At 58.0% G+C, this 57,671-nt stretch carries 41 protein-coding genes and 1 pseudogene (2 of these 42 running past the window's edge); 26 read left to right on the top strand and 16 right to left on the bottom strand.

What is annotated here, in order from left to right; genetic code table 11:
- From flhA to RAN89_RS00280, 9 genes and pseudogenes are all read right to left on the bottom strand, one after another.
- Positions 1–1,815, bottom strand: a pseudogene (gene flhA, locus RAN89_RS00320) (flagellar biosynthesis protein FlhA) (it extends 131 nt beyond the left edge of the window).
- Between the two features lie 131 nt (positions 1,816–1,946).
- On the bottom strand, positions 1,947–3,101 hold the full coding sequence (locus RAN89_RS00315; RefSeq protein ID WP_313867725.1) for an EscU/YscU/HrcU family type III secretion system export apparatus switch protein: 1,155 nt from the start codon (positions 3,099–3,101) through the stop codon (positions 1,947–1,949).
- Between the two features lie 94 nt (positions 3,102–3,195).
- Positions 3,196–3,834 (bottom strand): protein phosphatase CheZ, encoded by a 639-nt coding sequence (locus RAN89_RS00310; protein WP_313867724.1) that lies wholly within the window; start codon positions 3,832–3,834, stop codon positions 3,196–3,198.
- A gap of 2 nt (positions 3,835–3,836) precedes the next feature.
- Positions 3,837–4,226 carry a chemotaxis response regulator CheY gene (cheY, locus tag RAN89_RS00305; protein ID WP_313867723.1) on the bottom strand — a complete coding sequence of 130 codons (390 nt, stop codon included), beginning with the start codon at positions 4,224–4,226 and terminating at the stop codon, positions 3,837–3,839.
- Between the two features lie 59 nt (positions 4,227–4,285).
- Positions 4,286–5,227, bottom strand: a complete 942-nt coding sequence (gene motB / locus RAN89_RS00300) for a flagellar motor protein MotB (protein WP_313867722.1) — start codon at positions 5,225–5,227, stop codon at positions 4,286–4,288.
- 18 nt (positions 5,228–5,245) lie between these two features.
- Positions 5,246–6,103, bottom strand: a complete 858-nt coding sequence (motA, locus tag RAN89_RS00295; protein WP_313867721.1) for a flagellar motor stator protein MotA — start codon at positions 6,101–6,103, stop codon at positions 5,246–5,248.
- 162 nt (positions 6,104–6,265) lie between these two features.
- A complete protein-coding gene (flhC, locus tag RAN89_RS00290) occupies positions 6,266–6,805 on the bottom strand; it encodes a flagellar transcriptional regulator FlhC (RefSeq protein WP_087495224.1) in 540 nt (179 codons plus the stop codon).
- Between the two features lie 40 nt (positions 6,806–6,845).
- Positions 6,846–7,172: a flagellar transcriptional regulator FlhD gene (gene flhD / locus RAN89_RS00285; RefSeq protein ID WP_087495223.1), complete on the bottom strand. Its 327-nt coding sequence runs from the start codon at positions 7,170–7,172 to the stop codon at positions 6,846–6,848.
- Between the two features lie 341 nt (positions 7,173–7,513).
- The gene (locus RAN89_RS00280; protein ID WP_313867720.1) at positions 7,514–9,028 is read right to left on the bottom strand and encodes a flagellin N-terminal helical domain-containing protein; all 1,515 of its coding nucleotides are present in this window, start codon (positions 9,026–9,028) and stop codon (positions 7,514–7,516) included.
- A gap of 492 nt (positions 9,029–9,520) precedes the next feature.
- On the opposite strand from RAN89_RS00280, the gene RAN89_RS00275 reads away from it, so the two are divergent.
- The 8 genes from RAN89_RS00275 to RAN89_RS00240 all read left to right on the top strand — a co-directional run bounded on the left by RAN89_RS00275 (position 9,521) and on the right by RAN89_RS00240 (position 19,916).
- A complete protein-coding gene (locus RAN89_RS00275; protein WP_313869312.1) occupies positions 9,521–10,918 on the top strand; it encodes a flagellin N-terminal helical domain-containing protein in 1,398 nt (465 codons plus the stop codon).
- Positions 10,919–11,100: 182 nt separating this feature from the next.
- Positions 11,101–12,519 (top strand): flagellar filament capping protein FliD, encoded by a 1,419-nt coding sequence (gene fliD, locus RAN89_RS00270; protein WP_313867719.1) that lies wholly within the window; start codon positions 11,101–11,103, stop codon positions 12,517–12,519.
- A 160-nt stretch (positions 12,520–12,679) separates the two neighbouring features.
- Positions 12,680–13,099 (top strand): flagellar export chaperone FliS, encoded by a 420-nt coding sequence (fliS, locus tag RAN89_RS00265; protein WP_313867718.1) that lies wholly within the window; start codon positions 12,680–12,682, stop codon positions 13,097–13,099.
- Positions 13,100–13,115: 16 nt separating this feature from the next.
- Complete coding sequence (locus RAN89_RS00260) at positions 13,116–13,415, top strand: flagellar protein FliT (RefSeq protein WP_087495218.1); 300 nt, start codon at positions 13,116–13,118, stop codon at positions 13,413–13,415.
- A gap of 95 nt (positions 13,416–13,510) precedes the next feature.
- Positions 13,511–15,406 (top strand): type I secretion system permease/ATPase, encoded by a 1,896-nt coding sequence (locus RAN89_RS00255; RefSeq protein WP_313867717.1) that lies wholly within the window; start codon positions 13,511–13,513, stop codon positions 15,404–15,406.
- 1 nt (position 15,407) lies between these two features.
- The gene (locus RAN89_RS00250; RefSeq protein WP_313867716.1) at positions 15,408–16,739 is read left to right on the top strand and encodes an HlyD family type I secretion periplasmic adaptor subunit; all 1,332 of its coding nucleotides are present in this window, start codon (positions 15,408–15,410) and stop codon (positions 16,737–16,739) included.
- Positions 16,736–18,097 carry a TolC family outer membrane protein gene (locus RAN89_RS00245; protein ID WP_313867715.1) on the top strand — a complete coding sequence of 454 codons (1,362 nt, stop codon included), beginning with the start codon at positions 16,736–16,738 and terminating at the stop codon, positions 18,095–18,097. Before RAN89_RS00250 ends, RAN89_RS00245 begins: the two co-directional genes overlap by 4 nt.
- A 10-nt stretch (positions 18,098–18,107) precedes the next feature.
- On the top strand, positions 18,108–19,916 hold the full coding sequence (locus tag RAN89_RS00240; RefSeq protein ID WP_313867714.1) for a tetratricopeptide repeat protein: 1,809 nt from the start codon (positions 18,108–18,110) through the stop codon (positions 19,914–19,916).
- Here the strand turns inward: RAN89_RS00240 and RAN89_RS00235 are convergent.
- From RAN89_RS00235 to fliE, 5 genes are all read right to left on the bottom strand, one after another.
- Positions 19,885–20,655 (bottom strand): FkbM family methyltransferase, encoded by a 771-nt coding sequence (locus RAN89_RS00235; RefSeq protein WP_313867713.1) that lies wholly within the window; start codon positions 20,653–20,655, stop codon positions 19,885–19,887. The genes RAN89_RS00240 and RAN89_RS00235 overlap by 32 nt on opposite strands.
- 9 nt (positions 20,656–20,664) lie before the next feature.
- Complete coding sequence (locus RAN89_RS00230) at positions 20,665–21,459, bottom strand: FkbM family methyltransferase (RefSeq protein WP_313867712.1); 795 nt, start codon at positions 21,457–21,459, stop codon at positions 20,665–20,667.
- A complete protein-coding gene (locus RAN89_RS00225) occupies positions 21,456–25,856 on the bottom strand; it encodes a tetratricopeptide repeat protein (RefSeq protein WP_313867711.1) in 4,401 nt (1,466 codons plus the stop codon). The genes RAN89_RS00230 and RAN89_RS00225 overlap by 4 nt, the downstream gene beginning before the upstream one ends.
- 9 nt (positions 25,857–25,865) lie before the next feature.
- Complete coding sequence (locus RAN89_RS00220; RefSeq protein WP_313867710.1) at positions 25,866–40,205, bottom strand: M10 family metallopeptidase C-terminal domain-containing protein; 14,340 nt, start codon at positions 40,203–40,205, stop codon at positions 25,866–25,868.
- A gap of 274 nt (positions 40,206–40,479) precedes the next feature.
- Entirely contained in the window at positions 40,480–40,797 is a 318-nt protein-coding gene (gene fliE / locus RAN89_RS00215; protein WP_198301932.1) for a flagellar hook-basal body complex protein FliE, read from the bottom strand.
- Positions 40,798–40,970: 173 nt separating this feature from the next.
- Between fliE and fliF the strand changes: the two genes are divergently transcribed.
- The 13 genes from fliF to fliR all read left to right on the top strand — a co-directional run bounded on the left by fliF (position 40,971) and on the right by fliR (position 51,763).
- A complete protein-coding gene (gene fliF, locus RAN89_RS00210) occupies positions 40,971–42,659 on the top strand; it encodes a flagellar basal-body MS-ring/collar protein FliF (RefSeq protein ID WP_313867709.1) in 1,689 nt (562 codons plus the stop codon).
- 21 nt (positions 42,660–42,680) lie between these two features.
- Positions 42,681–43,682, top strand: a complete 1,002-nt coding sequence (gene fliG / locus RAN89_RS00205) for a flagellar motor switch protein FliG (RefSeq protein WP_313867708.1) — start codon at positions 42,681–42,683, stop codon at positions 43,680–43,682.
- Complete coding sequence (locus RAN89_RS00200; RefSeq protein WP_313867707.1) at positions 43,682–44,392, top strand: FliH/SctL family protein; 711 nt, start codon at positions 43,682–43,684, stop codon at positions 44,390–44,392. Before fliG ends, RAN89_RS00200 begins: the two co-directional genes overlap by 1 nt.
- Positions 44,379–45,809, top strand: a complete 1,431-nt coding sequence (gene fliI, locus RAN89_RS00195; RefSeq protein WP_313867706.1) for a flagellar protein export ATPase FliI — start codon at positions 44,379–44,381, stop codon at positions 45,807–45,809. Before RAN89_RS00200 ends, fliI begins: the two co-directional genes overlap by 14 nt.
- Before the next feature lie 24 nt (positions 45,810–45,833).
- On the top strand, positions 45,834–46,301 hold the full coding sequence (gene fliJ, locus RAN89_RS00190) for a flagellar export protein FliJ (protein WP_313867705.1): 468 nt from the start codon (positions 45,834–45,836) through the stop codon (positions 46,299–46,301).
- On the top strand, positions 46,298–47,473 hold the full coding sequence (locus tag RAN89_RS00185; RefSeq protein ID WP_313867704.1) for a flagellar hook-length control protein FliK: 1,176 nt from the start codon (positions 46,298–46,300) through the stop codon (positions 47,471–47,473). The genes fliJ and RAN89_RS00185 overlap by 4 nt, the downstream gene beginning before the upstream one ends.
- Positions 47,474–47,583: 110 nt before the next feature.
- On the top strand, positions 47,584–48,153 hold the full coding sequence (locus RAN89_RS00180) for a flagellar basal body-associated FliL family protein (RefSeq protein WP_313867703.1): 570 nt from the start codon (positions 47,584–47,586) through the stop codon (positions 48,151–48,153).
- 18 nt (positions 48,154–48,171) lie between these two features.
- The gene (fliM, locus tag RAN89_RS00175; RefSeq protein ID WP_087495204.1) at positions 48,172–49,176 is read left to right on the top strand and encodes a flagellar motor switch protein FliM; all 1,005 of its coding nucleotides are present in this window, start codon (positions 48,172–48,174) and stop codon (positions 49,174–49,176) included.
- Positions 49,166–49,606, top strand: coding sequence for a flagellar motor switch protein FliN (gene fliN / locus RAN89_RS00170; protein WP_313867702.1), 441 nt, complete (start codon positions 49,166–49,168; stop codon positions 49,604–49,606). The genes fliM and fliN overlap by 11 nt, the downstream gene beginning before the upstream one ends.
- A 13-nt stretch (positions 49,607–49,619) precedes the next feature.
- Complete coding sequence (locus RAN89_RS00165; protein ID WP_313867701.1) at positions 49,620–49,931, top strand: FliO/MopB family protein; 312 nt, start codon at positions 49,620–49,622, stop codon at positions 49,929–49,931.
- A gap of 1 nt (position 49,932) precedes the next feature.
- Complete coding sequence (gene fliP / locus RAN89_RS00160) at positions 49,933–50,703, top strand: flagellar type III secretion system pore protein FliP (protein ID WP_313867700.1); 771 nt, start codon at positions 49,933–49,935, stop codon at positions 50,701–50,703.
- Positions 50,704–50,713: 10 nt separating this feature from the next.
- Positions 50,714–50,983: a flagellar biosynthesis protein FliQ gene (gene fliQ, locus RAN89_RS00155; protein WP_313867699.1), complete on the top strand. Its 270-nt coding sequence runs from the start codon at positions 50,714–50,716 to the stop codon at positions 50,981–50,983.
- 12 nt (positions 50,984–50,995) lie between these two features.
- A complete protein-coding gene (fliR, locus tag RAN89_RS00150; RefSeq protein ID WP_313867698.1) occupies positions 50,996–51,763 on the top strand; it encodes a flagellar biosynthetic protein FliR in 768 nt (255 codons plus the stop codon).
- A gap of 3 nt (positions 51,764–51,766) precedes the next feature.
- Here fliR and RAN89_RS00145 read toward each other — a convergent pair whose 3' ends face one another.
- Positions 51,767–52,396: a response regulator gene (locus RAN89_RS00145; protein ID WP_313867697.1), complete on the bottom strand. Its 630-nt coding sequence runs from the start codon at positions 52,394–52,396 to the stop codon at positions 51,767–51,769.
- On the bottom strand, positions 52,393–53,532 hold the full coding sequence (locus RAN89_RS00140; RefSeq protein ID WP_313867696.1) for a hybrid sensor histidine kinase/response regulator: 1,140 nt from the start codon (positions 53,530–53,532) through the stop codon (positions 52,393–52,395). Before RAN89_RS00140 ends, RAN89_RS00145 begins: the two co-directional genes overlap by 4 nt.
- Positions 53,533–53,693: 161 nt before the next feature.
- On the opposite strand from RAN89_RS00140, the gene RAN89_RS00135 reads away from it, so the two are divergent.
- From RAN89_RS00135 to RAN89_RS00115, 5 genes are all read left to right on the top strand, one after another.
- A complete protein-coding gene (locus RAN89_RS00135) occupies positions 53,694–54,137 on the top strand; it encodes a hypothetical protein (RefSeq protein ID WP_313867695.1) in 444 nt (147 codons plus the stop codon).
- 40 nt (positions 54,138–54,177) lie between these two features.
- A complete protein-coding gene (locus RAN89_RS00130) occupies positions 54,178–54,540 on the top strand; it encodes a response regulator (protein ID WP_087495195.1) in 363 nt (120 codons plus the stop codon).
- A gap of 43 nt (positions 54,541–54,583) precedes the next feature.
- Entirely contained in the window at positions 54,584–56,719 is a 2,136-nt protein-coding gene (locus tag RAN89_RS00125; RefSeq protein ID WP_313867694.1) for a chemotaxis protein CheA, read from the top strand.
- Between the two features lie 22 nt (positions 56,720–56,741).
- The gene (locus RAN89_RS00120) at positions 56,742–57,230 is read left to right on the top strand and encodes a chemotaxis protein CheW (protein WP_313867693.1); all 489 of its coding nucleotides are present in this window, start codon (positions 56,742–56,744) and stop codon (positions 57,228–57,230) included.
- Between the two features lie 63 nt (positions 57,231–57,293).
- Positions 57,294–57,671: the start of a CheR family methyltransferase gene (locus tag RAN89_RS00115; RefSeq protein ID WP_313867692.1), read on the top strand. 459 nt of this gene lie beyond the right edge of the window; the window shows 378 of its 837 coding nt (coding positions 1–378); it begins with the start codon at positions 57,294–57,296; its stop codon lies off the right edge, out of view.

Genomic DNA, 57,671 nt, shown 5'->3' with positions numbered 1-57,671 from the left:
CCGGAACCAGCAAGCAGGCGGGTACGCCCACCTCTTCTTGTTTCATGGCTGTCTCAGCCGCATTGCGGCTGAGCATGTCGGCAACACCGGGGTCCAGTGCGGAGCCGGAGGCGCTGCCCAAGGCTTGCACCAGCAAGCGTTCCAGACCCGGGTCGATAGCAATGACATTGAGCTCCCGGGTTGGGCCGTAAATCTGCTGCACGATCGCTGGAGACAGTGCCACGCGGACCCGTTTGGCGAGCTCGACCGGGTCGCTGGTGGAAGGTGCATGTTCTGCGATGGATTCGATGATGGTCCGGATATCGCGGATATGCACCGACTCGTCCAGCAGCAGCTGCAGCACCTTCTGGAAGACTGCGATGGAGACCATTTTGGGAACGACCTCTTCTATCAATTTGGGAGCAAGTTTTGCCACGTGTTCCACGAGTTGTTGCGTTTCTGTCCGGCTCAAAAGCTTTGAGGCCTGGACTTGCATCAAGTGTGACAAATGGGTTGCCATGACAGTCTCGGAATCAACCACCGTAAATCCGGCCATTTGCGCGGCTTCCTTTTGGCGTTCGTCGATCCAGTGTGCGGGCAGTCCGAAGGCAGGGTCGGTGGTGGCGGTTCCAATGAGCGGCGTGGTGATGCCGCCAGGGTTGATTGCGAGGTACATGCCCGGAAAAGCCTCGCCCTCGCCGACGATGACACCGCGCAAGGTAATGCGGTAAGCACTGGGCTTGAGCTCCAGGTTGTCACGTACATGGACCGAGGGGGGAGGAATCCCACTTCTTGTGCAAACTTGCGGCGTACCCCTTTGATGCGGTTCAGCAAGTCACCTTGGCGGGTTTTGTCTACCAGCGCGATCAGGCGGTAACCAAGCTCAAGCCCCAACTGATCAACGGGTTGCAAGTCATCCCAGGTGGCATCGCCGTCACCGGTAGGCGCTGCAGGTGCAATGTCAGCCTCCGTGGGGATGGGACGATTGGCCAGAGCCCATGCCCCGTATGCCAAGACGGCACCGATACTCAGGAACACAAAGTGCGGCATGTTGGGGATCAAGCCGAGGATCAACATGATCACCGCGGTGATACCCAAGACTTTGGGAGACACAAACATCTGCCCGACGATCTGCTTGCCGATGTCCTTGTCTTTGCCGACGCGGGAGACCACCATGGCGGCAGCCACAGAGATCAGCAAACCGGGAATCTGCGCTACCAAAGCGTCACCGACAGCCAGCAGGATGTAGGAGTTGGCGGCTTGGGATGCGCTCAGGTCGTGCTGCAAGATACCGATGGCGAATCCACCGAAGATGTTGATCAACAGGATCAGGATGCCCGCGATCGCATCGCCACGAACAAATTTGGAGGCGCCGTCCATGGAGCCGAAGAATTCCGCCTCTTCGCCGATTTCAGCGCGGCGGCGTTTGGCTTCCTTTTCATCGATCAGTCCCGCATTCAGGTCGGCATCCACTGCCATCTGTTTTCCCGGCATCGCATCCAGGGTAAAGCGGGCAGATACTTCGGCAATGCGTTCGGAGCCTTTGGTGACGACGACAAAGTTGATCACCACCAGGATGGCAAACACAATCAGACCGACAGCGAAGTTGCCGCCGATCAGAAAGTGGCCGAACGCTTCAATGACTGCACCCGCTGCGCCAGGGCCGGTATGGCCTTCCAGCAATACCACCCGTGTGGATGCCACGTTGAGCGAGAGGCGCATCAGGGTCGTCAACAACAGGACCGAGGGGAAGGCGGCAAAGTCCAGCGGACGGATCATGTAGGCCGCCACCATCATCACCATCAGCGCCACGGCGATGTTGATCGTGAAGAACATGTCCAGCAACAGCGGAGGCAGGGGCAGAACCATCATGGCCAGAATGGCCACCACCAGCATGGGCGCAGCCGCACCTTGCATCACGCCGGCATTGCTGGCGTACCACTGTTGGAATGATTTCAATGGGGCGTTCATAGGGTGGCTGCCTTCAAGGTCTTGGACAGGGGATCCAGTTCAGGCGGAACAAAGGGTTGCGGAACTTCGGTGGGCATCACACCTTCGCCACGCATGGCGGCGCGCAAGCGGTACACGTAAGCCAGCACCTGGGCAACGGCGGTGTACAGCGTGGAAGGAATGTCCTGATCCAGTTCCGCGTTGGCGTATAGGGCACGCGCCAACATGGGGGATTGCAAGACCGGAATTGAGTGTTGCTTGGCCACATCACGGATCTTCATGGCCAGCAGATCCGCGCCTTTGGAGACGACGCGCGGCGCGCGCATAGTGGCTTCGTCGTAGCGAATGGCTACTGCAAAGTGGGTGGGGTTCATCACCACGAAGTCCGCTTTGGGGACTGCGCCCACACTGCTCTTTTGGGCCATCTCGCGTTGCTTTTGTCGGATCTTTCCCTTGAGCTGAGGGTTGCCGTCGGACTCTTTGCCTTCCTCTTTGACTTCCTGATGGGACATCTTCATCTGGTCCTTGTGCAGGAACAATTGCAGCGGCACATCGACCATGGCCGCCAGAAGAATCACGAGCAGCATCAGCCCCAGTCCGCCGGTCATCCACTGGGTGAGGTGACTGATCGCAGCGGGTGAGGGTTGCAGCAATATCGCCGCCATTTCCTGCATGCCGGACTTGAGGAAGAGGCCTGCAATCACAAACAGAATGGCAGTCATCAGCACCATCTTTGCCGTGTCCAGCAGTTTCTTTTTGGAGAAAAGGTTTGCGAATCCGGAGAGCGGGTTCAGCCTGGAGAAGTCCGGCATCAGGGGTTTGAGGCTATTGACCCAGCCACCTGAAGCCACTGCCCCCAAGATGGCTGCGGTCATGACGATGGCAGCAAAGGCCACGCAACCGGCTGTGCCGATAGTGCTGGCATCACCCAGGCGCTGAACCATGGTCCCCGTGCGTCGCACGGTTTCAGCGTCAAAGCTGAGTTGCTGAACCATGCTGAGCTTGAGTTGCTCAAACAGGATAGGGGAGAGGGAGAGAACGGCGACGGCACCCGCACCCAAAACCGCGAGGTGCGACAGGTCCTGCGAACGACTGACTTGGCCATCGTCGCGTGCCTTCTTTAGCTTCCGTTCGGAGGCCGGTAAATTGCGATCTTGGCTGCCTTGTTCCATGGTGGTGAGACTCTTTCGTTCTCACCATTGTCGCGAGCACCCTCTGAAACTAAAGGGTGAAAAGAGGGGCTTTCCGCCCCTTCATTCAGGCTGTTTAGAAGCCGAGACTGGCCAGCAAATCGTCCACCTGGGACTGGTCTGTCACCACTTCCTGGTTGCTCTGTCCATCCACGACAGGACCTGCCAGTGCAGGAACATACTCGGCTGGCGTCGCTGATGCTTTGACCGCCGCTTCCGGTGGGGCCGTTTGAATCAGGAGCAAAACCAATTGCTCTTCAATGGTGGCCGCGAGATTTACCACTTTGGCAATCACCTGGCCGGTCAGGTCATGAAAGTCTTGTGCCATCATGATTTCGGTCAAGTGTGCATCCACCTTCTTGCTGGCTTGGTCCACATCGGTGATGAAGTTCATCACATGTCCCTTGGCGACTGCTGCGACCGGGTCTTTGACGATGAGCTCTCCGATACGGCGGGTTTCCGCGGCAATGAAATCGTGCTGTTCTTTGGCCTGGTCGACTTGGTTGAGTACTTTTTCCGCAGCCTGACCGGTCAGGCGCGCAATGTAGGAAAGGCGGCTTTTGGCATCGGGGAGCTCACCCGCCCAATCTTTCACTTTGTCTGCCAGACCCAAACCATTCAGGGAGTCGTGCAACTGGCGGGTCAATGCGCCCAACTGTTGATGTACTTCAACGGTGCTGAGCGCAGGTGCGGAGGGTGTGGTGTCGGCGGACATGATTACTTCAGGCCCATTTTGGTCAAGATGTGATTGACCTTGTCTTCCAGCGTGGCCTTGGTGAAAGGTTTCACGATGTAGCCGGATGCGCCTTGCTGCGCAGCCAGCACGATGTCTTCCTTGCGGGCTTCAGCAGTCACCATCAATACGGGGATGTGCTTGAGCTTTTCGTCTTTCTTGATTTCTGCCAGCAATTGGAACCCATTCATATTGGGCATGTTGATGTCACTCACCACGAAATCGAAGCTGCTGTTGCGCAGCTTTTGCAGTGCCGCAACACCGTCTTCTGCTTCATCTGCGTCCGAATAGCCGCTTTCTTTCAGGAGGTTTCGCACGATCCGTCGCATGGTGGAGAAGTCATCGACGATGAGAAAGCGCAAATCTTTAGACATAGGTAACCTTTGGCCGTACGGTTTTCGATTTTAACGAGTATGACTGAATTTTAGAGATTTCACGGACTGGCTTGTGTATTTCCTGTTGCTGGCGGCACATTCTCTGTTTCCGCCTCCAGCGGAACCACTGCGCCACCTAGCAGCCTTTCTTCGGCCTCTTTGGTCATGACCAGAATACTAATGCGGCGGTTTGCCGGGCTCAAGGGATTTTGAGGGTCCGCCAACAAACTCGACGCCATGCCTACAACCCGTGCCAGCTTATTTTCAGGCATGCCGGCAGCGATCAGTTCACGTCGACTGGCATTGGCCCGGTCCGCCGAGAGTTCCCAGTTGCTGTAGCCGCGGGCGGCGTTGCCATAGGGTGTCTGGTCGGTGTGGCCGTCCAGGCTGATTTTGTTGTCCACGTCGGCCAGTGTGACCCCGATTTCTTTCAATATGTCACGCATATAGGGTTTGACGCTGGAGCTGCCAATGTCAAACATCGGCCGCCGTTGGTCATCCACGATTTGAATCTGGAGTCCGTCCGGTGTGATCTCCAGCTTGATCTGGGAGCTGAACTCCGCCATTTTGGGGTTGTTGGAGATGGTGCTGGCAATTTTTGCGGCCAGCGCAGCCAGCGTCTGGGCATCTTTCTTGGCGCGTTCGGCCTTGCGCTGTTCGCCGGCACTTTTTTTGGCTTTGGCATCGGATCCTTCGCCGCGCCGGGATTGACCGGCTGATTGGGTCAAATCGTTACCACCACCGGTGATCACACTGTTGCTGGCACCTGCACCTGCGCCACCTTGCAATGCGACTTTCAGAGGGGATTGAAAATAATCTGATATGCCTTTTTTGTCGCCTTCAGTGGTGCTACCTAGCAGCCACATCAGCAAAAAGAAGGCCATCATGGCGGTCACGAAGTCGGCATACGCAATCTTCCAGGCGCCACCGTGCGCAGCGTGGCCGCCTTTCTTGACCCGCTTGATGATGATCGGCTGGAGTTTCTTGGCGTCTCCGGCCATGCTCAGGCACCCCTGCTCTTATTTCTTTTTGACATGCGCCTCCAGCTCACCAAAGGTGGGGCGCTCCGTGGAATACAGCACCTTGCGGCCGAATTCAATCGCGGTGGATGGGTTGTAGCCCTGCATGCTGGCCAGCAAGGTGGTCTTGATGCATTGGAATTCTTTGCTGCCTTCTTCGACCTTTTGCTCCAGCAGTCCCGCCAAGGGTTCGGCAAATGCATAGGCCAGCAAAATTCCCAGGAAGGTACCCACCAGCGCGGAGCCGATCATGCCGCCCAACACAGCGGGGGGTTGACCCACCGAACCCATGGTGTTCACCACACCCAACACCGCAGCCACAATTCCGAACGCGGGCAAGCCGCCTGCAATCCGCTGGATCGCAGCAACCGCAGCGTGTTCTTCGTGGTGGTGGGTTTCGATCTCGCTGTCCATGATGGATTCAATCTCGTGGGCGTTCAAGTTGCCCGAGACCATCATGCGCAGATAGTCGGTAATGAACTCGATGACGTGATGGTCTGAGCCCACGGTCGGATACTTTTTGAAGATTTCCGACTGCTCCGGCTCTTCCACATCCTTTTCAATCGCCATCAGGCCCTCTTTTCGGGCCTTCTGCAGAATGTCAAACAGCAGCGCCAAGAGTTCCATATAGCGCGCTTTGGTGTACTTGCTGCCTTTGAAGCAGGCACCCAAACCGGCCATGGTTTTCTTGATGACCTTCATTTGGTTGTTCGCCACGAAAGCGCCAATAGTGGCTCCCCCGATGGTGATCAACTCAAAGGGGAGTGCGTGCAGTACCACGCCGATGTTGCCCCCGTGAGCGATAAACACCCCGAAGACGCAACCAAGACAGATAAGCCAGCCGACGATTACAAACATAGCTTCATTGTGACAGGGAAGCCGGTGGCTTCAAGGGTTGAACAGCGGGGCTTTTCGGCCCTTGCCTATCATATCGTCCAACCACGAAGCCAGCTTGAATTTCTATTCAAATAGGCCTCTTGCGCCCATGGAATATGCGCGAGCAGCTATCAATTTAATAGCTTAGTGCAGCAGGATGCCTCCGGCAGACGCACCCTTGCCGGCGCGGGCCGGGGGACTGCACAGTCCGCACTCGAAATGGCGGGAGTTTTCATATGCCTCCGAGACAAAGTGGCCGCCGCACTTGGAGCACTTGGTCATGGAAAGCATGTTGTTGTCAATGAACTTGACCAGACGCCATGCACGGGTGATGGACAAGAGGGGCTCGACACCACAGGCCGAAATCTGCTCTGTATAGAGCCGGTAGGCCGCCATGATGGCGTCGATGTCTTCCATCGCGCTGACTTTGGTCAGGTACTCATACGTATTCTGGAAGAGAGACGCATGAATATTGGGCTGCCATGTCAGGAACCATTCAGTTGAGAACGGCAGTTGGCCTTTGCTGGGGGAGCGGCCTGCCACTTCCTTGTACAGGCGCAGCAAGCGCTCATACGACAACTCGGTTTCGCTCTCCAGCACTTGCAGCCGCGCGCCCAGCTGAATCAAAGACACTGCGCGTTCCACTTGCTTGGAATCGTTCAAAACACTTTTCTGGGTTGCCATGGTGCTGCTCCTAGACAAAATTGGGTGAGGCTTGGGGGCTTTAGACGGCTTCGGCGAAGCGGCCGGCCATCAAGATGCTGGCGTGAAGCTTGGTGGTGGCGTCGTTGTCGACCTTGTTGACCGAGTGGTTGGTCAGCAGATTCCAGACGATGTCGTCATCAACACGGAAGCGGCACAACAACATGTTGCCGGAGGCAATGCGCATGATTTGTGCGGGGGAGAGTGCGCCGATCAGGTCAGCAGCTTCTTCCGACATACCCAAACGAAAAAGCGCTTCGGCTTTGTCTTGGCGGATGAGGGTTTGTGCCAGCATGAGGTAGGTCATGTTGGCCTCGCGGATCTCGGCGAGGATTTGTTCGTTACGCATGATTCAGCTCCTGGTTGGGGGCGATTTGTTTAAATCACCATGGAGCGAATTTTGGGCGGGAGGGCCCGGAACTTGAATCAGAAGAAGGCTAATCCGCGTGTCAGAAACGCATGTACGCCCTGTAGGGAAAAATCCTACAAGCGCGAATCGGGTTGGGGCTGGGGCGGCTTGAGCCGGCACCTGTGCCTTGGATATCGGCAACCAGCGCGATATCTGAAGTGATCATTGCAGGCCGTGCGCAAACTAGCCCGCATGCGGGTGCGCAAAGAAAAGTGCAAAACATCCCATGACCCGCCGGGCCGGGACAATCTCATCGGGCATAAGCCGGGGAGGCCCCCAACTTAGCCTTTGAGTAGCTGCAACACGCCTTGTGGCAACTGGTTCGCCTGAGCCACCATGGCCGTGCCGGCTTGCTGCAGGATCTGGGTGCGTGACAAGTTGGCGGTTTCCATCGCAAAGTCAGCGTCCTGGATACGTGACCGCGAAGCCGACAGGTTTTCGCTGTTCGTTTGCAAGTTCTCAATCGTGGTCAGGAAGCGGTTTTGCACCGCACCGAGTTGCGCCCGGTTGGCACTGACCGATGCCAGAGCACCATCGACGACCAGCAAGGCGGCATTCGCACCTGCTTGCGTACTGATGTCAATGGCAGCGACGGAAGACAGTGTGCTGCCTGCCGACCCCCCTGCGATCAAGGTTCCGGTTGTGTCTGTGCTGGAGATCGTGAATCCGTTGGAAGAGTTCAAGGCCACCTTGCCGCCAATGGCAACTGCCACGTCGGAGGTCGCAGTGGCCGTGCCGCCAGTCGCTGGTTGGAAACTCACGGGTGTCAAGGTGTCTTCGCCCACGATGATGGCCCCGGTCAGTCCACCCGTGGTGTTCAGGTTTTGAAGCTTGATGTCATCTCCATCCGCTTGGGTCAAAACCAGATTGCCTGTTTTGTCCGCGACCGCAGTGATACCTGTGGTTCCGCTTTGTGCATTGATGGCTTGTGCCAAAGGTGCCAAGTCGCTGGCGTTATTGACGGTCGCCGAAACAACGATGGGGGTTGTGTTGGAGCCTGTCAGCTGAAACTGCACCGAGCCGGTCGTCACGTTGGAAATGGTTGCCTTGGTGGTGGCGACAGCGGTTACCCCGCTCAAGGCCGTGAAGGCGTTGATTGCTGTCGCAACTGATTTGGCGCTGCTGCCGGCTGTCAGGGTGCCGGTTGCAGGAATCGTATTGACTGTGCCGTTGCCGGCCAGTGTCAGGGTTTGTGCAACAAAACCATTCACAGCTGCACCGAGCGTGGCACCCACTGCGGCTGTTGCCATGCTGGGCGCAGTGGTTTGTGAGCTGACCAGGTTGTTGCCCATGTCGATGGCACGTGCACTGGTGACGCTCACGCCGATGGTCTGGTTGGCGTTGGCGCCCACCTGGAACTGTTGGGTGGTGTAGCTGCCATCGAGCAGCTTCAAGCCGTTGAATTCAGTCTGGTTACCCACGCGGGCAATTTCGGTGGTCAGTTGCAACACTTCTTGTTGCAGCGCCAAACGGTCGCTCGCGCTGTTGGTGCCGTTGGCCGCCTGCACAGCCAGTTCGCGAATACGCTGCAAGTTGCTCGATGTGCTGCCCAAAGCGCCTTCAGCCACCTGAGCCAGAGAGATGCCGTCGTTGGCGTTGCGTGCTGCCTGGTTCAGGCCGCGGATCTGCGAGGTCATGCGGTCGCTGATCGCCAGACCCGCAGCGTCGTCCTTGGCGCTGTTGATACGCAAGCCGGAAGACAGGCGTTGCATCGAGGTGGTCAAAGACGCTTGCGACATGGACAGATTGCGCTGCGCAGTCAGCGACTGGATATTGGTGTTGATAGTTGAGGCCATTGCGAAACTCCTAAAAAGAATGAACCGGCGTCGCCGCCGATTGCAAAGCCTGCTTACCCGCAGACAATCAGTAACGATGGGATGAATTCTGGAGATTCACGTTTTTGACAAAAACTGGATAAACGCCCGGAAAAGCAGCCATATCCCTTCGACTTGGAGAATCTTTATAGGGGTAAACCCTTAAATGCAAGAGGTGGGGTGTAAATGCCCGGCTAATCGATTTTTCCGGGCTAAAGCGGCGTGTTATGGGCTAGCCACTCCCGATTCACCTAAAGTTTTTTTGAGAACTCCCGAAAACAAAACCAACGGGTTCATAGCGGGCTCGTCGTCCGGAAGGCATCTCCTGGGGTGCGCCGGTCATGGTGTCAGCAGCAATGCTGGCGTTGAGATCGGCATTCCGCCGGATTAAGTGAGTCTTTTTAAGGAGTTACCAAAATGGCTTCCACCATCAATACCAACATCAACTCGTTGACCGCACAACGCAACTTGTCGATGTCCCAGTCTTCGTTGTCGACATCCATGCAACGCCTGTCCTCCGGCTTGCGTATCAACAGCGCCAAGGACGACGCTGCGGGTCTGGCGATCAGCGACCGCATGACCTCGCAGATCCGCGGTCTGACCCAAGCGGCCCGTAACTCCAATGATGCGATTTCCCTGACGCAGACAGCTGAAGGCGCGTTGGGCAGCATCTCTTCCAACTTGCAGCGTATCCGTGAACTGGCGGTTCAGTCTGCCAACGGTACGAACAGTGCGAGCGACCGGGAAGCCATCCAGAACGAAGTGACCCAGCTCACCTCTGAAATCAACCGTGTGGCAACCACCACCCAGTTCAACGGCTTGAATCTGCTGGACGGCACCTTGACCGGTACCCAGTTCCAAGTGGGCGCCAATGCCAACCAGATCATCACTGTGGGTGTGGGTAGCGCCAAGGCAGCGGATCTGGGGAATAACACATTGTCCAGCAATACGGCAGCCGGTTCGATTTCCGGAGCGGTTATTGCCGCGGTGAACAATACCGCAGCACAAGCGCTCACTTTGAATGGAAACGGCACAACCGCAACGGTGAACGTGGCCGTCAACGAGAGTGCCAAGTCGATTGCTGGCAAGGTCAACACCAACACTGCGACCACTGGCATTACTGCGACTGCGAAAACAACGGCGACTATTTCTGGCGTTACTGCGGGTGCTATCTCGTTTACCCTGCAGGGCGCCAACACAACAGCGGTAGCCATCTCCGCTACAGTGAGCGACGCTACCGATTTGTCAGCGATTGCCAAAGCCATCAATGCGCAGTCCAGCCTTACCAATATCACTGCAACTTCGGACAAAGCCGGCAACTTGGTACTGACCGATTTGGAGGGTAATGACATCAAGATCGACTCGACGCAAGCAGCCGCTACAGATGGTATCGGTACCGCGACAGTGACCGGAGCTACCGGCGGAGCAACCGCAGCTCTGGGAACTGATACTGCAACTATTGGCGGAAAGCTCACTTTTGATGCCAAGTCTGGATTCTCGATTGCTACCGATACTGGTACGACCTTGCTGGCGGCAGCCTCCAATGGAAGCTCTTTGAGCACCGTGGCTGCCTTGTCGGTGAGTACCGTCACCGGCGCCAACAGTGCCTTGAAAGTAGTCGACGCCGCTCTGGCCCAGATCAGCGACCAGCGCGCTGCATTGGGTGCTGTGCAAAACCGCTTTGAGTCCACGGTGACCAACTTGCAGACTTCCAGCGAAAACCTGTCTGCATCGCGTTCACGTATCCAGGACGCAGACTTCGCAGCAGAAACTGCCAACCTGTCCCGCTCGCAGATCCTGCAGCAGGCTGGCACCGCGATGGTCGCTCAGGCGAACCAGTTGCCGCAGGGCGTGCTGGCTCTGTTGCGTTAAGCGACACCCGTCGGCCGCTCACAGCGGCCGATACAACTTGCAAAGCAACAACCGTTCATCCGGTTGTTGCTTTTTTTATGGGCGATGGATTTCAGTTTGACGGGTGATTGCCGATTAATTGAGCCTTTAGAGGTGACAGTGCCTCTCCATAATCGTGGCTGGCAACAGTCTGGAGGTTCGGTATGGCTATTTCATCAACAGGTTTGGGCAGTGGGCTGGATGTGACCAGCATCATTTCCCAGCTATCAGCCTTGGAAAAGCAGCCGCTCAAATCCTTGCAGAGCAAAGCTTCCGCGCTCCAGACGCAGCTCTCCACGGTAGGGGTCATTCAGTCCCAAGTCTCCACCCTGTCGTCGGCCGCTTCCAAGCTGGCCAGTGTGCTCAATTGGAAAGGGACCACCGCAACCTCCTCCAATACCGCTGCGGTATCGGCCACGGCGGGGACGGGGGCTGCAGCCGCTTCGTACAGCATAGAGGTGTCCAAGTTGGCCAAAGCGCAGTCCTTGGCACTTCCGACTACCGTCGGCAGCACGGCGCTGCCCGCAGCCACAGACCAGCTGGGTTATGGCACTTTGTCGATCAAAGTCGGCTCCAATGCCGCGGTAGACATCAACATCGCGGACGGCGAAGGTACGCTGGCCCAGATCGCTGCCAAGATCAATGCAGTCCCCGGCTTGGGCGTCGCGGCGAGTGTCATTTCTGACGGCTCGGGCAAGGTCAACTTGATGCTGCGAGCCACCAACACAGGATCTGACGGCGCATTTACCGTGACGGCTACCGAGGGTGCCGGAGGCACGATCAGTGTTCCATCCAACTTGTCCCGCTTGTCCTACACCATAGGCAACTTCGCCATGGCGCAGAACCAGGCGCCGCAAAATGCAGAAGCCACGATCAATGGCGTCGCCGTCTCATCTTCCAAAAATACGTTGACCAACGTTGTCGACGGTCTGACGTTGACGCTGTCACAAGTCACAACGACCGCCGTGGATGTCACCGTAGCCAAGGACACTGCCGCCATGACGAAGAACATTCAGGACTTCATCAGCGCATACAACGCGCTGAATCAGACACTGAACGACTCCACGGCCTATGACGCCGCCACCAAAACAGCAGGTCCTCTGCAAGGCGATTCCGTTGCCACAGGCTTGCAGCGGGCGCTGCGAAATCTCATGGGGTCCACGTCTTCAACGGGCTCCACTTTTTCCAGACTTGCTGACATCGGAATCAGCGCAAAGCTGGGGGGAGACCTCGAGCTCAACAGCACCAGATTGACTTCGGCCTTCAGTGATGTCGCCAACCTCCAATTGCTGTTCACCAATTTCGGTGGCTCGGACGCAACGAACGGCTTTGGTCTGCGTATCAAGGATTTTGCCAATGGTCTATTGGCAGCCACTGGCACGGTCACCAACAAGACCAATGCGGTGAAAAAAGCCATAGACAACAATTCCACCGAGCAAACCAAAGTCAATACGCGCGCCTCCAACCTGGAGACCCGCCTCAAGGCGCAGTACGCGGCCCTGGATACCAAAATGGCAAGTCTCACAGCCTTGAATAGCTATGTGGCACAGCAGGTGACCACCTGGAACAAGTCGACCAGCTAAACTCAATGCATGGGCAAAAATGCCATTGGCGCGCGTCAGTATTGCGCGGGTAGCTACTAAAAAAGTAGCAACTGGAAAACCCCGCCATTTCTGAGGGAGAAACACTTGATTTGTCGTAGCATCTGCCGATAACTAGAGCATCTCCTCAAGGAATCGCAGCATGTTTACCTCCGTCAGCTCCCGCTCAGCCACTGCCTACAAGCGCGTAGGCATAGAGACAGCTGTTGACAACGCAGATCCGCACAAGCTGGTTGTCCTTTTGTTTGATGCTCTGAACCAGGCCTTGGGTGCCGCCCGGATCGCCATTCAAGCCGGTGACGTCCCTGCCAAATGCAAGCACATCAATCACGCTGTCCGAATATTCGAAGAGGGGTTAATCGCCCCTCTGAACTTGCAAGACGGTGGGGAACTCGCAGCCAACTTGCACGCTTTGTACACCTACTGTGTGCAACGCCTCACGATTGCCAACCTGAAGAGCGATATCCGCATCATTGAAGAAGTCCAGCACGTCATGGAACCGGTCTCCAGTGGGTGGAAACAAATCAATGGCAGCGGCCCTGCTTACTTGCAACCAGTTTGAACCGCGGGGTCACTCCATGCCACAAATGCTGATTGACTTTTACAAGGCCATCGAAGACAGCAGCGCCAAAATGTTGGAAGCCGCCAAGGCAGAAGACTGGGATGGCGTCATGCGCTTCGAGGGAGCCTGCGCCGTGCTGATTGAGCAACTCCGCCAGCGGGCGCGCAGCGAAGAGCTAGATGCGGCGTCCCGGGCCGAGAAAACCCGGATCATGCAGCGCATCCTGCACAACGATGCCCAGATCCGTTATCTGGCCGAGCCATGGCTGGCCCATTTCGAGCAACGGTTCGAAGGACAGCGCCAGTTTCTGCACTGAAAACGGGCGGTTTTTCAGGCGCTGTTCTACGCCTAGCTTCAGAGGTGCGTACGTAAGATGGTGGCCGACAAGGCTCTATCCGTACCACCTCCTTCATGGTCTCCCCGAACCCATCATCCCCTGACGAGCTGAAGCACGCGTTGCGCCAGCTGCGCTCGGCGTTTGTGACGGTGGCCGTATTCAGCGGCTTCCTGAACCTGATGATGCTCGCCCCCTCGCTGTACATGATGCAGGTCTATGACCGCGTACTGGGCAGCCGCAACGAAACCACACTGTTCGTGCTGACGCTTCTGGTGCTGGGCGCTTATCTTTTCATGGCGGCGCTGGAAACCATACGCTCCTGGATACTGGTTCGCGTTAGCGCCCGTTTGGACCATTTGCTGGGCTTGCGCGTACTGAGTGCCACCTTTGAGCGCATGTTGCGCCAACCCGGCAACAGCAGCACCCAGCCACTTCATGACCTGACGACCTTGCGTCAATCGCTGACAGGCCCTGGCTTGATTGCTGTGTTTGACGCGCCCTGGGCGCCTTTGTATTTGCTGATCATTGCATCTTTCTCCAGTGAAGTCGCAGTTTTCACCATGGCCGGTGCCTTGGTGCTGGTGGCGATCACGTGGCTCAATGAAAAGCTGGCCAAGGCGGCGTTGGGTGAGGCCCAGAAATACAGCATGCAATCCCAGCGGGAGCTCAGCAGCCATTTGCAAAACGTGGAGGTCATTGAAGCCATGGGCATGCTGGGCCAGATTCAGCGCCGCTGGCAAAAGCTGCATACGCAAGAAATCGGGCTGCAGGCCCGCGCAAGCGATAGGGCCGCGGTCATGGGCAACCTCACCAAGTTTGTCCGCATTTCCATGCAGTCTTTGTCGCTGGGACTGGCCGCCTTGCTGGTGCTGGAGGGCAAGATGACGGGGGGCATGATGATTGCCGTGTCTCTCCTGACCAGCAGAGCGCTGGCGCCGGCGGAGGGATTGGTGGGTAACTGGGCCTCTCTGGTTGCCACGGGCTCTGCGTACCAGAGGCTCAAAGAGCTTTTGCTTCTTTTCCCCGCGCGTCCACCCGCCATGCCCTTGCCCGCCCCGAGCGGGCAGGTCGCGTTTGAGAATGTTGCCACCGCAGCGCCCGGTGGCCGGGCCGCCATCATCAAGCAGATCAGCTTCCAGTTGCAGGCCGGCGACTCGGTGGCGGTGATCGGTGCCAGCGGCGCCGGCAAGTCCACACTGGCACGCCTGCTGGTGGGTATCTGGCCCGCACTCTCCGGCACCGTGCGCCTGGATGGCGCAGACTTGGTCCGCTGGAACAAGCAGGAGCTGGGTCCATACATTGGCTATCTGCCGCAGGACATCGAACTGTTTGACGGAACAGTGGCTGAAAACATTGCCCGCTTCGGCGAGATAGATCCGCAGCTTGTCGTGGTGGCCGCCCAACGTGTGGGCTTTCATGAGCAAATCCTGCGCTTGCCACAGGGATATGACACCCCAGTAGGTGCGGGCGGGGCGGCCCTCTCGGGTGGGCAGCGCCAGCGCATCGCGCTGGCACGAGCGCTCTATGGCAACCCGGTGTTGGTGGTGTTGGATGAGCCGAATTCCAACCTGGACGACATGGGGGAAAAAGCCCTCACGGACGCCATCAAAGACCTGTCCTCCCGGGGGCGTACCTCGGTCATCATCACCCACCGGCCTTCAGCCTTGGGGGCCGCCAACAAATTGATGGTGTTGCGTGACGGTGTCATCGCTGCATTTGGCCCGCGCGAAGAGGTGTTGGCTGCCCTCAATGGCAGGGCAATGGAAGCGCCTGCGCCGGTACCTGCGGCAGCCAATTCCGCCGGGCCACCTCGTGGCGCGGTACCACCTGTCCTGGTCAACAAGCAGGCTCCGTCGGCCCCCGCGCCTGCCTTAGAGCCCGTGCGCGCGGAGCCACCTGCGCGCAAAGCGGCGCCCGAGCCCGATCCGGCGAGCGGCATGCCGCCGTTCAACCTCAAGTTCAGTGATTGACATGAGCACGCTGTTGAACGAATCCCCCTTCGGTACGACCGTCCAGGTCGACCTGAACGATGCGCGCCCTATCCGGTGGGGCTGGCTCTTGCTCATCTTCGGGTTTGGTGCCTTCATGGCTTGGGCGACCATGGCGCCCTTGGATGCTGCCGTTTCCTCCTCAGGAACCGTGGTGGTAAGCGGCAGTCGCAAGCTGGTGCAGCCTTTGACCGGCGGCAAAGTGTCCGAAATATTGGTGCGCGATGGCGCACAGGTGCAGGCGGGGCAGGTGCTTGTGCGATTGGACGACACATCGGCCAAGGCCCAGCTCGATATTGTCCGTGGCCAATGGTTAGTGGCCATGGCAACCCAAGCTCGCTTGGAGGCTGAGCAGCGAGGGCGCGCTTCTATCGACTTTCCACCTGCTTTGTTGGAACTGGGCGAAGACACCCGCGTCGTCGAGGTCATGGCCCTGCAAAGCCGGCTTTTGGAGTCGCGCCGCCAGCTGCGCAGCAACGAATTGCAAAGCATGGAAGCCGCCCTGAGAGGCTTGGAATACCAGGTGCAAGGCCAGGAAGCTGCGAAGTATTCCAAAGAAACCCAGAGCCGGATGCTGCGTGAGGAGCTCCGCAATCAGAAGTCCCTCGCGGATGATGGCTTCTACCCTCGCAACCGAGTGTCTGAGCAGGAGCGCCTTTTCGCCAGCATCCAGGGCGGCGTGGCCGAGGACCTCAATAGCGCTGGCAAGACACGCCAGGCCATTGCCGAGGGGCGCGCCAGAATTGCCGCCCGCCAGCAAGAGCAGCGCAAAGACATTGAGTCCCAGTTGTCCGATGTTCAGCGCGAAGCGGCCTCGTTGGAAGGACGCATGCGGGGGCTGGAGTTTGAGGTGAACAACGCGGAGGTGCGGGCCCCTGTCAATGGTACCGTCATGAGCCTGAGTGTCCATACGGTGGGCGGCGTGGTGAGTAATGGCATGCCACTCATGGAAATTTTCCCCAAGGACGACGTACTCCGGATAGAAACGCCCCTGGCTACCAACCTCATTGACAAGGTCAAGGTAGACATGGAGGTCAGCATCCTGTTCAGCGCGCTGAATCAGGCGACAACGCCGCGTATCAATGGACGCGTGGTCCAGATCGCTGCCGATGCCGCCACAGATTCAAGGCAGAATGCCAACTACTTCAAGCTGGTAGTTGAAGTGACGCCCGACGGAATGCAAAAATTGCAGCATCAGGAAGTGAAGGCCGGCATGCCGGCGGACGTATTCATCAAAACAGGGGAACGCACATTCATGAGCTACCTGCTCAAACCACTGACGGACCGCATGCATCGGGCCCTGATCGAGCCATGAAGCTGTTCAGTACTCAGGTGGGGCGTATCGCACTGGCAAGTTTTGTTTGCTGGAGCGGGATCTCCGCTGGGCATGCCGGTGAGTTTGAAAAGGCCTATGCGGCTGCGCTCGAAAATGACGCCAAGTTTCAGGCCGCCAAAGCCGCTCTGGCGTCAGGTCAGCAAGCATTGCCGCTGGCTCGCAGCAGTGTGTTGCCATCTGTGAATGCCACCATCTCGGATACCGCGGTACAAGGCACCCAAGACTATGACGTGGCCGGTGGCGCGTCCAAATCCAACAACCTCGACTATCGGGCGCCTACCCAAAGCATCAGCCTGCGTGCGCCTCTCTTGAACCTTGAGGGGAAGGCGCGTGTCCGCCAAGCCAATGCCCAAGTCGGGAATGCAGAAGCAACTTTTGTCGCTCGCAAAGCAGAGCTGGTAGACCGACTGGCCGTGGCCTACCTGCAGCGCATGCTGGCCGAAGATGCTTTCCTGTCTTTGCACGCACAAGTGCATGCCACGGTCGCCCAGCGCAACTTGATGCGCCGACGCTTTGAGCAAGGTGAAGGTACCCGCACCGAGGTGGCCGAGGCCCGCGCCAACCTGAGCCTGACGATGGCGCAGTGGGCGGATTCCAAAGACCAGATGACGAATGCCCGGGAGACACTCAACGCCCTCACAGGTCTCAATCAGCCATTTTTGGTGCGTTTGGGGGATGAATTCACCCCTCCACCGCTGGTGCCCGCCACACTCCAGGAGTGGCAGGAGAAGGCGGTAGCTGCCAATCCTGACGTCCAAGCGCGCCGTTTCCTGGTGGATGCAGCCGATGCCTTGATTGCCCGAAGCAACGCGGGTCATATGCCACGGCTCGACCTGGTGGCCAGTGTGTCCAACAGCCGGAACGAATCGGTCAGCAGTCTCAATCAGACCGTCAACCAAAGTGCGATTGGTCTTCAGCTGAATATTCCGATTTACAGCGGCGGTGCAGTGAAAGCTGCGGTCACGCAAGCAATCGCTGAAAAAGCAAAGGCTGAGGCGGAGTGGCTGAATGAAAAGCGAAGCCTTGAGGTGGAGGTGAGCCGTTTGTTCCAGGTCATTCAGACGGGCAAGTCCAAGCTGCTGGCGTATGAAGATGTACTGGACGCCAGTCGCACCGCGCTGGAGGGCACGCTCAAAGGGCAGGCTTCCGGGCTCCGCACCAACGCTGATGTGCTGGAAGCGGTGCGCAAGGTTTTCCAAGCCCAGCGTGATCTCGCTCAGGCCCGTTACGACCACATTTTTCAACGCTTACGCTTGTTCAACAAGGCCGGAGTGCCCGCTGACTCAGTGGTGTCGTACATCGACGAACTACTGAGCCCGCAACGCGACACTCCCTGAGACTTCCACCATGGCTGCGTTCCAAGCGGTACATGCGACGCCTGTGGATGCTTTGTTCCAGGCAGCGGTGCAGCACTTCACCAAGGGTGACTTTACCGGTGCAGACGAAGCGCTAGAGCAACTGATGAAACAGGAGCCTGACCATGCAGAAGCGCTGCATGTGCGGGGGCTTGTACAGCATCGACTTGGCCGCCACGCTTTGGCGCTGCTGCTCCTGGAAAAAGCTTTGGTGCTTTCACCTCGCAATGCGGCCTTGCTGTCCAACCAGGGCTTGGTCATGCGTGCACTGGGGCGTCCGCAGGAAGCCTTGGAACTTTACGACCGGGCGCTGGACATTCAACCCGACTTTGCACAAGCCTGGGGGAACCGTGGCAACGCTTTGCGTGATGCTGGGCAAAGCTTGCAGGCAGTGGAGTCTTATCGCAAAGCGCTGGCACTGCAGCCTGGATATGCCCAAAGCTGGCACGGCCTGGGACTGGCCTACAACGACCTCAAGCAATGGCAGGACGCAGTGGATGCGTTCACCCAAGCACTCTCTTGCCAAGCCGATATGACGGTGGCTTGCCTCGATATGGGCAACGCCCTGCGCGAGTTGGAGCGCTTTGAGGAAGCTTTGGCAGCCTATGACAAAGCAGCCGGTCTGCGACCTTCCTATGCCGAGGCTTGGTCCAATCGCGGCGTGCTGCTCAAGCGAATGGGCCGCATGCAGGACGCCTTGCAGAGCTACCAGAAGGCTATTGCCCTGGAGCCGGACTTCATCGACGCGCTGGTGAACTGCTCCACCTTGCTCAAAGAGATGATGGACCTGGATGCTTCGATGGCCATGAACCGCCGCGCACTGGCACTGAAGCCGGACAACAGTGGTGCCCATTTGAACCTCGCCATCTGCCACCTGTTGCGCGGCGAGTTCGACGAGGGCTTTGCACACTACGAGTGGCGCTGGAAAACCGAGCAATTGCAGGCATCGGTTCGCCCCTTCGCCCAGCCTTTATGGACGGGTGCGCAAAGCCTGCAGGACAAAACCATACTCTTGCATGCGGAGCAAGGCTTGGGTGATACCGTGCAGTTCTGCCGCTACGCCAAGCTGTTGAAGCAACGGGGTGCCCATGTGGTCATGGAAGTCCAGGCGCCCTTGCTGCCCCTGTTGCATTCGCTGGAAGGGGTGGATCTTTGGTTGCGGCAGGGCGATCCCCCCCCTGCATTTGATTACCAGTGCCCATTGCTCAGCTTGCCGGGGGCATTGAAAACGACTCCTGCAACGGTGCCAACGGCCACGCCCTATCTGGCCGCAGACGAGCAGTTGGTCGTCCAATGGGGCCAGCGTGTGGGTCCCTCCTCACGCAAACGTGTGGGGCTGGTCTGGTCCGGTCGGCCGGAACACAAGAATGACCACAACCGATCCATGTCGCTGCAACTCCTGGAGCCGCTCTTGCGAATGGATGCCGAGTTTCATTGTCTGCAAAAGGAGTTCAGGGCGGCTGATCTGGCGCTGGATCCCGCTGCCATGGGCATCCGGCTTTGGGCCGATCAACTCACCTCGTTCGCAGACACAGCGGCGCTCATCTCCCATATGGATCTGGTGATTGCGGTCGACACTTCTGTGGCCCACGTGGCGGCTGCGCTGGGCAAACCGGTGTGGTTGATGCTGCCCTATAGCCCGGACTGGCGCTGGTTGCTGGGGCGGGACGACAGCCCATGGTACCCGGGAATGCGTCTTTTCCGTCAGGACACAGGATCTGATTGGGCCGGTGTGGTGCAGCGGCTGCAGGCCGCACTCAAACCTGCCCTTAGCCTGCCAGTTCCCGCAAGCGCGCTTTGAGCTGGGCCAACTCGGCTTGTGCTTGCGCGGCCACTTGCTGGGCATGGTTCAGGCGGTGGTCCACAAAGTTGTCCCACACACAGGGCGGGTAGCTGAAATGGGCTTGCAGGTCCAGATGTTCTTTGGCCAGATAAAACCGGTTCACCGCATCGAAGTACACAAACACATAGCCGGTGTTCAGCAGCAGGTGCTCCCACTCGCCATAGTTGGCCTGGGGCCGATTGGGCAGCACGCTCTCCAGCACGATCAGCCAGGGGCGGAAGCGGCTGCGATCCAGTCCGTTGAGTGCGGACTTCTCTGCGCCTTCCACGTCAATGCTCAGCAGATGCACCTCGCCTTGGGGGCGGTGTTTTTCCAGCAAACTATTCAGGGTGACCAGGGGCACTGTGTAGCTCTTGACTTCGCGCCCCTCGCGCTGGTGCATGGCCACGATGTCGGGCGCAATGGTGGCGGCCTGGTCGTTCCAGGGGAATTCGTTGAAAGTCACTTCACCGTCGGATTCCCCGACGGCGGCGCCCACGAGGATGTCTTCCGGGCGATGTTTGGCCCATTGCGGGTGCAGCCGCGCTTGGGGTTCGACCACAATGCCACGCCAGCCACGCTGGTAAAGCGCGCAGGTGTTGCTGTCTGAGATGGGCATGTAGCCGCCCACGTCCACATAAAAGCCCTTGTCTACCGCAGCCAAGGCCCGGTTGATCATGACGTCTTCAAAGTTCCGGGTGAACGACAGGTAGGCCATGGACGGAGCTTAGTTCTGGATGGAAATTTGTTCGCGGGTAGGGTCGGTGCTGTGTACCGCCAACACGTTGATGCCCATGGGGAAGGTCTGGTAACCGTGCTGTTCCAGAAATTTCAACAGAGCCACTTTGTCGGTCTTGATGGACTCGATCAGCATTACGGGCTTGTGTTTCATGATGGTGTTGCGCCCGCCGGCCAGGGCTTCCAGCTCCATGCCTTCCACATCAATTTTGATGAAGTCAAGGCGTTTCAAATCCAGCGAGTCAATGGTCAGCATGCGCACCCGCTGATTACGCTCCGCATTGATTGCTTGGCCGATGAACTCGCTCTTGGCCGTTTGGCGCAGCTCCAGACTGCCGAAGCTTGCAGGCTGCAGGTAGTCGGGCACAGGGATGTCCAAAACGCCTTCTTCGGCCCCGATCGCGCCATGAATGGCTTTGGCGTTGAAACAGTTGTTGATGGCGATGTTGCCGGCCAGTGCGTAGTAAATGCGCTCTTGCGCCTCAATGGCAATCACGCTGCCACGCCCATACAGCGCTTTCGCCCACTCCACGGTATGGACACCGAGGTTGGCACCGCAGTCCAAGCCCACGACGCCATCGCCGAAATGTTTGTGCCGGATGTTGAGTAACTTGATGGCAGCGCCTACTTCGTCCGGGTCAAAGCACCCTTGGTTGAAGAGCTGCCAGCCCACGCCGTAGCCGCGCGTGGCGTCGATCATGCGGTAGTCGTTTTTGTTGGTGATCAGCGTGCCCTGGCTGGTGGAAAGGATCACAAAGGGCGACGGGCGTTTGACGTAGTTCATGGTGTTCGGGGCCTGCGGGCCTTGGCAGCTTTGGCAACATCGGCCACCAGCGCGGCGACCGGCTCTGTCCATGCTCCCCGGGCAGATTGGCGGTACAGGCGCGCAGTGGGATACCACGGTGAGTCTGCCCTAGAGAGCAACCACCGCCAATCCGGAATAAGTGGCAAAAGTACCCGCACTACACGGCCTAAGCCGCCTGCAAGGTGGGCTACCGAGGTGTCCACGGTGACCAGTTCATCGACTTCGCCGAGAATGGCTGCGGTGTCTTCAAAGCTTTGGATCTCAGGGCTGAGGTTCAGCAACTTGCATCCTTCGGACAGCGTGTCGATTTGCGCGAGGGCATCGCCCTTTTGTACGGAAATGACGTCCACTCCTTCCAGCCGCAACAATGCTTCCAGATGCTTGAGGGCCAGCGAGCGGTTGGCATCGTTGCCATGGGTGGGGCGCCCTGCCCACACCAGTGCCACGCGGTATGCACGGGCTGGCCCCAGTCGCGTGCGCCAGAAGGTGCTGCGCTCGGGCAGCGCGCTCAAGTAGGGGACATTGGCCGGGATGGTGTGCACCTCAGTGCCGAATGCAGCAGGCAAACTCAGAAGCGGACACTGCAGGTCAAAGGGGGGAAGCTCACTCCCATTTGGAATCAAGTGGGCTAAGCCCTCCACGCGTGCTGCAATGCTCTGCACATCACTTTGCACGACGAGCAAGACCTTGGCCCCCTTGGTTGCGAGCAGTGGCAGGTAGCGCAAAAACTGGAACGTGTCTCCAAAGCCCTGTTCTGCGTGGACCAGAATGGTTTTGCCAGAGAGGTCCTGCCCCGTCCACAAGGGCTGAGGAAAGAGCCTGACTTCCTTGGCATCCGGCTGGCTCCAGCGGCTCTCGTAATGTCGCCATCCAGCAGCCAGATCGCCGGTCAGCAACTCCAACAATGCTTCATGGAGGGCAGCTCTAATGTGGCCCCCCGCCAATTGTTGTGCGCGGCGGAAGGTTTGCAGGGCATCTTCAAACAAACCATTTTCTTTGAGCGCGATGCCCAGGTTGTACAGGTATTCGCTGGAGCCGGGTACCAACGCTACCGCCTTGCGGGTGGCTTCCAGCGCCTCGGGCCAGCGGTGCAGGGCACCCAGTGTGTTGCCGAGGTTGGCTTGGGCTTGCGGACTTTGGGGCGCCACATGGACTGCGGTGGTCTGATAGCGAAGTGCACGCTCGAGATCGCCAGCAGCCTTGAAAAATGCGCCCGTGTTCGACCAATTTTCGGGGTCATGGGGGCTTTGCCTGCAAGCGCGCGAACCCATCATGAGAGCGGCATGGGTGTCGCCGGCGCGGAAAGCGGCAATGGCCAGGGCGCTCGCTGCGCGGGCATGGGTAGGGCACTCACGCAGGGCCTGCCAGAACGCGGGGCGTGCCAGTGCCGGCTCATTGCGCTCCAGCAGCACACGGCCTTGCTCCACGAGGGCATGTGCCGCCTGCTGACGCTGCTGGCCAGCGGCAGACTGCGGCTGCGCCAACGCATTCAAATCCTTGGTCAGGCTTTGCAGCACCGATGCCCAGTCCCGGTAGGCCGGTTGGCGCAGGATACGCACACTGGGGTACCAAGGCGAATCCTCGCGGTGCAAGAGCCACCGCCAATCCGGCATCCAGGGAATGAGCAGCCACACCGGCAAGCCCAAGGCGCCCGCTACATGGCAGATGCTGGTGTCTACACACACGAGCAGGTCTACATGCACCAGGGCTGCTGCGGTATCGCCGAAGTCTTTGAGCAGCGGCGCCATGTCGGTCACCTTGGCGCGCTGTGCAGGAGTCAGTGTGTCCAGATCCGCGCTGCGGGCACCGACCTGGAAGGAGAAGAAATGCACACCGTCCAAGTCCCACAGCGCAGAGAGCGCGGAGAAGTCCATCGAGCGGTTGGCATCGTTCTTGTGGGTGGGGTTACCCGCCCAGACAAGGCCCACCCGCAGCTTGCCGTGCATCTCCGGTTTCTGAAAATTCGACTCCCAATTTGCACTGCGACGATGGTCGAGCTTCAAATAGGGAATGGCTTGTGGAATGTTGAGTGCGTCGGTGCCGGGCAGCGCAGGGCCCAGCAAATGGGGCAGGCTCAACAAGGGGCACACCACATCAAAGTGCGGTGTGCGAGCTCCTTCGTGCACCAGTTCCACATTGGCAGGCAGCACGGCCAGTGACGTCAAAGACTCCTGAATCAATAGCTGCACGCGTAGAGCCCGCTTGGCTGCAAGGTCGATATACCTTAAAAACTGCAGCGTGTCGCCCAAGCCTTGCTCGGCGTGGATAAGCAGAGTCTGGTCGGGTAAGGGCTGGCCTTGCCAGAGGGGCTTGGGGGTCTGCAGGCGCTTGGAGGGGAAGTCCGGTACGTCGAAGCGGCGCTCGTAGTCGGCAAAGCCGCCGGGCAAGTCACCGGCCAAGAGCCTTGCCAGACCGCGGTTGTAGATCAGGCCTGCGTAGTCCGGACGTACTGCGATACCTCGCTCAAAACAGGCGAGGGTGCCCGGCAGGTCGCCCACCGCTTTGAAGTAGGCCCCGCAGTTCGACCAATTTTCGGGGTCATGGGGGCTTTGCCTGCAAGCGCGCGAACCCATCATGAGAGCGGCATGGGTGTCGCCGGCGCGGAAAGCGGCAATGGCCAGGGCGCTCGCTGCGCGGGCATGGGTAGGGCACTCACGCAGGGCCTGCCAGAACGCGGGGCGTGCCAGTGCCGGCTCATTGCGCTCCAGCAGCACACGGCCTTGCTCCACGAGGGCATGTGCCGCCTGCTGACGCTGCTGGCCAGCGGCAGACTGCGGCTGCGCCAACGCATTCAAATCCTTGGTCAGGCTTTGCAGCACCGATGCCCAGTCCCGGTAGGCCGGTTGGCGCAGGATACGCACACTGGGGTACCAAGGCGAATCCTCGCGGTGCAAGAGCCACCGCCAATCCGGCATCCAGGGAATGAGCAGCCACACCGGCAAGCCCAAGGCGCCCGCTACATGGCAGATGCTGGTGTCTACACACACGAGCAGGTCTACATGCACCAGGGCTGCTGCGGTATCGCCGAAGTCTTTGAGCAGCGGCGCCATGTCGGTCACCTTGGCGCGCTGTGCAGGAGTCAGTGTGTCCAGATCCGCGCTGCGGGCACCGACCTGGAAGGAGAAGAAATGCACACCGTCCAAGTCCCACAGCGCAGAGAGCGCGGAGAAGTCCATCGAGCGGTTGGCATCGTTCTTGTGGGTGGGGTTACCCGCCCAGACAAGGCCCACCCGCAGCTTGCCGTGCATCTCCGGTTTCTGAAAATTCGACTCCCAATTTGCACTGCGACGATGGTCGAGCTTCAAATAGGGAATGGCTTGTGGAATGTTGAGTGCGTCGGTGCCGGGCAGCGCAGGGCCCAGCAAATGGGGCAGGCTCAACAAGGGGCACACCACATCAAAGTGCGGTGTGCGAGCTCCTTCGTGCACCAGTTCCACATTGGCAGGCAGCACGGCCAGTGACGTCAAAGACTCCTGAATCAATAGCTGCACGCGTAGAGCCCGCTTGGCTGCAAGGTCGATATACCTTAAAAACTGCAGCGTGTCGCCCAAGCCTTGCTCGGCGTGGATAAGCAGAGTCTGGTCGGGTAAGGGCTGGCCTTGCCAGAGGGGCTTGGGGGTCTGCAGGCGCTTGGAGGGGAAGTCCGGTACGTCGAAGCGGCGCTCGTAGTCGGCAAAGCCGCCGGGCAAGTCACCGGCCAAGAGCCTTGCCAGACCGCGGTTGTAGATCAGGCCTGCGTAGTCCGGACGTACTGCGATGCCTCGCTCAAAACAGGCGAGCGCTTCGGGCATGGCGTGCTTCTCAGACCACAGCCTCGCCAATGTGCCCCAGGCGTCTGCGTTGGTCGGGTCGGCACGCAACACAAGGGTGAGTTCACTGCGGGCTCGCTCCATCTGTTGGAGCTCCAGCAGGCACTTGGCCAGCATGAAGCGGTATTCCCCCAGCTGGGGTTGCAGGGAGGAGGCAGTTTCGAAATAGTTCAGGGCTTTGTCAAAAGCCCCTTGGTTGTACAGCAGGTTGCCGAGGTTGTTGTGCGCTGAGTGAAAACGTGGGTCCAGGGTCAGTGCGTGCTGGTAGGCTTGTGCCGCGTCTTCGAGTCGTCCCAAGGCCTTGAGTGCCACGCCCCGGTTGGTATGCGCTTTCGCCTCTTGGGGAACCAATGCAATCAGCTGTTCGAACAGACCCAGCGCCTGCTGGTGCTCCCCCATGCTGTTACACAGGATGCCCAGATTGTTCAGTGCATTGAGGTGCTCCGGTTCTTCCCGGAGCAGCGCTTCATACGCCTGGCGGGCGGCATCACCAAGCCCCGCACTTTGCAGTGACAGGGCCCGGGAAAACAGTTCATTCGATTCCTGTTTCGGTTGCCGTCCGGCCATTGAGCGTGTTTAGGTCCATTGGAAATCGGAAGCGCTGAGCGCTGCCGCGGAACTTCCAAGCAAGGTGAGCTTCATGTCGGCTGCGCCGTTGCCATCGGAGTCGATAAGCAGTGTACCGGTAGAGGTTCCACTGTTATAGGCCCAAGTAGCCTGTGCATTGCCTGTATTACTGAAGCTACTCACGATGCTGAAGGTGCCGTTTCCAAGGCCTTCAAACACGAGTTTGTCCTGACCCACCACGAAGTCGTTGATGGTGTCGGCCACCGTCACACTGGATTGCAGCGTGTCGCGGAACACAAAGCGGTCCGCACCACTTCCACCGATCAATGTATCGGCACCGTTGCTGCCGACCAAGCTGTCATCGCCGGCGCCGCCGTTCAGCGTAGAACCCACAGTTGCCAGTGCCAGGGTGATGGTGTCATCTGCGGCACCGCCGATGATGCTTTCAATGCCAGCTGCGGTAACGTTGTTTGCACCCGTACCAGAAAGTCGCAACACATCGGCGCCAGCACCCAGATTGAATGTCACAGCACTGGCTGCTTCACCCAGGGTAACGTCGTCATTGCCGCCCGAGGCAATCAGGGTTTCCACACCCAGAATCGTCAACTGGTTGGTTCCGCTGGCTGCAAGCGTCAAGGTGTCGCTTGCGCCACCCAGATCGATGGTGGCACCAGTGATGGCGGTGGTGTAAGTGATGCGGTCACTGCCACTGTTGCCGTTCAGGAACTCGACACCTGCCACCGAGATGGTGTTTACCCCCGCTGACAGATTCAGTGTGTCGCTTCCGCCAGCCAGGTTGATCAGTCCGCTGGACAAGGTGGTACTGAGAGTCACCGTATCCGCACCGGAGTTGCCCGTGATGGTCTCCACACCGGAGGCGGTGAAACTGTTGGTGAAGTTGCCCAGGTTGAGTGTGTCTGTGCCACCGGCCAGGTTGTAGGTTGTGCCGTTCACGGCAGCAGTCATCGTGATGGTGTCTGCTGCTGCATTGCCAGTCACAGTTTCTATGGTGCCGTCCGACAGGCTGAATGTATTCAATCCGTTGAAGAGGCGCAATTCATCAACCCCGTCTCCGCCCGTAAGGCTGGTGGTGCCCGTGATTGCAGCTCCGAAAGTCACAATGTCATTTCCGGTGCCTCCGATGATGGTTTCCACATTGGAAGCCGTGAAGTCATTTCCATCATTGCTGAGGATGATCTTGTCACCCAAGGTTCCCAGGTCAATGACGTTGCCTGTCAGACCGGCTGTGAAGGTCAGGGTGTCCACCGCACCCGAGCCCAGAATGCTTTCCACATTCAACACCGTCAGAGTGTTGGCGCCGGTGCCTGCGAGAACCAGTTTGTCGGTACCCGAACCCAAATCGTAGACCCCCACAGTTTGAGCTGCGGTCATGGTGATCGTGTCTGCACCCGCATTGCCATTGAGTGTTTCCACCCCGGCCACACTTGCCGTGTTGGAGAAGTTGCCGAGGTTCAGGATATCAGTGCCTGAGCTTAGGTTGATCAGGGTGTTGACGGCTTGCGTGGTCAGCGTGATGGTGTCTGCCCCGGAGTTGCCGGTGATCGTCTCCACGTTGGCCAGGGTTGCCACGTTGGTGAAGTTACCGAACGTAATGGCATCAGCACCTGCGCCCAGGTTGTAGGTGTTGCCGGTGGCGCCATTGGTGCTCAAAGTGATCACGTCAGACGCCGAGTTTCCGATCACGGTTTCCACCGAATTGGTGAGCGTGATGTTGTTGACACCATTGAACAGCCGAAGGATGTCGGTGCCGGCGCCCAGGTTGAAGGAACCACCTGCTGCGGCATTGCCCAAGGTGACGTCGTCCGCCCCCGCGTTGCCGACAATAGTCTCCACACCGATGGCGGTGAGCGTGTTGTCAAAGTTGCCCAACGTCAGGGTGTCTACCGTACCTCCGCCCAAGTCAAAGCGTCCGGCGGTTGTCTGGGTCAGGAAGGTGATCTTGTCATCAGAGCTGCCCCCGACCACACTTTCCACGTTGGACATGGTGAATGTGTTGGCTGCAGTGGCCAGATTCAACCTGTTGGTACCACCACCCAGGTCGATGACTGCGCCAGTCAGTCCGGTCGCAAAAGTTACGGTGTCATTGGCTGTATCCACGTTGCTGGTGGTGATGGTTTCGACGTTGGACACCGTCAAGGTGTTGGTGCCGGAGCCCGCCGTCAAAATCAGTGAGTCCGCGCCTGAACCCAGATTGATGATCGCTGCAGTGGTATTGGTGGTTACCGTGACCGTATCTGCGCCGGTACCGCCAGTGATGGTCTCCACGTTCGCCAGGGTGACCGTGTTGCTGGCTCCGGTCAGAGTCATCTGGTCCACGCCAGCGCCGAGATCAAAGCTTCGGCCAGCAACTGCGGCGTTCAGGGTAATGACGTCGTTGGCCCCACCGGCGACCAGCGTCTCAATATCGGTGTTGAGCGTCAATGTGTTGGTACCCGCTGTAGCCAATACCAAAATGTCGGTGCCCGCACCCAAGGAGATGTTGGCTCCGCTCACTGCGTTCGACAAGGTTACCGTGTCGTCGGCACCCAAGCCCACGATGGTTTCGATGTTGCTGGCGGTCAGTGTGTTTGCGCCGGAGGCCGAGAGCGTCAGCTTGTCGATACCCGCTGCCAAGTCAAAGGTTTGGCCAGTCACGCTGTTGCCCAAGGTGATGAAGTCTGCACCGGCATTGGCCACCAGTGTTTCGACGTTTGTCACGGTCAAGGTGTTCGCGCCGTTGAATAGCACCAGTTTGTCACTGCCATCACCCAAGTTAATGGTTCCACTGGAGATGGCCGCTGTCAGCGTGATCGTGTCGACCAAAGTACCGCCGAGCAAGGTCTCAATACTGCTGCCAAGGGATAGCGTGTTGGCGAAGTTGCCTAGTTGCAGGGTGTCGGTGCCGGAACCCAGATCGATGCTCAGTCCAGAGGCTGCAGTCGCTAGGGTGAGTGTGTCTGCACCGGTGCCCCCCACAATGGTCTCTATGTTGGACAGTGTGGCGCTGTTGACACCATTGGCAAAAGTCAGCTTGTCCAGCCCTGCGCCAAGATCGAACTCACCGTTAGTGATCACGGTGCCCAGGGTGATCGTATTCACGCCAGAACTGCCGACGATGCTTTCGGTGTTCCGCACTGTGAGTGTGTTAATGCCGGTAGCGAGCGTCAGAATGTCTGTTCCTGAGCCGAGGTCATACACACCGGAAGATTGTGCAGTGGTCAATGTGACAAGATCGACCCCGGTACTGCCGGTCAGGGACTCCACGCCACTGATGGTGACCGTATTGCCTGCGCCAGCGAGAGTCAGTGCGTCAGAGCCCGCGCCCAAGTTGTAAACGTTCCCGTTCACTGCGGCACTCAGTGTGATCAGGTCCGCGCCAGAGTTGCCCACTACGTTTTCAATGTCGGAACCCAAGGTCAGCGTATTGGAGGCATTTGCGAGGTTCAATATGTCGGTGCCGGCACCCAGCACAATGCTGGTGGTGCCAGAGAGTCCTGCCCCCAGCGTGACGCTGTCATTGCCATTGTTGCCGGCAATGGTTTCCACGCCGGTGGCAGTGAGCGTATTGTTGAAGTTGCCCAAGGTCAGAGTGTCTGCTCCGGATCCGAGGTTGAAGTTTCCTGCAGTCGTCTGGGTGGTCAGCGTGACGCTGTCCGCTCCGGATCCACCCATGACAGATTCCACATCGCCCAAGGTCACGGTGTTGGCCCCTGACCCGGTTGACAGCAGGGTCAACGTATCCGCTCCTGATCCCAGGTTGTAGACACCGCCGGTCACAGTGGCGCTCAAGGTGATGAGGTCGTTGGCGGTACCGCCATTCACGGTCTCCACGGAGCTGTTCAAGGTGAGTGCGTTGTTGAAGTTGGCCAGGTTCAAGATGTCCGTGCCGCTGCCCAAATCGAACGAGCCGCCGGTACTGCCGGCTGTCAGGGTCACGGTGTCGTCACCGGTGCCACCGGTGACCGTCTCGATATTGGCTGCCGTGATCGTGTTCGTGCCGTTGGCGAGGACCAGCCGGTCAACGCCAGCACCCAGGTCATAGGTGCGACCGGTGACCGCGGCCGACAGGGTGATGACGTCGGCTCCCGAGTTGCCGATCAGGGTTTCAATGTCTGCGCCTACTGTCAAGGTGTTTGCGGCGTTGGCCAGCGTCAAGGTGTCGGTTCCTGCGCCCAGCACGATGGCACCGCCTGTAATGCCTGCGCCAAGCGTCACGCTGTCGTCGCCAGAGTCGCCGGAAATGGTTTCCGCACCCGAAACCGTCAAGGAGTTGGTTCCGTTGGACAGAATCAAACTGTCTGCACCTGAACCCAGGTCGAAAACACCGCCTGTGATGGTAGTGGCCAAAGTGATGGTGTCCGCTCCCGATCCGCCTTTGAGGGATTCGACATTGGACAAGGTGACTGCGTTCACACCACTGCCACTGGCGAGCAGGACCAGCGTATCGGTGCCCGAACCCAGGTCATATGCATTTCCTGCCACCAGGGCTGTCAAGGTGACCGTGTCATTCGCGGTTCCGCCGACCAGGCTTTCAATTGCAGCGTCAATGGACAGGCTGTTGTTGAAGTTGGCAAGGGTCAGCACATCAGCACCGGCGCCCAGACTCACCGAGCCACCGGATATGGCTGTTGTGAGGGTGATCAGGTCATCACCGCTGTTGCCGACGATGGTTTCCACATTACCCAGTGACAGGGTGTTATTTGCGTTGAACAGATTGATGCGGTCGGCACCCGCTCCGAGGTCAAAAGTACCGCTGGTTTGAGCTGCACTCAGGGTCAATGTGTCCGTTCCTGTGCCGCCCAAGATGGACTCAATGCCGGCCACGGTCAGTGTGTTGGTCCCATCTGCCAGAGTCAATTGGTCATTGCCAGTACCCAGGTTGTACGTGTGACCACTCACCGCATTAGTCAGCACAATCGTGTCTGCCGCTGAGCTGCCGGCCAGTGACTCAATAGAGCCATTCAGGGTGAGCGTGTTGGCCCCCAGTCCGGACAAAGTCAAGCTGTCGGCACCGGCACCCAAGTCATAGGTATTGCCAGTGACAGCACTGTCCAGCGTCAAGGTGTCAGCGCCGGAGTTGCCCAGCACACTTTCGACATTGCTGCTCAGAGTAAAGCTGTTTGATGCATTGGCAAGAATCAGTGTGTCGTTACCAGCCCCCAGGTTGAATGAGCCGGTGCTGACACCGCCACTGAAGGTCACAGTGTCAGCGCCCGAGCCGCCAATGATGGTCTCAACCGTGTTGCTGGCTGTGAGGCTGTTGGTGCCGTCAGCCAGTGAGATCGAATCCGTGCCGGAGCCCAGGTCGAAGTTGCCTGCGGACACAGTCGTGAGAAGGGTAATGACATCCGCGCCAGCGCCACCGGTGATGCTTTCCAGGTTGGACGCCGTCACAGTATTGCCGCCCGCCGCGAGGAAAAGTTTGTCTACGCCTGCACCCATGTCGACTTGGGCCCCTGCCACTGCTGCGCCAAAGGTGATGACGTCGGCACCTGCGTTACCTTCCACCGATTCCACGTTGCTTAATGTAATGGTGTTGCCACCGTTCGCGAGGGTGACCTTGTCGCCGCTGCCTGCGCCTAGATCCACCACGGCATTGAATGGGCTGGCGTTGGTCATGGTGATGACGTCGTTGCCGTTGCCACCGGTGAGGGATTCGACATTGTTGATGGTGGCCACGTTGCCGCCATCGGCCAGAGTCAGACGGTCACTGTCGTTGGAGCCTGCCAGGTTGACAGTGCCACCGGACAGTGTGGTGGTCAAAGTGACCACATCATTGCTGCCATTGCCGATCACGGATTCAACGTTGGCCAGCGTCACGGTGTTGTTGCCTGCGCCGGAAAGCTGGATGGTGTCGTTGCCACCGGCGAGGTCGATGTTGGCTCCGCTGATGGCCGCGCCCAAGGTGACGTTGTCGTCACCGGCGTTGCCGGTGATCGATTCCACGTTGGAGGCAGTGAGCAAATTGGTGCCACTGGCCAATGTGAGGCTGTCCGCACCAGCGGCGAGGTCATAGACTGCGCCGGATACGGCCTGGGTAAGTGTCAGGCTGTCTGCTGATGCGCCGCCGATGACCTGTTCAACGCTGGCGTCCAAACTCAAAATGTTGGCCGCAGCGCCGGACAGGGTCAGCCGGTCCACGCCAGCACCCAAGTTGAATACACCGCTGCTTTGCGCTGCCCCCAAAGTGATGGTGTCCGCGCCTGTACCGCCGGTCAGGGTCTCCACGCCGGTTGCGGTCAAGTTGTTGCTTCCGTTGGCCAGGATCAACTGGTCAGATCCGCCTGCCAGATCGATATTGCCATTGCTGATGACGGAGCTCAGGGTCACGATATCGACACCCGAGTTCCCGATGATGGTCTCCACATTGCTGGCGGACACCGTGTTGGCTCCATTGGCCAGGGACAGCTTGTCGGTAGTGCCACCACCCAGGTCAATCAACAAGTTGGTGGTCACGGTGGTCAGGGTCACATCATCTGCGCCGGAGCCGCCCACAATGCTTTCTATGTCGCTAGCCGTGACGGTGTTGGTGCCATTGGACAAGGTCAGGCGGTCTGTACCTGCCCCCAAGTTGTAAACCGTGCCTGTTGCAGCGGTCGACAGAGTTATGTTGTCTGCCAACGTGCCGCCCGTGACGGTCTCAACCGTCGCATTCAAGGACAGGGTATTGACAGCATCCGCCAGAATCACCCGGTCCGTTCCGCCACCCAGATCCACTGAAATGCCACTTACCGCTGCAGTGAAAGTTACGGTGTCGTTCACCGAGCCACTGCCGGCGATCGTTTCAATGTTGTTGACCGTAACGGTGTTGGCACCTGCGCTGGACAGGATCAGTTTGTCGCCCGAGCCTGCGCCCAGGTCGTAGGTTTGTCCGGTGACGGCACCACCCAAAGTGACGACGTCGTCGCCGGCACCTCCTACCAGGCTTTCCACCGATGCTGCCACTGTCAGCGTGTTGCCCGGAGCGCCCAGCGTCAGCGTGTCGCTACCCGCGCCCAGGTCGATGGAACCACCGCTGACGCTGGTGGCCAAGGTAATACTGTCGTCGCCACTGCCGGTCGCCTGAATAGTCTCCACGTTGCTGACCGTGAGTGTGGTACCACCAGCAGCCAAGCTCAGGCTGTCCGCGCCCGAGCCGAGGTCGATGCTGGCCCCACTGATGGCTGCACCCAGTACCACCGTGTCCGCTGCGCTTCCGCCGGTGATGGTTTCAATGCCTGTGGCGGTCAGTGTGTTGGCACCCGCACCGGACAGCGTGAGTGTGTCAGTGCCGCTGCCCAGGTCGAAAACCGCGTTGGTGACGGCAGCGCCCAAGGAGATGGCATCAGCCAAAGTGCCGCCAACGATGCTTTCAATGCCTGACACCGATACAGTGTTGGCAATATTCGTCAGGGTGAGCGTATCTGCTCCGGAGCCACCCACGATCGATTCGACGTTGGCCGCTGTAATTGCGTTGGTGCCGTTGGCCAGTATGACCTTATCGCTGCCTGCCGCTAGGTCGATCGTGGCAGTCGTGGTTGCAGCACTGAAGGTAACGGTATCAGCGCCGGCATCGCCGGTGAGGCTTTCGACGCCCGCCACGGTCAGGGCGTTGGTGCCGTTGGCCAGTGTCAGGTTGTCGGCTCCGTTGCCCAAATTCACTACCGCGCCGGTCACGCTGTTACCCAGCGTCACAGTGTCCGCGCCAGTACCGCCTGTCAGTGTCTCGACGTTGGATACGGTAAAGACGCCATCACTGTTGGACAGGGTCAGTACGTCCGCGCCGCTGCCCAGGTCCACGTTGCCCACAGAGCTGCCGGCACCCAAAGTAATTGCGTCAGCCCCGGTGCCGCCCGTGATGGACTCCACGTTGCTCACACTCAAGGTGTTGGTACCGTTGGCCAGCACCAGTGCATCGTTGCCTGCTGCGAGGTTGATGGTCACGCCCGATGCGGCAACTGCCAGGTTCAGGGTGTCGTCACCGGTTCCCCCGGTCACAGATTCCACGTTTTGCGTGGTAACAGTGTTGGTGCCGTCTGCCAGTGTCAGGCTGTCGGTTCCGGATCCGAGGTTAACGACAGTGCCGGTCAATGCGCTGCCGAACGTGACGCTGTCAGCTCCCGTGCCGCCGTTGAGCGTTTCGACGTTGCTGATCGTGACCGTATTTACGCCATTGGCCAGGTTCAAGGTGTCTGTGCCGGCACCCAGGTTGACGTTCACTGCAGCGGTGTCGGTGAGTGTGATGGTGTCTGCGCCGGAGTCACCGACCACTGTTTCCACGCCGGTCAGGGTCAGGGTGTTGTCCTCGTTGAACAGGGTCAGCGAGTCGCCGGTACCTGCTGCCAGGTTCACCACACCGCCAGTGACACCCGCACCGAAGGTGATGACGTCATTCCCCGCGTTACCGGTGATGGTTTCGACGCCGGTTGCGCTGATGGTGTTGTTGCCCGTCGCAAGCACCAAAGTGTCGGCTCCGGCACCCAGGTTGGCATCGAGGCTGGCGACGTTGGTTGATAGCGTCACGGTATCTGCACCCGAGTCACCGATGATGGTTTCTACATTGGTGATGGTCAGGTTGTTCGGTGCATCAAACAGGGTCAGGATGTCCGTACCGCCCGCGAGGTCAACCTGCACACCACTGACGCTATTGCCCAGTGCCACGGTATCGGCCGCTGCGTTACCGACAATGGATTCGGTGTTTTTGACCGTCAGCGTATTGGCGAAGTTGCCCAGGTTCAGTACGTCTGCACCGGCACCAAGATCGATCTGGCCAGCGGTACTCGCATCGCCCAGTGTCAGTGTGTCAGCGCCTGTGCCACCGTTGATGGTTTCCACGCCGGTCGCGGTGAGGCTGTTGGTGCCGTTGGCCAGTGTGACCTTGTCGGCGGTGCCCGCACCCAGATTGATTTGGCCTGCAGTGAGTGTGGTGGTGAGGGTGACCTGGTCTACCCCGGAGTTGCCGGTGACCGACTCTATGTTCGAGAGCGTTACGCTGTTGGAGGCATTAGCCAGTGTCAGGCTGTCTGTACCACCGCCGAGATCCAAGCGCATGTTGGCGACACCTGCACTCAGAACAATGGTGTCGTCGCCAGCGCCTGCAGTCAGGCTTTCGATGCTGTTGCCCAAAGTCAGTACGTTGTTGCCGCCTGCAAGATTCAGGCGGTCGCCCGCACCGGCACCCAGGTCGTAGCTGCCGCTGGTGACGGTGGCACTCACGGTGATGGTGTCATTGCCGGCGCTGCCGACCACGGTTTCTACGGTGGTGTCCAGCGTCAGGGTGGAGCCTACGCCGCCCGCCAGTGTCAATGTATCGGTGCCAGACCCTAAAGAAATGGTGCCACCGCTCACGGCGGTTCCCAGGGTGACACTGTCGTCGCCGGTGCCGCCGGTAATGGTTTCTACACCCGTGGCGGTCAGGCTGTTGGTGCCGTTGGCAAGGGTCAGGCTGTCGTTACCTGCGTTCAGGTTGATGACACCGGTTGTGATGGCAGTAGCCAGGGTGATGGTGTCATCGCCGTTGGCGCCGGTAATGGTTTCAATATCGCTCGCAGTGAGCGAATTGGCAGAAATGCTGGTCAGTGTCAGGGTGTCAGTGCCCGAACCCAGTTGGTAAATGCCTCCAGTGACGGCGGTCGTCAGCGTGATGGAGTCTGCCAATGTGCCGCCCACCACGGTTTCCACCGTGGCATTCAGGGACAGCGTGTTGACCGCATCCGCCAGAATGATTTTGTCTTGGGTGCCCGCGCCCAGATCGATGCTGGTGCCCGATACGGCGGCAGTGAAAGTGACCGTGTCGTTGGCAGTTCCGCCCGCAACAGTTTCCACGCCCACTGCGGTGATGGAGTTCGCACCCGCGCTGGACAGGGTCAAGCGGTCGCCTGTGCCGGCTCCCAGGTCGTAGGTCAAACCGGTAACGGCGCTGCCGACGGAGATCAGGTCATTGCCGGAACCGCCAACCACGGTTTCGATACTGCCGCTGACCGTCAGGGTGTTGCCGCCGTTGGCCAGATTAAGGGTGTCGGTGCCGGTACCCAGATCGAAGCTGCCGCCGCTGACGGTGGTGCTCAGGGTCACTGCATCGTCACCGGTGCTGCCCACAATGGTTTCCACCCCAGATGCCGTGACAGTGCTGCCGTTGCCCCCCAATGTCAACGTATCGTTTCCGCCGCCGCCGACTACGCTTTCCACGTTGGTGGCAGTGAGACTGTTGGTGCCGCTAGCCAGACGAAGTATGTCTATACCTGCTTTGAGGTCAAAGGCAGCACCAGTCACCGCTGCGCCCAAGGTGATGCTGTCGTCCAGCGTGCCACCAGTCAGGCTCTCGATCGATGAGACGGTTAAACCATTGGTGATGTCGGTAAGGGTCAGGGTGTCGGTTGCTGTGCCGCCTGTGATGGTTTCAATGCCGCTGACTGTCAGTGTGTTTGCGATGTTGGTCAATACCAGGGTGTCTGTACCCCCGCCGCCAGTGACCGTTTCTACACCTACAGCAGTGACCTGGTTGGTGCCACTTGCGAGGGTCAGCGCGTCAGCACCCGCCCCCAGCGTCACTGTGATGCCACTGGCTGCGCTACCCAGGGTTACGAGGTCATCTCCGGTTCCACCGGTGGTGGTTTCCACGCCTGCCAGGGTGTAGGAGCCACCGTCTGCGGAGAGCGTCAGCGCATCCGTTCCACTACCCAGATCAATCGTGCCTGCAGTGGTGCCTGCACCCAGGGTAACGGTATCCGCGCCGGTTCCGCCGTTGATGGACTCAATGCCTGTGGTGGTCAGAACGTTGGTGCCGTTGGCCAGTGTCAGCTGGTCGGCGCCGCCCAACAGGTCAATGTTGGCGCCATTGATGGCCGCACCCAGGGTGATGTTGTCGGCACCTGCGTTGCCGGTAATGCTCTCGGTTCCGGATACGGTCAGGGTGTTCCCGCCGGCGGCCAGCGTCAAGCTGTCGGCACCGGCACCGAGGTTGACGGTACCTGCCGCTACCGCTGCACCGAAGGTCACCGTGTCAGCCGCAGAGCTTCCGGTAAAGCTTTCCACATTGCTGACGGTGATGGTGTTCGCCCCGGTTCCGTTGCCCAGGATGACTTGGTCGGTGCCGACGCCGAGGTCGTACACGCCCGTGCCGGCGGTCAGCGTATTGAAGGTCACCACATCGTCGCCGACACCCCCTGTGATGGTCTCAATGTTGGCGACGGTGATGTTGTGATTTTCGACAGACAGGGTCAGCACGTCGGCGCCAGCACCCAAGTCGAAGATGGCATTGGAAATGCCAGCGCCCAAAGTGATCAGGTCTGCGCCACCATTGCCCAATATGCTTTCGGCACCCGTTACCGTCAAGGTGTTGGCACCATTCGCCAGAATCAGTTTGTCAGCGGTACCTGCACCAAGGTCGATATCTCCTGCAGCTTGTGCTGCGCCCAGTGTCAGCGTGTCGGCACCGGAGTTGCCGACGATGGTCTCGATGCCCGTAGCAATAATGACGTTGGTGCCATCGGCAAGGTTCAACTGGTCGGTACCACCTGCCAAGTCGATGACAGCGCTGGTACTGGCGGCTCCGAGGGTGACGGTGTCGTCACCGCCCACGCCGGTAATGCTTTCAATGTTGGACGCGGTCAGGGTGTTGGTCCCTGTGGTCAGGGTCAGGGAGTCGCTGCCTGCACCCAGGTTGAACACGCCACCTGTGCTGGCGTCGCCCAGGTTCAACGTGTCTGCGCCCGTGCCGCCCGTGACGGTTTCGACCGCGGTGGTGGTGAGGCTGTTCGTACCGTCTGCCAGCACGATGCGGTCGGTAGTGCCGGCTCCCAGATTGAAGACGCCGCCAGCTACCGCAGTCCGCAGCGTGATTTGATCGGCTCCGGAGTTTCCGGTGATGGACTCCAGGTTGGACACCTGGAGAATGTTGGATCCGTTTGCCAGTGTGAGGGTGTCTGCCCCCGCAGCACTGTCGATCTGCATGTTGATCACACTCTGGGTGAGGGTGATGTCGTCCGCACCAGCGCCGCCAATCAGTGTTTCAACGCTGTTGTTCAGGGACATCGTGTTGCCGCCATCTGCCAGGTTCAAACGGTCTGAGCCTGCGCCGAGATCGAAGGTGCCAGAGGTGATGGCTGCGCTGATGGAAATGGTATCGGCACCGGAACTGCCGACCAGGCTTTCAATCGTGCCGTCCAGCGTCAGGGTGGAGGCTCCGCCCAGCGTCAGTTTGTCTGCGCCAGCGCCAAGGCTGAAAGAGCCACCGGTGACGCCACCGGTGAACGTGACGTCGTCCGCGCCACCGCCGCCCGTGAGGGTTTCCACTCCGCTGACCGTCAGGGTGTTGGCTCCGCTGCCGGCATCCAAAGCCAAAATGTCGGTTCCCGCACCCAGTGTCACGGTGGCACCAGTGACAGAACCGGAGAGCGTGATGGTGTCGTTGCCCGTACCACCGGTGATGGTTTCGATATTGCTGGCCGTCAGGCTATTGGTGCCATTGGCCAAAATCAAGCTGTCGCTTCCGCTGGCCAGATCCACCGTTGCGCCGGTGATGGCCGCGCCGAAGGTCACAGTGTCTGCGCCGCTGCCGCCCAAGACACTTTCAACGCCGGTTGCGGTCAGGACGTTGGTTGCGGTATCCAGCAAGTTCAGAACGTCGGTGCCGGCGCCTAGAGTCACGCTATTGCCCGAAGTGGCAGCCGTAGTCAGCGTAATGGTGTCGTTGCCGGTGCCTCCGGTAATGGTTTCTATGTTGGCTGCGCTGAGTGCGTTGGTGCCATTGGCCAGCGTCAGGGTGTCGACTCCACCTGCCAGATCGATGGTGCCGCTGGTTTGTGCCGCACCCAGCGTAATGACATCGGAATTGGTCTCGCCGGTGATGGACTCTACATTGGAGACAGTCAGAGTGTTGCCGCCAGTAGCGAGCACCAGAGAGTCGGCGCCGCCGGCCAAGTCGATAGTCGCACCGGAAGTGGCTGCAGTCAGTGTCAGAACATCGGCTCCGCCGCCGCCAGTAATCGATTCCACGCCGCTGGCGCTCACAGTGTTACCACCCGCGGCCAGGGTCAGGCTGTCGGTGCCGGCGCCGAGGTTGGCCGTGGCACCCGTGATGGCGGCTCCGAAGACCACTGTATCTGCGCCGGTGCCGCCGATAACAGTTTCCACGTTGCTGGCACTGAGGCTGTTGGTGCCGTTAGCCAAGGTAATGCTGTCTGCGCCTGAGCCCAGTTGGTAGACACCGCCAGTCACCGTACCGCCCATGGTGACAGTGTCGTCACCGGTGCCGCCAGTCAGGGTTTCGATGCCCGTGGCGTTCAGGGTGTTGGTTCCGTTGGTCAGCGTGAGGGTGTCAACTCCGGCGCCGGCGCCGAGGTTGAATATGCCGCCGGTGGTGGCTGTCAGCAGGGTGATGGTGTCATCTCCGGTGCCGGCAGAGATGGATTCGACGTTAGACGCAGTGATGACGTTGGTGCCTGTCGCCAGCGTCAGGGTGTCATTGCCTGCCGCGAGATCAAAAACGCCGGTTTGAGCGGCGCCGAGAGTCAGTGCGTCGGCACCGGCGCCGCCGGTCACGGATTCGACGTTGGACAGAGTGACCGTGTTTCCGCTGCCTGCAAATGTGATCTGGTCGGCGCCATCGCCGAGGTTGATGCTCCCACTGGCCTGTGCAGCGCCGATGGTGATCACGTCGTCGCCACTGGCGGAGGTGGTGATGGTCTCGGCGTTGGAAATGGACGCGGTGTTGCCTCCACCTGCCAAGGTCAGGGTATCGGTACCGGCCAGCAGATCGATGACGCCTGCCGAGGCAATGGCCGTTGTCAGGGTGATTGTGTCGTTATTGGTGCCGCCTGTGACGGTTTCTGCTCCCGCCACAGTGATGGAGTTCACGCCGTTGGCCAGCGTAATTCTGTCGTTGTCAGCACCCAGATCGAAGCTGCCGGAGGTCACTGCGGTCGTCAAGGTCAGCACGTCAGCGCCACTACCCAGGCTGACACTGGCTGCGCCGAAGGAGCCGCCCATGGTGACGGTGTCGTCCCCGGCTACACCGACCACGGTTTCGACGTTGTTCAGTGTGATGGTGTTCGTGCCAGTGGTGAGAGTGACCTTGTCGTTACCAGCGCCGAGGTCCATGGTGACGCCTGTGGCGGCGGCAGACAGGGTCAGTATGTCGGCACCAGAGTTGCCGGTGACCGACTCGATGTTGGCGATGGTGCCGGTGTTGTTGAAATTTCCCAGGGACAGGCTGTCTGTGCCCGAGCCCAAGTCAATCAGGGTGTTGCTGACATCCGTGAGCTGGGAGCTGATGGTGATCGTGTCCGCCCCGGTTCCCCCCATGATCGTGTCGATGTTTCCGGGCAGGGTCAGGTTGCTGTCGCCGCCGGATATGGTGATCGTGGTCATGGTAGGCCTCTCGGATTAAGTGTCTGCTGGCAATTTCTTGGCCGCACGGCAGGTAACCCGGGTCACCCGCCTCAACAATACGGCCTCTCCACGGTATTACGTCAAATCTGAAAGAATCTTGAGTCCGTTGGGGCACAAGCCGGAAATGATCCGCTTTTCAGGGCTTATGACGGAGGGCTGGCTGGCTGGACATACAGTTTGTATTTGTGAGTGAAATTGGCACTTGGCGCCCACGCAATGTGCGCAAGTAGCTATCAAAAAGATAGTAAATCAATCACACTTGCATATTCATGATGTCGGTGTACGCCTGGACCATGCGGTTGCGTACATGCAGAGTGGCCTGGAAGCCGATCTGGGCTTTCTGGATGGCCACCATGGTTTCCTCCAGGCTGACCTTGGGGTTTTCCATTTGCACTTCCCGCTGCAAGCGACTGGATTCGTTCTGGGCGGCGCTCACGGAGCTGAGAGCATTTTTCAGTTCCCCGGAAAAACCGCCGCCCACACCGGTGGCGCTGCTGGCCCCGCCGGGTTTGATGCCGGTAGAGGGGCGGATGGAAGTGGGCATTGAGACGGGTGTGAGCTTGAGATCCATGCTGGTCTCCCTGTAAGTTGGGTTGCCGCGAATCCTATGCCCCCACTCGAATGCGTATTTTTTTGAATTGGTGGGTAAAGCCGGGGCTTATTACCCTAATGTTTTGAAAGGTGGGTCGAATAATCAGCCCCATTCATGCGGAGAAGCCCGCCCCCAGCCCTGGAAACCAAGACATGCCCGCAGTTGCCACCCTTCCTGTGAACCCCACCCTGGGACAGCGCCTCACGGCTCTGGACCAGGGGCAGCGCATCCGATTGGCTTTGGGCATCGCCCTGTTTGTAGCGATTGCCGTGGTCGGCCTGGTCATGGGGCGCCAAGCGGAATGGCGGGTGCTTTATTCCAATCTGGCAGACAAAGACGGCGGTGCCGTGATTGCCCAGCTGACCACCATGAACGTGCCCTACAAATATACAGAGGGCGGTGGCGCGATTCTGGTGCCGGCAGACCGTGTGCACGACGTGCGGCTGAAGCTGGCTTCCCAGGGGCTGCCCAAAGGCTCTGTGAGCGGCTTCGAAATGATGGAGGCCAATCGCTTTGGCATGACCCAGTTTCAGGAGCGGCTGACTTTCCAGCGCGGGCTCGAAGGCGAGTTGACCCGATCCATTCAAGCGCTGTCGTCCGTATCCAGCGCCAGGGTGCACTTGGCGCTTCCCAATCAGAATGGCTTTTTCCGGGAGCAGCAAAAACCTTCAGCCTCCGTGTTGTTGAGCTTGCATCCCGGCCGTGCGCTTGATAAAGGTCAATTGGCCGGCATCGTGCACTTGGTGGCGTCCAGCGTGCCTGAGATGAACCCGAGCGCAGTGAGTGTCTTGGATGACACGGGCAAACTCCTGTCTGCCAACCCCGACGCGGCCGCCGGCGTGGATGCCGAGCAACTGCAGTATGTACAACAAATCGAGCAGCTCTACAGCCGCCGCATCCTGGACATGCTGGAGCCACTGGTGGGCAAGCAGAATGTCAAGGCGCAGGTGACGGCGGAGCTGGATTTCTCCCAAACCGAGAGCACCACCGAATCGCACAAGCCTAACCAGACGCCTGACAGTGGCGCCGTGCGTAGCCAGCAATTGGTGGAAAGCACCAATGGCACCCAGCCAACGCCTCCAGCCGGCGTGCCCGGTGCCACCACCAACCAGCCGCCCGCCCAGCCCGCCGCGCCTATCAACGGCCAGCCACAGGCATTGGCCGCCAACGGCCAGACGGCTGCAGGTGCCGCCAACAGCTCCTCCAAGAAAGAATCCATCATCAATTACGAGGTGGACAAGACCATTCGCGTTACCAAAGGTGCGGTAGGTACCATCAAGCGCATCAATGCGGCGGTAGTCCTGAACAACCAGTCGGTTACCGATGCCAAGGGTGTGACCACCAGTGTGGCCCTGACAGAGGCGCAGTTGGAGAAGATGACCGCGCTGGTGCGCGAAACGGTGGGCTTCAACCAGGACCGCGGAGATTCGGTGAATGTGGTTAACGCGCCCTTCGCACCCGAAAAGGCCGTTGTGAATGACACGCCTGTCTGGCGCCAGCCTGAGGTGCAGGAGCTGGCACGCAGCCTGGCCTGGCCTTTGGGCACGCTGGGTCTGGCGGCACTCGTGCTCTTGGGTGTGATTCGCCCTGCGATGAAGGCACTGACCCAGCCCGCGCCGGTGGCCGAGCCACTGGACAATAATGAAGTGGCGCAGCTGGATGCGATCGAGAACGACCAGCCCGAGCGTCCGCAGCTGACAGGCCCCGGTACCGGCACGGATACACAGCCTGCATCGCCAAGCGAGTTGCGGCTGGAGGATGCCCGCAAGCTCACCCGGGACAATCCGGCTGCCGTGGCCAACATTGTCAAAGCATGGATGAATGGAGAGGCACCGGCGTAAAGCGCGGCGCAAAATACCACCATGGCAAACGAAGACGGACTCCAAGACGCAGCAATCCTCATGATGTCTCTGGGCGAAGCAGAGGCATCCGAGGTTTTCAAACACCTGTCGCCCAAAGAGGTGCAGCGCCTGGGCGAGGCGATCGCCAAAACTACCCAACTCACCCGCGAAAAGGTGGATGAGGTAGTGGACAAGTTCACCGGAGTAGCGGCCTCGCAGAGCTTGCTGGTCTCCAACTCAGGCGACTACGTGCGCTCGGTATTGAAGCTGGCCCTGGGCGACGACAAGGCCGCATTGCTGATTGACCGCATTTTGCAGGGCGGCGATGTCTCCGGTATTGAAAGCCTGAAGTGGATGGACCCGCTGTCAGTGGCGGAGCTGCTGCGCAACGAACACCCGCAAATCGTCGCGGCCATCCTGGTGCACCTGGACTACGATCAAGCCGCGGATGTGCTCAAGAATCTCACTGAGCGCCAGCGCAATGAAGTCATGCTGCGCGTGGCCACCATGGAAGGTATTCAGCCTACCGCCCTGAAGGACTTGAATGAAGTGCTGTTCAAGGTGTTGGCCGGTGGCGACAAGATCCGCAAGTCCTCTCTGGGTGGTGTGAAGACAGCGGCCGAGATGATTAACCTGATGGGTACCGCCATTGAGGGCACGGTGATCGAGTCCATCCGCAGCCACGATGCGGATTTGGCCCAGAAGATCATGGACAAGATGTTTGTCTTCGACGACCTCAACAAGCTCGACGACAAGGCGATCCAGATGGTGCTCAAGGAAGTGTCTTCAGATGTGCTCATTGTGGCGCTCAAGGGTGCACAGCCCGAGCTCAAGGACAAGATTCTGGCCAACATGTCGTCCCGTGCGGCGGCAACCCTCAAGGAAGACTTGGAATCGCGCGGCCCCATGCGTCTGTCGGAAGTGGAAGCCCAGCAGAAAGAAATTCTCAAGATCGTGCGCCGTTTGGCAGACGAAGGCCAGATTGTGATCGGCGGTGGAGGTGGCGACGACGCCATGGTCTGATGAATCGCAACCAAGCACGCTTTATACCTGGTGAAGAGATTGGTTCCGTCACTGACTGGGACTTTGGTGATGTAGACAAATCTTCAGCCCGTTTTGCCGCCAAGTTGGCTGCCCAGGCCTTGGCAGAAGAGCAGGCCAAAGAGGCATTGGTGCGCCAATCCTCCTTCTCGGAAGGGCATGCCCAAGGCTATGCGGAAGGCTATGCCCAAGGGCACGCCCAAGCCACGTTGGAAGGCCAGCGCCAACTCAATGACTACATTGCGAACGAAGGCAAAGTAGCCGCTGAAGCCATGGCGCAACTGTTTGCCAATGCGCAGGCGCAGTTGGCCGAGTCGGAGCAGGCGATGGCCCGGGGTGTGCTGGAGCTGGCTTGTGAGATTGCCCGCCAGGTGTTGCGGCATGAAATGTCCAGCAACCCGAACGCCCTGCAACCGGTGGTGCGCGAAGCGCTGAGTGTGTTGGCCATTGATAGCAAGGCAGCGCTTGTGCGCATGAATCCGCTGGATGTGGAAGTGTTGTCTGAAGTGTTGCGGCAGGAGTTTTCCAACCTGTCTCTGACGATGCTGCCTGACAGTGCAATCAGCCGCGGCGGTTGCCTGGTGGAGGCGGCCGGCACGGTGGTGGATGGCACCGTAGAGCAACGCTGGCGCAAAACGGTAGCCACCCTGGGCCTGGAGGCCCCTTGGGAAGATGCAGATGCAAACACCTGAGTCCACCCCCTCCACGGCTCCCGCCAAATGGGCGGATTACCTGGCCCAGGCCCGTGCTGCCGTGGGTGAAGAGTCATCGCTGGAAGTGCGTGGTACGTTGACCAAACTGACGGGCTTGGTGTTGGAGGCGAGTGGCATCCGGGTGCCCGTGGGTTCCCAATGTGTGGTCACCATGAAGGCACGTGAGCCTGTGTTGGCGGAAGTCGTCGGTTTCTCGGGTGACCGCGCTTACCTGATGCCGGCCGGCGATGTGCATGGCCTCTCCAGTGGCGCCGGTGTGGCAGCCGCCGCTGCGTTTGTGCCCGTGCCTCGCCTGGGCGAAAAGACGGTGCCTGCAGATGCAGCATCCGCAGGCATGCTGCGCTTGCCCTTGGGTGATGGGCTACTGGGGCGTGTGGTGGATTCGCAAGGTTTCCCCATGGATCGCATGGGGCCTTTGGCCGATGTGTCTGCCCGTGTCCTTGACCGTAAACCGATCAATGCCATGGACCGCGCGCCTGTGCGTGAAGCGCTGGATACCGGCGTGCGCAGCATCAATGCCCTTTTGACAGTGGGCCGTGGCCAGCGCTTGGGCTTGTTTGCCGGCTCCGGCGTCGGCAAAAGCGTGTTGCTGGGCATGATGGCCCGTTACACCCAGGCGGACGTCATCGTCGTCGGTCTGATCGGCGAACGCGGCCGAGAAGTAAAAGAATTCATCGAAGACATTTTGGGTGTCGATGGCAGGCAACGTTCTGTGGTGGTTGCTGCTCCTGCGGATGCACCACCCCTGTTACGCATGCAAGGAGCGTCTTACGCTACTGCGATCGCCGAGTACTTCCGTGACCAGGGCAAGCATGTGCTGCTGCTGATGGATTCGCTGACCCGCTATGCCATGGCGCAGCGCGAAATCGCCTTGGCCATTGGCGAGCCGCCAGCAACCAAGGGTTATCCGCCATCCTGCTTTGCCAAGTTGCCTCAGTTGGTGGAGCGGAGTGGCAATGGTCTCAACGGCGTGGGGTCCATCACCGCTTTTTACACCGTGCTGTCTGAAGGTGACGATCAGCAGGACCCGATTGCAGATGCGGCCCGCGCCATTCTGGACGGGCACATTGTGCTGTCGCGATCCTTGGCCGAGTCCGGGCATTACCCCGCGATTGATGTCGAGCAATCGGCCTCGCGGGTGATGCACAACGTGGTGGATCGCGGGCATTTTGAGCAGGCGCGGCGTTTCCGCAGCCTCTATTCCAAGTACCAGAAGGGTCGGGACTTGGTTCAGATCGGTGCGTATGCGCCGGGCTCGGACCCCGTGCTGGACGAGGCCATTGCTCTGCAACCCGGCATGATCCAGTTTTTGCAGCAGGACATGCTGGAAGCGGCTCCCATGGAGCAGGCACTGGCACAGTTGGCGCTGAGTACTTCGGTGGAAGCGCTGCCATGACATACGGTGTGATCGGCGGTTCGCATGGCTGACTCATCCGGCCTTTTGCTGGCAATCTCGATGGCCGAGCGCAAGCGGGATGAGGTCATTCGCGCTTTGGCACAGAGCCAGCAGAACGTGCAAGCTGCGATGGGCCAGTTGGACCAGTTGTGCTCCTATGCCGGCGACACGGATCACCGTTGGGTCAGCACGGGTTCAGTGGGGCTCTCGGTGGAGTTGATCAAGCATCACTACCAGTTCAGTGGCCGGCTACAGCAAGCCATTTCGATGCAAGAAGACGTGATCGCCAATTTGCAGCGCCATGTCGAAGGCGTAAAGCAACAGCTTCAGCTAGCCGAAAGCCGCCTGTCGGGATTGAACAGCGTGCTGAAGAAACGACGGGCTGAGGCGCAACGCATTGCCCAGCGACGTGATCAGGCGCAGATGGACGAAATGGCAGCCCAACTTTTTGCGCGAACCCGCGCTCAGCAAACCCAAGGTGAAGCACGATGACCATCGAAATCGCACCCAAAGCTACTGCATCCGCAAAACCTGCCGAGGGCAGTTCCGGGCAAAAAAGCACCGACAAGCCGGAAGGTGGCAGTGCGAACAGCGCTACAGGTTTTTTGGCGGCGTTAGCCTGTGCCCAAGAAGTGGCACCTGTGGCGATTGATGCGGCGATTGCCCCGCCAGTGGATGCGGCTGCCGATAGCTTGGTGCCAACGGACCTGATACTTCTCCAGGAAAAACCGCTGGACGGTGCGTCCGCAACACTGCCGGATCCTGCACTGTTGTTGGCGCAAGTGGCTGCAGCGCCGGTAACGGTGGTTCCCTTACCTGCTGAAGTCGCTCGCGGCAAGTCTGGGTCAGCTGCGGGCAGGGATGGTGCCTTGCCCCTGCAAGCTGCGCTGGATTCTGCGCTTGGTAAGCCATTGAACACCCCGCAGGCCAAATCTGGCAAAGTGGCTTTGGATGCAGCGGCCCAAGCCGCGCAGCCTGAGTTGGCAGACGCTTCGACAGCGAACACAAGTGCAGCAGCAACAGCTGCAGCGAGCAAGGAAACCACTCCTGAGCGGATTCACAAGTTTGTCCAAGAGCTCACAGCTTCATTAACCAAAGCTCCAGAGGGCAGCACATTGGCCTTGGGTTCTAGCCGGGAACGTTCGCCGGAACTCCAAGTGAATCCCCGGGTGACCTCGAACGAGGTGTCTGCGCAGAATTGGGCTGCGCCTCAGGGCGCCGGTGGCGCCATGGGCGTAGACGGCGTTGTCGCCGGAGCTGCAACCGCCGGTGCCGATGGGCAATATGCCGAGCAGGTCAGCTATTGGATCAGCCAAGATGTACAAAAAGCGGAGATGACACTGGATGGTTTGGGTGCAAACCCTGTCGAGGTGAGTATTTCAATGCAGGGCAAAGAAGCCACGGTAGTTTTCCGCTCTGACGAGGCCTTGACCCGTGAGGCTCTTGCCAATGCCAGTTCTCAATTGCAAGATGCCATGAGTCGCCAGGGGGTGGTGTTGTCCGGGGTGTCGGTTGGTACCTCGAATTCGGGCGACTCGCAGCGCCAAGGCTCTGGCGGCAAACCTTTCGGTTGGAAAGTCGGGACGGTGGAGGCTGCAGCTGAGTCCGCCCCAAGCGTTTCCAGAACGGGAACCTCAGGACGATCGATTGACCTGTTTGTGTAAGTGGGCTTGGTGAAAATGACAGGTGGAAATGAATAATCCCCCTTATTCATGCTTATGCGCTCATGGAGCCATGAATAATCCCCTTAACTTCACACATTCGAGGTAGTCACGTGTCAGCAAAACCTGAAGCGGCAGATGCCGCCAAACCGCCGGCCAAGAGCAAGAAGATGCTGATCATCATTTTGGCGGCTGTGCTTGTGCTGGTCTTGGGTGGTGGTGGTGCCTTTTTCTTTATCAGCAAAAAGCATGCAGCCGCGGAAGACGGTGAGGAAGCGGCTCCGCCTCCCAAGGCTGCAGCGCATGCTGCCCCCAAAACACCTCCGGTGTACCTTCCCATGGATTCCATGGTGGTCAATTTGGCGGACCCGGGCGGTGAGCGTGTGGCCCAGATTGGTATCACCTTGGAGGTGATTGATGCCAAGGCTTCGGACTCAGTCAAAGCTTATCTGCCGACCATCCGCAGCAGCGTGTTGATGTTGATTTCCCAGCGGACTGCGGATGAGCTTCTCAAGGCAGAGGGCAAAGAGAAGCTGGTGGAGGACATATTGAAGGCGGCCTCGGTGCCTTTTGGTGGTGGTGAAGAGGAAGAAGAATCCACTTCCAAGAAGAAAAAGAAGAAAGCGGTGCAGGTGGAGTACCCTGTCACTGGTGTTTTGTTTTCGAGTTTTATCGTCCAGTAAAGGAACTGCGGGCTTGTTATGAGCGAATCGTTTCTTTCCCAGGAAGAAGTTGATGCCCTTCTCGAAGGCGTTACTGGCGAGAGCCAGAAGACCGTAGAAGAGGCAGCGGAGCACGGTGAAGTTCGTGCTTACAACATCTCCAGCCAGGAGCGAATCGTTCGTGGGCGCATGCCTACGATGGAAATCGTGAATGAGCGGTTTGCCCGGAATTTGCGGGTCGGGTTGTTCAACTTTATTCGCCGTAGCCCGGAAATTTCTGTCGGTCCGGTAGTGGTGCAGCGTTACAGCGCGTTTTTGCGTGAATTGGCTGTGCCCACCAACTTCAATATCGTGGCGATTCGTCCTTTGCGTGGTAGTGGATTGGTGGTTTGCGAGCCGGCACTGGTTTTTGGCGTTATTGATACCTTGTACGGTGGCATCGGAAAGTTCCAGACGCGTATTGAAGGGCGCGACTTTTCGGCCACAGAACAACGGGTGATCAACCGCCTGGTTGATGTGATCACCACGGAATACAAAAAGGCTTGGAAGGGCATTTACCCTCTAGAACTGGAGTATCAGCGCTCGGAGATGCAGCCCCAATTCGCGAATATTGCAACGCCCAGTGAAATTGTGATCTCCACCTCTTTCCAGCTGGAAATCGGAGATATCACGGGAGCCATTCATTTCAGTTTCCCGTATTCAACGCTGGAGCCTATCCGGGATGTTCTGTATTCCTCCACGCAAGGGGATTCCATTGAGGTAGACCGCCGTTGGGTGAATGTGCTTACCCGTGAAATTCAAGCAGCAGAAGTCACTATCGTTGCCGAGCTGGCCCGTGCGGATGCTACTGTTGAGCAGCTCTTGGGTATGAAAAAGGGCGACTTTATTGAACTGGACCGTGCACCCAGAATTCAGGCCACCGTAGATGGTGTGCCGATTTTCGAGTGTCAGTACGGCACTCACAATTCGAAGTACGCGATACGCATTGAAAAAGCACTTCGTGGCAATGACCAAAACTGGTTGGGAGAACGCAATGGCATCTGAAGATAAACCCGACGAAGTTCAAGGTGCTGCCGATGACGGGATGGCAGATTGGGCGGAAGCGCTCCTTGAGCAAAAAGCTAGCGATGGTGTGGGAGATGCCGCTCCCGGCGGGCCGCTTTCCGGGGACACGCCAAAGCCGTTTACCTCGGGTGGCGATGGGCATGTCAACGACATCAACATGGTGTTGGACATACCGGTTCAGCTCTCCGTTGAGCTGGGACGCACCAAAGTGCCCATCAAACACATATTGCAGTTGGGGCAGGGCTCAGTCGTTGAGCTGGATGCGCTTGCGGGGGAGCCCATGGATGTTCTGGTCAATGGATATTTGATCGCCCAGGGTGAGGTCGTCGTGGTCAATGACAAGTTCGGTATACGATTGACGGATGTCGTGACGCCGTCCGAACGGTTGAAGCGGGTCAGTAGAAACTAAACGGCTGCTGCCGATGTCATTGCAACTTTTACCTGTCATCCTTTTCCTTATTGCGCTGGCCTGCGTTCCCTTTTTGATCCGTTGGCTGAAAGCCCGTGTTCCCTCGTCTTCCCGCTTGGGTGGGGCTCAGAGCCGCTTTGTATCGGCTGTTGCTGTTGGTCCGCACCAAAGGGTTGTTACCGTTGAAGTGGGCCCCATGCACAACCGAGTCTGGTTGACTTTGGGTGTGAGTGCGAACGGAATTCAATGCCTGCACACTGCTACTGCACCGGTTGAGTCTCAGGAGTCGATGGAAATTCCCACGGTTCCGGGAAGGATTTCTTGAAATGACCGGTGTTTCCTCTTTGGTCATTCGTCAGTGGGGCGTGGCTTCACTCGGCTTGGTTGCTTTGCTTGCCTCCGCTTCGGCATTTGCACAGACTCCCGGTCAATTACCTTTATTGGTAGGGACAGGGGAGAGCGGCGTCAATTTCTCTGTGCCGATACAGACACTTCTGTTTTTCACTGCACTCTCGTTTATACCCGCTGTGCTGTTGATGATGACGGGTTTCACCCGCATCGTGATTGTCTTGTCCTTGTTGCGTCAGGCTTTAGGGACCCAATCAGCCCCGCCTAATCAAGTGATTGTTGGCTTGTCCCTGTTCTTGACTTTTTTTGTCATGGGGCCCACCTTCGATCGGATTTACGCCGATGCCTACCAGCCTTATTCACAGGGCACGATGTCGTTCGATCTGGCGCTTCAAAAAGCAGAGGTTCCCATCCGAAGTTTTATGGTGAAGCAGACACGCCAGTCGGACTTTTCGCTTTTTGCAAAGCTTGCGAAGCTTCCGCCGGACATGAAGGCGGACACGGCCCCCATTCGGGTGTTGGTGCCGGCGTTTGTGATCAGTGAGTTGAAATCAGCGTTCCAGATCGGATTCATGATTTTCATCCCGTTCCTGGTCATTGATATTGTGGTTGCCAGCGTATTGATGTCGCTAGGCATGATGATGTTGTCCCCGGTGTTGGTCGCGCTGCCATTCAAGCTCATGCTTTTCGTATTGGCCGACGGCTGGAACCTTCTGATTGGTTCGTTGGCTGCAAGTTTTGTAACCTGAGGTATCGACCATGAACGCGCAAACCGTTTTAACCATGGGGCAAGAGGCCTTGTTGATGCTTTTGATGGTGTCAGCTCCGGTGCTAGGAGCTGCCCTTGTGGTCGGTTTGTTGGTCAGCCTTTTTCAAGCGGTCACCCAGATCCATGAGGCGACTCTAGCATTCGTCCCCAAATTGGTGGCGGTGATCGCCGTGTTTGCGATTGCTGGTCCATGGATGCTGACTATGTTGGTGGAGTACATCCGTCGAATGCTGGAAGCCATTCCTGCCTCTGTGGTGTGACAGAGTGGTCCTGTGATCTCTTTTGATGAAGCCCAGATTGCCCAGTGGCTTTCACCCATACTCTGGCCTTTCCTGAGAGTCTTGGCCGTTTTTACGTCTGCGCCGGTACTTTCTTCCAGAGCTTTTCCGATGCGGGCAAAGATCGGTTTATCGCTTCTGGTGGCCTTGGCCATTCAGGCCAGCCTGCCGGATGCGCCCGTCATTTCGTTCAATGATCCCGCTGCGCTTGCAGTCGTCATTCAGCAAGTCGTTATCGGTTTATCGATTGGCTTTGCCGTTCGCCTGGTGTTCTCATCTGTTGAGCTAGCAGGCGAAGTGGTTGGTTTCCAGATGGGGTTGAACTTCGCTGCTTTTTTTGATACCTCCATGAACACACAGTCCAGTGCGGTTGCGAGATTTTTTGCGCAGATGGCTTCCTTGCTTTTTGTGGTGATGAATGGCCACCTGATGGTGATGATGGCAGTCACGCAGAGTTTTGTCGCTTTCCCTGTGTCGCCAAATTTTTTGGATGCATTGGCCGCCATGCAACTTCAAAAACTGGGGGCAGAAGTCTTTGCGAGTGCCCTTTGGATTGCGCTGCCCATGGTGGGCATCCTGCTATTCACCAACATGGCTCTGGGGATTATTTCGCGCGTGTCGCCTCAAATGAACATATTTGCCATTGGTTTTCCCATCACACTCGTCGTCGGCATTGTGGGAATCGCCGTGACGCTGCCCATGCTGGACCAACCGTTTACCGCTTTGATGGGTAGGGTGATCGGACTTTTCGTATCCAGCTAAGGCCTAGACGAGGGCATTGCGAATGGCATACACAGTCAGTTCTGCATTGTTGCTCAGCGCAAGTTTTTCTAGCAATCGTGCGCGATAAACGCTAACGGTTTTAGGGCTGAGCATGAGCTCTTCCGCTATGTCCGAGAGTTTTTTGCCTGAAGCAATTTTAATCAGTGTCTGGAGCTCTCTCTCGGAGAGCCTAGAGTGCAGAGTCTCTTCGCTGGGGGTTGCGAGTTGATTGATCAGCATCTCTGAAACTTCCGGTGTTACGAATTTCCGGCCGGAATGAATGGTGCGGACCGCCTTCGCTAAGTCTGCAGGATCACCGGCCTTATTCAAATAGCCAGATGCCCCGGCTCGGAGGCATCTTATGGCGTACTGGTCTTCTGCGAACATGGAGACGATGAGCGTTCTGACATGGGGGTGAGACTCCTTTACCGCGGCAAGGACCTCCAGCCCACTTCGGCCAGGTAAATTGAGGTCGAGTACCAATACCTCGCAGGCTGCGGATTTGAGTGTTTCTTTGAGTTCCTGGTAGCTGCCTGCCTCGCCGGTGACCTCTATCCCGCCTGAATCTACGAGTGTGTCACGGATACCCCTGCGGATCATTGCATGGTCATCGCACAAAACGACTTGGATCATGGATTTTTTGACGTTGTCGGATTGGTTGGGGGGGGCTGGAGTGGCAGTGTCAACGTGATGGATGTACCCCTTCCCGGAGTGCTGCTGACATCAAGCCAACCACCAATGTTTTTCGCTCTTTCGCTGAGCCCTTTGAGGCCGAAGCCAGCCGTTTTTTGGAGTCGTGTCATGTCAAATCCGGGACCATTGTCGGAGACTTCAACGGTGAGTCCGTCTCCCCCGTCTGCGATGTCTATCAACACATCAGCCGCTGGCGCATATTTGCCGATATTGGTTAGCGATTCTTGAACAACCCGATATGCGGTCAACCGAGCGCCATCATTGAGTGCGGTGTCGTTATCCAGCCTGCAATTGAGAAGTACCCGACGTCCAACGCGTTTAGAGTGGGCCTCGCTCAACCATTGCACGCTGGCTGCCAAGCCTTGATCAAGTATCGCTGGACGGGTGTTTTGCATGATGCGTTGGGTGGCGGTAAGGGCTTGCCCCACCATTTGCTGTATGGCGCTGAGTCTTTCGAGTATTTCCGGGGATTCTGTGTGGCGCTTTATCCAGGCAACATCGAGATTCATTGCGGCGAGTGCCCCGCCGATTTCGTCGTGAATTTCCCTCGAAATGGCCGCGCGTTCTTGCTCTAGCGAACTTTGCAGATGCCTTGCGAGCTCAGATATGCGACGCTCCGATTCTTCAAGTGCGTTGGCCGTTCGCTGTCTTTCTTTCTCGCTTTGGTGCAGCTTTAGGGCACGCAGAATGACTCTTGCCAATTCCTTAAGTTTGTCTTTGTGCAAATAGTCCGTGATTCCACTCTGGATGGCTGCGACAGCCGCTGCTTCACCGATTGCACCTGAAACTATGACGCAAGGCGGAGTGGCGCTCAGTTTTGACAGTTCGGCCCAAGCGTCCATGGCAGTAAAGCCGGGAAGTCTGTAATCCATGAGCACTATGTCGAACTCTTGGTCCAATAAAGACGCAAGCAAGCTTTGTTTGTCATCGGCTCGCGCAATGCTGAAGCGAAGATCGCTGCCTTCTAGTGCCCGCTTGACGAGCAAGTGGTCGGCGTCTGAATCCTCTAAGTGCAGTACTTTTACAGGGTTACCCAGTGGATTGGACTCATGTTTCAGGGCTATCATGCGATTCATTATGTGCTGCCAGTGCGAAACCTAAAATTTTTTTTCTGTCAAAGTAATTGATTTTTCCCCAAAATTCGTGAATCCTGCTAACCTACGCTCCGTGATTAACTCAAAGCTCATGAATCCGGCGTAGGATAGCGAACAAGACTGGCATCTGAGGAAGAATGACAATGGAACCATCGTTGACGCCACCTGCTGCCCCGGCTGTTCAGCTGCCTGTAATGTTGGTCGCCGAAGTGCAAGATTCCCTGCTAGTTGTTGTGCACGACTTGACGCGGCTTGACGGATTGTTGGCGCACACTATGGAAAACCTCATGGAGCGGTTTACTACCGCTAGTGCTCACCTGTCATCGCCCGCTTTGGGTCACTCTGAAGAGTTGGACAGGGTTCGTAGTGCGCTGCACGCAGCGGTAACGGAGCTCCAATTCCAGGATATGGCCTCGCAGCTGATTGTTCACACCTCGAAAATCTTGCAAGGTTGTGCCTACCGGCTAGCATCTGAGTCGATGGGTAGCGAAGACGGTGAGGCGGTGCCCTTCGTTGAAGAAGTGCCGGAACGTCCCAATCCAGTTACCCAAGATGAAATGGACGCCGGGTCCATTGAGCTTTTCTAACCTAAACCACAACTTCCCCTGCGTTTTATCGGAGCCTCTCATGCCTTTAATACTTGCTGTTGACGATTCCCCCTCCATGCGAAAGATGGTTTCCTTCACCCTAACCGGTGCGGGGTATCAAGTCGTGGAAGCTGTGGATGGTCAGGATGCGTACGAAAAAGCGCAAACGCAGACATTCGATTTGGTTTTGACGGATCAAAATATGCCCAGACTCGATGGTCTTGGGTTGACTCGCAAGTTGCGGGAGCATCCTCAGTTCAAAACAACGCCGATTCTTATGTTGACTACAGAATCGAGTGATCTGATGAAACAGGCCGGCCGTGCAGCGGGGGCAACGGGTTGGCTGGTAAAACCCTTTGACCCGGCGAAGCTTCTGGACGTTATCAAAAAGGTCATCCGCTAGATTGGATGGGACGTCGTTGGATTCTCAATAATAGGAGATAGGCATGGCCGAGACGCATCAAGATGGTGGAGCTGGTGGTGATTTCGATCTGAGTCAGTTTTATCAAATCTTTTTTGAAGAAGCGGGCGAAAACTTGGATCAGATGGAGCAAATGCTCCTCAACCTGAATCTGGAAACAGCGGATGACGAAGAACTGAATGGAATTTTCCGCTGCGCGCACTCTGTCAAGGGAGGGGCCGCGACATTTGGGTTTGCTGACGTTGCTGAACTAACGCATCAGATGGAGTCTTTGCTAGACAGGCTTCGTAGGCATGAATTGCAGCCTACAGCGGCAATGGTCGACGTGCTTTTGGAGTCTGCTGATGCCTCGCGTAGCTTGTTGGCGCGTCATCAAGCCGGTGATGAGGGTGAGGCTCTCCCGACGGCCGACTTGGTCAAACGTATCAGCGTATTGGCAGCAGGCGGAACTTTGGAAGTCCAGAGACCAGCCGCTGCGCCAGTAGTGCCAAAGCAGGAAGCCTCAGTTAGCAAAGCAAACTTACCTGGTCCGCGTAGTCTCCAAATTACTGTGGGGCCATTGGACAAGCCTGAACAAGCGGATGCCATACAAGAGCTTTTTCGGGACATTCCAGGGCTTGGTGAAATCACGCCTGTTGTGTCGCCTAAAGCTGGATTCCGGGTTTTCCAAGCAGGAACATCTTCTACTGATGAGGAGTTGCTGGATCTGTTCGCTTTCCATGTTTCCAGAGAAAAAGTTCAAATTGAGATTAATGGAGAGCAGCCACGTGCGGATCCAGGTTTCGGCTTCTTTGATGGCGCTGCTGGGGCCCCTGCTGTGGCTGGAGTCACCCCCGAAACGAAGGTGGCTCCGGAGGCTGGATTCGGATTCTTTGATGGTTCTCCCGGAGCGCCCGGTGTTGCGGCAGAGCAAATAACGGCTCCATCCGTTGCGCAAGAGGTCGCAACCGTTGCGAAGGTCCCCGCAAAAGTTAATCCGGCAGCCGTGGTTCAGCCTGAAGCTGCCACTATTCGGGTTGCGATCAGCAAGGTTGACCAGCTGATCAACCTCGTTGGAGAGCTTGTAATCACTCAAGCAATGCTTGCTCAGAACAGCAGAGCACTGGATCCTGCTGTCTATCAGCAGCTATTAACCGGATTGGCGGATCTGGACCGAAATACCAGGGATCTTCAAGAGTCTGTAATGTCGATTCGGATGATTCCAATGTCGATCGTTTTCAGTCGGTTTCCCCGCATGTTGCGTGACTTGGCCGGTAAGCTGGGCAAGAAAGTCGAGTTCGTCACCCAAGGTGAAGCTACTGAGTTAGACAAAGGATTGGTCGAGAAAATCACCGATCCATTGACCCACCTTGTTCGCAACAGTTGTGATCATGGTATCGAAATGCCGGCTGAGCGCATAGCTGCTGGCAAGTCAGAGTCCGGCACGATTACCTTGTCGGCCTCGCACCAAGGCGGATCCATAGTGATAGAAGTGCGTGATGATGGCCGAGGACTTTCACGTACGAAAATTTTAAATAAAGCCAGAGAGCGTGGAATTGACGTTTCAGATCAAATGTCTGACGCAGAGGTTTGGCAACTAATCTTTGCGCCCGGCTTTTCAACTGCAGCCGTCGTTACGGATGTCTCTGGTCGCGGAGTCGGCATGGATGTGGTGAAGAAGAACATCACCGCGTTGAACGGCACTGTGGATATCGACTCCGCTGAAGGTTACGGCATGAAGGTGTCTGTACGCTTGCCACTCACACTAGCCATCATGGATGGCATGTCAGTTGGAGTGGGTGAAGAGGTGTACATACTTCCACTCTCCTCTGTTATTGAGTCTTTTCAGGTGAAGGCAGATGCTGTAAGCACAGTGGGGCAGGGGTCTCAGCTCGTAAAGGTGCGCGATGAGTACATGCCCGTGATTGAGTTGGAGAAGGTATTTCAAATCCCTCGCTTCGACTTTGAAAAGTCCAGTGACATCATGGTTGTCGTTGAGGCTGACGGTAGCCGAGTTGCACTTTTGGTGGATGAACTTCTTGGACAACAACAGGTTGTTGTCAAGAACCTTGAGTCTAACTATCGGAAGGTGCCTAACGTTTCCGGAGCTACGATTCTGGGAGATGGGAAGGTCGCGCTCATTCTCGATACTGGTGCACTTGTGCGCCGGTCACGTCATTGAAATGCTGCTCTAGGAGTTTCTCATGGGAATGATGGAAAAACTGAATGATCTAACCACCAGTGGTGCGCGCGAGTATTTGACCTTTCGCTTGGATCAAGAGGAGTACGGCATTGACATATTGAAGGTCCAAGAGATACGTGGCTATGAACCTCCGACGCGAGTTGCAAATGCTCCCAGTTTCATCAAGGGCGTTGTGAATTTGCGCGGAACAATTGTTCCAATCGTGGATATGCGATTGAAGTTCAATTGTGCGAAATCAGAATACAACTCTTTTACGGTCGTCATCGTCTTAAACTTGCGTAATCGAATCGTAGGTATCGTTGTTGATTCTGTAAGTGATGTGATGGAACTACCTCCCGAGAGTTTGAAGGCTGCACCAGATATCGAAAGTGTGATTGACAGTTCTGCAGTTCTAGGTTTGGGGTCTGTTGGCGATCGCATGTTGATTTTGTTGGACATAGAGAAACTGATGTCCGCTCCAGAGATGGGGCTAGTCTCAATGTCTGAATGAGTTCGGATTAGCTGAAGACTTTCTTTGCTTGATTACCATTGCGTTCACTGTTGAAGGCTATTGATGGCATCTAGTTCGACAGACGACATGCAAGGTAGGGAGTTTGTTTGGACGAACTCCGACTTTGAACATGTTCAAAAGCTGATTTATCAAAGGGCGGGCATTAGCTTGCATGATGGTAAGCATGCAATGGTGTACAGCCGGCTATCGAGACGGCTAAGAGAGACGGGGCACCAGAGTTTTAAGGACTACCTCCGTTGGCTTGAGTCAACTGAGGGGCCAGAATGGCAAGAGTTCGTAAACGCGCTGACTACGAATTTGACCTCGTTCTTTAGGGAAGGTCATCACTTTCAAATCCTGAGTGACTACTTGAAGTCAGAAAAATTCACAGGCGGATGCAAAATTTGGTGTAGCGCTGCTTCCACAGGTGAAGAGCCATAC

Source organism: Rhodoferax mekongensis (assembly GCF_032191775.1).
Lineage (GTDB): Bacteria > Pseudomonadota > Gammaproteobacteria > Burkholderiales > Burkholderiaceae_C > Allorhodoferax > Allorhodoferax mekongensis.
This window is presented reverse-complemented; position numbering and strand designations above follow the sequence as displayed.

What these genes read in the sequence shown, in the direction of transcription:
- RAN89_RS00245 (WP_313867715.1), top strand. Translation starts at nt 16,736, where the DNA reads ATGAAGCTGTTCAGTACTCAGGTGGGGCGTATCGCACTGGCAAGTTTT.
- cheY (WP_313867723.1), bottom strand. Translation starts at nt 4,226, where the DNA reads ATGTCTAAAGATTTGCGCTTTCTCATCGTCGATGACTTCTCCACCATG.
- motA (WP_313867721.1), bottom strand. Translation starts at nt 6,103, where the DNA reads ATGTTTGTAATCGTCGGCTGGCTTATCTGTCTTGGTTGCGTCTTCGGG.
- RAN89_RS00225 (WP_313867711.1), bottom strand. Translation starts at nt 25,856, where the DNA reads ATGGCCGGACGGCAACCGAAACAGGAATCGAATGAACTGTTTTCCCGG.
- RAN89_RS00230 (WP_313867712.1), bottom strand. Translation starts at nt 21,459, where the DNA reads ATGAACTACGTCAAACGCCCGTCGCCCTTTGTGATCCTTTCCACCAGC.
- fliP (WP_313867700.1), top strand. Translation starts at nt 49,933, where the DNA reads ATGACCGGTGTTTCCTCTTTGGTCATTCGTCAGTGGGGCGTGGCTTCA.
- fliF (WP_313867709.1), top strand. Translation starts at nt 40,971, where the DNA reads ATGCCCGCAGTTGCCACCCTTCCTGTGAACCCCACCCTGGGACAGCGC.
- flhC (WP_087495224.1), bottom strand. Translation starts at nt 6,805, where the DNA reads ATGGCAACCCAGAAAAGTGTTTTGAACGATTCCAAGCAAGTGGAACGC.
- RAN89_RS00165 (WP_313867701.1), top strand. Translation starts at nt 49,620, where the DNA reads ATGTCATTGCAACTTTTACCTGTCATCCTTTTCCTTATTGCGCTGGCC.
- RAN89_RS00140 (WP_313867696.1), bottom strand. Translation starts at nt 53,532, where the DNA reads ATGAATCGCATGATAGCCCTGAAACATGAGTCCAATCCACTGGGTAAC.
- fliI (WP_313867706.1), top strand. Translation starts at nt 44,379, where the DNA reads ATGCAAACACCTGAGTCCACCCCCTCCACGGCTCCCGCCAAATGGGCG.
- RAN89_RS00200 (WP_313867707.1), top strand. Translation starts at nt 43,682, where the DNA reads ATGAATCGCAACCAAGCACGCTTTATACCTGGTGAAGAGATTGGTTCC.
- RAN89_RS00250 (WP_313867716.1), top strand. Translation starts at nt 15,408, where the DNA reads ATGAGCACGCTGTTGAACGAATCCCCCTTCGGTACGACCGTCCAGGTC.
- RAN89_RS00255 (WP_313867717.1), top strand. Translation starts at nt 13,511, where the DNA reads ATGGTCTCCCCGAACCCATCATCCCCTGACGAGCTGAAGCACGCGTTG.
- RAN89_RS00280 (WP_313867720.1), bottom strand. Translation starts at nt 9,028, where the DNA reads ATGGCCTCAACTATCAACACCAATATCCAGTCGCTGACTGCGCAGCGC.
- RAN89_RS00145 (WP_313867697.1), bottom strand. Translation starts at nt 52,396, where the DNA reads ATGATCCAAGTCGTTTTGTGCGATGACCATGCAATGATCCGCAGGGGT.
- RAN89_RS00260 (WP_087495218.1), top strand. Translation starts at nt 13,116, where the DNA reads ATGCCACAAATGCTGATTGACTTTTACAAGGCCATCGAAGACAGCAGC.
- RAN89_RS00220 (WP_313867710.1), bottom strand. Translation starts at nt 40,205, where the DNA reads ATGACCACGATCACCATATCCGGCGGCGACAGCAACCTGACCCTGCCC.
- RAN89_RS00185 (WP_313867704.1), top strand. Translation starts at nt 46,298, where the DNA reads ATGACCATCGAAATCGCACCCAAAGCTACTGCATCCGCAAAACCTGCC.
- fliN (WP_313867702.1), top strand. Translation starts at nt 49,166, where the DNA reads ATGGCATCTGAAGATAAACCCGACGAAGTTCAAGGTGCTGCCGATGAC.
- fliG (WP_313867708.1), top strand. Translation starts at nt 42,681, where the DNA reads ATGGCAAACGAAGACGGACTCCAAGACGCAGCAATCCTCATGATGTCT.
- RAN89_RS00130 (WP_087495195.1), top strand. Translation starts at nt 54,178, where the DNA reads ATGCCTTTAATACTTGCTGTTGACGATTCCCCCTCCATGCGAAAGATG.
- fliE (WP_198301932.1), bottom strand. Translation starts at nt 40,797, where the DNA reads ATGGATCTCAAGCTCACACCCGTCTCAATGCCCACTTCCATCCGCCCC.
- fliJ (WP_313867705.1), top strand. Translation starts at nt 45,834, where the DNA reads ATGGCTGACTCATCCGGCCTTTTGCTGGCAATCTCGATGGCCGAGCGC.
- motB (WP_313867722.1), bottom strand. Translation starts at nt 5,227, where the DNA reads ATGGCCGGAGACGCCAAGAAACTCCAGCCGATCATCATCAAGCGGGTC.
- fliM (WP_087495204.1), top strand. Translation starts at nt 48,172, where the DNA reads ATGAGCGAATCGTTTCTTTCCCAGGAAGAAGTTGATGCCCTTCTCGAA.
- fliQ (WP_313867699.1), top strand. Translation starts at nt 50,714, where the DNA reads ATGAACGCGCAAACCGTTTTAACCATGGGGCAAGAGGCCTTGTTGATG.
- RAN89_RS00240 (WP_313867714.1), top strand. Translation starts at nt 18,108, where the DNA reads ATGGCTGCGTTCCAAGCGGTACATGCGACGCCTGTGGATGCTTTGTTC.
- RAN89_RS00125 (WP_313867694.1), top strand. Translation starts at nt 54,584, where the DNA reads ATGGCCGAGACGCATCAAGATGGTGGAGCTGGTGGTGATTTCGATCTG.
- RAN89_RS00235 (WP_313867713.1), bottom strand. Translation starts at nt 20,655, where the DNA reads ATGGCCTACCTGTCGTTCACCCGGAACTTTGAAGACGTCATGATCAAC.
- RAN89_RS00275 (WP_313869312.1), top strand. Translation starts at nt 9,521, where the DNA reads ATGTCCCAGTCTTCGTTGTCGACATCCATGCAACGCCTGTCCTCCGGC.
- RAN89_RS00310 (WP_313867724.1), bottom strand. Translation starts at nt 3,834, where the DNA reads ATGTCCGCCGACACCACACCCTCCGCACCTGCGCTCAGCACCGTTGAA.
- RAN89_RS00315 (WP_313867725.1), bottom strand. Translation starts at nt 3,101, where the DNA reads ATGGAACAAGGCAGCCAAGATCGCAATTTACCGGCCTCCGAACGGAAG.
- fliS (WP_313867718.1), top strand. Translation starts at nt 12,680, where the DNA reads ATGTTTACCTCCGTCAGCTCCCGCTCAGCCACTGCCTACAAGCGCGTA.
- RAN89_RS00120 (WP_313867693.1), top strand. Translation starts at nt 56,742, where the DNA reads ATGGGAATGATGGAAAAACTGAATGATCTAACCACCAGTGGTGCGCGC.
- RAN89_RS00135 (WP_313867695.1), top strand. Translation starts at nt 53,694, where the DNA reads ATGGAACCATCGTTGACGCCACCTGCTGCCCCGGCTGTTCAGCTGCCT.
- flhD (WP_087495223.1), bottom strand. Translation starts at nt 7,172, where the DNA reads ATGCGTAACGAACAAATCCTCGCCGAGATCCGCGAGGCCAACATGACC.
- fliD (WP_313867719.1), top strand. Translation starts at nt 11,101, where the DNA reads ATGGCTATTTCATCAACAGGTTTGGGCAGTGGGCTGGATGTGACCAGC.